General features: G+C 67.3%; 55 protein-coding genes, 1 tRNA gene and 1 pseudogene (2 of these 57 running past the window's edge). 16 read left to right on the forward strand and 41 right to left on the reverse strand.

The window, feature by feature from the left end:
* Positions 1 to 1261 carry the 3' portion of a dihydrolipoyl dehydrogenase gene (gene lpdA / locus ACW18A_RS07510; protein ID WP_492024152.1) on the forward strand. Its footprint begins 146 nt before the window's first position, so the window shows 1261 of its 1407 coding nt (coding positions 147-1407); its start codon lies off the left edge, out of view; it ends in the stop codon at positions 1259 to 1261.
* A 109-nt stretch (positions 1262 to 1370) separates the two neighbouring features.
* Here lpdA and ACW18A_RS07515 read toward each other — a convergent pair.
* Together ACW18A_RS07515 and ACW18A_RS07520 are read right to left on the reverse strand one after the other, a co-directional pair.
* Positions 1371 to 1484 (reverse strand): annotated as a pseudogene (locus ACW18A_RS07515) (DUF3606 domain-containing protein); the annotation flags it as partial.
* Positions 1485 to 1542: 58 nt separating this feature from the next.
* Positions 1543 to 2745, reverse strand: a complete 1203-nt coding sequence (locus ACW18A_RS07520; protein ID WP_492024153.1) for a methionine gamma-lyase — start codon at positions 2743 to 2745, stop codon at positions 1543 to 1545.
* 110 nt (positions 2746 to 2855) lie between these two features.
* On the opposite strand from ACW18A_RS07520, the gene ACW18A_RS07525 reads away from it, so the two are divergent.
* Positions 2856 to 3308: an Lrp/AsnC family transcriptional regulator gene (locus ACW18A_RS07525; protein ID WP_492024154.1), complete on the forward strand. Its 453-nt coding sequence runs from the start codon at positions 2856 to 2858 to the stop codon at positions 3306 to 3308.
* A 10-nt stretch (positions 3309 to 3318) separates the two neighbouring features.
* On the opposite strand, the gene ACW18A_RS07530 is transcribed toward ACW18A_RS07525, so the two are convergent.
* Genes ACW18A_RS07530 through ACW18A_RS07560 form a run of 7 tightly spaced genes read right to left on the reverse strand, consistent with a single transcriptional unit; the run spans position 3319 to position 8795 of the window.
* Complete coding sequence (locus tag ACW18A_RS07530) at positions 3319 to 3501, reverse strand: DUF3606 domain-containing protein (RefSeq protein WP_013269402.1); 183 nt, start codon at positions 3499 to 3501, stop codon at positions 3319 to 3321.
* A 54-nt stretch (positions 3502 to 3555) separates the two neighbouring features.
* On the reverse strand, positions 3556 to 4656 hold the full coding sequence (locus ACW18A_RS07535; protein WP_492024155.1) for a PLP-dependent cysteine synthase family protein: 1101 nt from the start codon (positions 4654 to 4656) through the stop codon (positions 3556 to 3558).
* 56 nt (positions 4657 to 4712) lie between these two features.
* Complete coding sequence (locus tag ACW18A_RS07540; protein WP_492024156.1) at positions 4713 to 5528, reverse strand: MBL fold metallo-hydrolase; 816 nt, start codon at positions 5526 to 5528, stop codon at positions 4713 to 4715.
* Entirely contained in the window at positions 5525 to 6304 is a 780-nt protein-coding gene (locus ACW18A_RS07545) for a TatD family hydrolase (protein ID WP_492024157.1), read from the reverse strand. The genes ACW18A_RS07540 and ACW18A_RS07545 overlap by 4 nt, the downstream gene beginning before the upstream one ends.
* The gene (locus ACW18A_RS07550) at positions 6304 to 7284 is read right to left on the reverse strand and encodes a DNA polymerase III subunit delta' (protein WP_492024158.1); all 981 of its coding nucleotides are present in this window, start codon (positions 7282 to 7284) and stop codon (positions 6304 to 6306) included. Before ACW18A_RS07550 ends, ACW18A_RS07545 begins: the two co-directional genes overlap by 1 nt.
* Positions 7281 to 7907: a dTMP kinase gene (tmk, locus tag ACW18A_RS07555; protein WP_492024159.1), complete on the reverse strand. Its 627-nt coding sequence runs from the start codon at positions 7905 to 7907 to the stop codon at positions 7281 to 7283. Before tmk ends, ACW18A_RS07550 begins: the two co-directional genes overlap by 4 nt.
* A gap of 48 nt (positions 7908 to 7955) precedes the next feature.
* Positions 7956 to 8795, reverse strand: coding sequence for a septal ring lytic transglycosylase RlpA family protein (locus ACW18A_RS07560; RefSeq protein WP_492024160.1), 840 nt, complete (start codon positions 8793 to 8795; stop codon positions 7956 to 7958).
* A gap of 133 nt (positions 8796 to 8928) precedes the next feature.
* On the opposite strand from ACW18A_RS07560, the gene ACW18A_RS07565 reads away from it, so the two are divergent.
* A tRNA-Ser gene (locus ACW18A_RS07565) sits at positions 8929 to 9018 on the forward strand.
* Positions 9019 to 9021: 3 nt separating this feature from the next.
* Here ACW18A_RS07565 and rutA read toward each other — a convergent pair.
* The 7 genes from rutA to tpiA all read right to left on the reverse strand — a co-directional run bounded on the left by rutA (position 9022) and on the right by tpiA (position 15167).
* Entirely contained in the window at positions 9022 to 10095 is a 1074-nt protein-coding gene (gene rutA / locus ACW18A_RS07570; protein WP_492024161.1) for a pyrimidine utilization protein A, read from the reverse strand.
* Between the two features lie 12 nt (positions 10096 to 10107).
* The gene (gene rutD, locus ACW18A_RS07575) at positions 10108 to 10908 is read right to left on the reverse strand and encodes a pyrimidine utilization protein D (RefSeq protein ID WP_492024162.1); all 801 of its coding nucleotides are present in this window, start codon (positions 10906 to 10908) and stop codon (positions 10108 to 10110) included.
* On the reverse strand, positions 10905 to 11294 hold the full coding sequence (rutC, locus tag ACW18A_RS07580) for a pyrimidine utilization protein C (protein ID WP_492024163.1): 390 nt from the start codon (positions 11292 to 11294) through the stop codon (positions 10905 to 10907). The genes rutD and rutC overlap by 4 nt, the downstream gene beginning before the upstream one ends.
* Complete coding sequence (gene rutB, locus ACW18A_RS07585; RefSeq protein ID WP_492024164.1) at positions 11295 to 12005, reverse strand: pyrimidine utilization protein B; 711 nt, start codon at positions 12003 to 12005, stop codon at positions 11295 to 11297.
* Between the two features lie 117 nt (positions 12006 to 12122).
* Positions 12123 to 13772 (reverse strand): CTP synthase, encoded by a 1650-nt coding sequence (pyrG, locus tag ACW18A_RS07590; protein WP_492024165.1) that lies wholly within the window; start codon positions 13770 to 13772, stop codon positions 12123 to 12125.
* A 146-nt stretch (positions 13773 to 13918) separates the two neighbouring features.
* Positions 13919 to 14332 carry a preprotein translocase subunit SecG gene (secG, locus tag ACW18A_RS07595; RefSeq protein WP_492024166.1) on the reverse strand — a complete coding sequence of 138 codons (414 nt, stop codon included), beginning with the start codon at positions 14330 to 14332 and terminating at the stop codon, positions 13919 to 13921.
* 58 nt (positions 14333 to 14390) lie between these two features.
* A complete protein-coding gene (tpiA, locus tag ACW18A_RS07600) occupies positions 14391 to 15167 on the reverse strand; it encodes a triose-phosphate isomerase (protein WP_492024167.1) in 777 nt (258 codons plus the stop codon).
* 250 nt (positions 15168 to 15417) lie between these two features.
* Between tpiA and ACW18A_RS07605 the strand changes: the two genes are divergently transcribed.
* The 3 genes from ACW18A_RS07605 (at position 15418) to ACW18A_RS07615 (ending at position 20660) form a co-directional block, all read left to right on the forward strand.
* Positions 15418 to 17343, forward strand: coding sequence for a peptidylprolyl isomerase (locus tag ACW18A_RS07605; protein WP_492024168.1), 1926 nt, complete (start codon positions 15418 to 15420; stop codon positions 17341 to 17343).
* Positions 17340 to 18872 carry an anthranilate synthase component I gene (gene trpE / locus ACW18A_RS07610; protein ID WP_492024169.1) on the forward strand — a complete coding sequence of 511 codons (1533 nt, stop codon included), beginning with the start codon at positions 17340 to 17342 and terminating at the stop codon, positions 18870 to 18872. Before ACW18A_RS07605 ends, trpE begins: the two co-directional genes overlap by 4 nt.
* A 126-nt stretch (positions 18873 to 18998) precedes the next feature.
* Positions 18999 to 20660, forward strand: a complete 1662-nt coding sequence (locus ACW18A_RS07615; RefSeq protein ID WP_492024170.1) for a serine hydrolase domain-containing protein — start codon at positions 18999 to 19001, stop codon at positions 20658 to 20660.
* An 11-nt stretch (positions 20661 to 20671) separates the two neighbouring features.
* Here the strand turns inward: ACW18A_RS07615 and ACW18A_RS07620 are convergent, their stop codons facing one another.
* The gene (locus tag ACW18A_RS07620) at positions 20672 to 20866 is read right to left on the reverse strand and encodes a peptidoglycan-binding protein (RefSeq protein ID WP_492024171.1); all 195 of its coding nucleotides are present in this window, start codon (positions 20864 to 20866) and stop codon (positions 20672 to 20674) included.
* A gap of 107 nt (positions 20867 to 20973) precedes the next feature.
* Between ACW18A_RS07620 and ACW18A_RS07625 the strand changes: the two genes are divergently transcribed.
* From ACW18A_RS07625 to lexA, 4 genes are all read left to right on the forward strand, one after another.
* Positions 20974 to 21564, forward strand: coding sequence for an anthranilate synthase component II (locus tag ACW18A_RS07625; protein ID WP_492024172.1), 591 nt, complete (start codon positions 20974 to 20976; stop codon positions 21562 to 21564).
* Between the two features lie 4 nt (positions 21565 to 21568).
* Positions 21569 to 22612 carry an anthranilate phosphoribosyltransferase gene (trpD, locus tag ACW18A_RS07630; protein WP_492024173.1) on the forward strand — a complete coding sequence of 348 codons (1044 nt, stop codon included), beginning with the start codon at positions 21569 to 21571 and terminating at the stop codon, positions 22610 to 22612.
* A complete protein-coding gene (gene trpC, locus ACW18A_RS07635; RefSeq protein WP_492024174.1) occupies positions 22609 to 23397 on the forward strand; it encodes an indole-3-glycerol phosphate synthase TrpC in 789 nt (262 codons plus the stop codon). Before trpD ends, trpC begins: the two co-directional genes overlap by 4 nt.
* 238 nt (positions 23398 to 23635) lie before the next feature.
* The gene (gene lexA, locus ACW18A_RS07640; RefSeq protein ID WP_492024175.1) at positions 23636 to 24328 is read left to right on the forward strand and encodes a transcriptional repressor LexA; all 693 of its coding nucleotides are present in this window, start codon (positions 23636 to 23638) and stop codon (positions 24326 to 24328) included.
* Between the two features lie 38 nt (positions 24329 to 24366).
* Here the strand turns inward: lexA and ACW18A_RS07645 are convergent, their stop codons facing one another.
* Positions 24367 to 26535: a ComEC/Rec2 family competence protein gene (locus ACW18A_RS07645; protein ID WP_492024176.1), complete on the reverse strand. Its 2169-nt coding sequence runs from the start codon at positions 26533 to 26535 to the stop codon at positions 24367 to 24369.
* On the opposite strand from ACW18A_RS07645, the gene gltX reads away from it, so the two are divergent.
* The 3 genes from gltX (at position 26534) to lepB (ending at position 30243) form a co-directional block, all read left to right on the forward strand.
* The gene (gene gltX / locus ACW18A_RS07650) at positions 26534 to 27967 is read left to right on the forward strand and encodes a glutamate--tRNA ligase (protein ID WP_492024177.1); all 1434 of its coding nucleotides are present in this window, start codon (positions 26534 to 26536) and stop codon (positions 27965 to 27967) included. The two genes, ACW18A_RS07645 and gltX, sit on opposite strands and share 2 nt — an antisense overlap.
* A 64-nt stretch (positions 27968 to 28031) precedes the next feature.
* Positions 28032 to 29333 (forward strand): citrate synthase, encoded by a 1302-nt coding sequence (gene gltA / locus ACW18A_RS07655; protein ID WP_492024178.1) that lies wholly within the window; start codon positions 28032 to 28034, stop codon positions 29331 to 29333.
* A 124-nt stretch (positions 29334 to 29457) separates the two neighbouring features.
* Positions 29458 to 30243 (forward strand): signal peptidase I, encoded by a 786-nt coding sequence (gene lepB / locus ACW18A_RS07660; protein WP_492024179.1) that lies wholly within the window; start codon positions 29458 to 29460, stop codon positions 30241 to 30243.
* Here lepB and ACW18A_RS07665 read toward each other — a convergent pair.
* The 18 genes from ACW18A_RS07665 to ACW18A_RS07750 form a co-directional block, all read right to left on the reverse strand.
* Positions 30240 to 30575, reverse strand: coding sequence for an EF-hand domain-containing protein (locus tag ACW18A_RS07665; RefSeq protein WP_492024180.1), 336 nt, complete (start codon positions 30573 to 30575; stop codon positions 30240 to 30242). The two genes, lepB and ACW18A_RS07665, sit on opposite strands and share 4 nt — an antisense overlap.
* A gap of 21 nt (positions 30576 to 30596) precedes the next feature.
* Complete coding sequence (gene lpxB, locus ACW18A_RS07670) at positions 30597 to 31772, reverse strand: lipid-A-disaccharide synthase (protein WP_492024364.1); 1176 nt, start codon at positions 31770 to 31772, stop codon at positions 30597 to 30599.
* A gap of 5 nt (positions 31773 to 31777) precedes the next feature.
* A complete protein-coding gene (gene lpxI / locus ACW18A_RS07675) occupies positions 31778 to 32617 on the reverse strand; it encodes a UDP-2,3-diacylglucosamine diphosphatase (protein ID WP_492024181.1) in 840 nt (279 codons plus the stop codon).
* Between the two features lie 106 nt (positions 32618 to 32723).
* The gene (gene lpxA, locus ACW18A_RS07680) at positions 32724 to 33512 is read right to left on the reverse strand and encodes an acyl-ACP--UDP-N-acetylglucosamine O-acyltransferase (protein ID WP_492024182.1); all 789 of its coding nucleotides are present in this window, start codon (positions 33510 to 33512) and stop codon (positions 32724 to 32726) included.
* The gene (gene fabZ, locus ACW18A_RS07685) at positions 33509 to 33979 is read right to left on the reverse strand and encodes a 3-hydroxyacyl-ACP dehydratase FabZ (RefSeq protein ID WP_492024183.1); all 471 of its coding nucleotides are present in this window, start codon (positions 33977 to 33979) and stop codon (positions 33509 to 33511) included. The genes lpxA and fabZ overlap by 4 nt, the downstream gene beginning before the upstream one ends.
* Positions 33972 to 34985, reverse strand: a complete 1014-nt coding sequence (gene lpxD / locus ACW18A_RS07690) for a UDP-3-O-(3-hydroxymyristoyl)glucosamine N-acyltransferase (protein WP_492024184.1) — start codon at positions 34983 to 34985, stop codon at positions 33972 to 33974. The genes fabZ and lpxD overlap by 8 nt, the downstream gene beginning before the upstream one ends.
* 11 nt (positions 34986 to 34996) lie before the next feature.
* Entirely contained in the window at positions 34997 to 35572 is a 576-nt protein-coding gene (locus ACW18A_RS07695) for an OmpH/Skp family outer membrane protein (protein ID WP_492024185.1), read from the reverse strand.
* A 31-nt stretch (positions 35573 to 35603) separates the two neighbouring features.
* Entirely contained in the window at positions 35604 to 38018 is a 2415-nt protein-coding gene (gene bamA / locus ACW18A_RS07700; protein ID WP_492024186.1) for an outer membrane protein assembly factor BamA, read from the reverse strand.
* Positions 38019 to 38047: 29 nt separating this feature from the next.
* Positions 38048 to 39265, reverse strand: coding sequence for a M50 family metallopeptidase (locus tag ACW18A_RS07705; protein ID WP_492024187.1), 1218 nt, complete (start codon positions 39263 to 39265; stop codon positions 38048 to 38050).
* A 30-nt stretch (positions 39266 to 39295) separates the two neighbouring features.
* Positions 39296 to 40492, reverse strand: a complete 1197-nt coding sequence (dxr, locus tag ACW18A_RS07710) for a 1-deoxy-D-xylulose-5-phosphate reductoisomerase (RefSeq protein WP_492024188.1) — start codon at positions 40490 to 40492, stop codon at positions 39296 to 39298.
* The gene (locus tag ACW18A_RS07715; RefSeq protein WP_492024189.1) at positions 40489 to 41307 is read right to left on the reverse strand and encodes a phosphatidate cytidylyltransferase; all 819 of its coding nucleotides are present in this window, start codon (positions 41305 to 41307) and stop codon (positions 40489 to 40491) included. Before ACW18A_RS07715 ends, dxr begins: the two co-directional genes overlap by 4 nt.
* Positions 41307 to 42062 carry a polyprenyl diphosphate synthase gene (gene uppS, locus ACW18A_RS07720; protein WP_492024190.1) on the reverse strand — a complete coding sequence of 252 codons (756 nt, stop codon included), beginning with the start codon at positions 42060 to 42062 and terminating at the stop codon, positions 41307 to 41309. The genes ACW18A_RS07715 and uppS overlap by 1 nt, the downstream gene beginning before the upstream one ends.
* A 35-nt stretch (positions 42063 to 42097) precedes the next feature.
* Positions 42098 to 42655, reverse strand: a complete 558-nt coding sequence (gene frr, locus ACW18A_RS07725; RefSeq protein ID WP_492024191.1) for a ribosome recycling factor — start codon at positions 42653 to 42655, stop codon at positions 42098 to 42100.
* A 25-nt stretch (positions 42656 to 42680) separates the two neighbouring features.
* Positions 42681 to 43427: a UMP kinase gene (gene pyrH, locus ACW18A_RS07730; RefSeq protein ID WP_492024192.1), complete on the reverse strand. Its 747-nt coding sequence runs from the start codon at positions 43425 to 43427 to the stop codon at positions 42681 to 42683.
* Positions 43428 to 43526: 99 nt separating this feature from the next.
* A complete protein-coding gene (gene tsf, locus ACW18A_RS07735) occupies positions 43527 to 44471 on the reverse strand; it encodes a translation elongation factor Ts (RefSeq protein ID WP_492024193.1) in 945 nt (314 codons plus the stop codon).
* A gap of 96 nt (positions 44472 to 44567) precedes the next feature.
* Positions 44568 to 45449: a 30S ribosomal protein S2 gene (gene rpsB, locus ACW18A_RS07740; RefSeq protein WP_492024194.1), complete on the reverse strand. Its 882-nt coding sequence runs from the start codon at positions 45447 to 45449 to the stop codon at positions 44568 to 44570.
* 250 nt (positions 45450 to 45699) lie between these two features.
* Positions 45700 to 49155 carry a DNA polymerase III subunit alpha gene (gene dnaE, locus ACW18A_RS07745; protein WP_492024365.1) on the reverse strand — a complete coding sequence of 1152 codons (3456 nt, stop codon included), beginning with the start codon at positions 49153 to 49155 and terminating at the stop codon, positions 45700 to 45702.
* Between the two features lie 32 nt (positions 49156 to 49187).
* On the reverse strand, positions 49188 to 49277 hold the full coding sequence (locus ACW18A_RS07750; RefSeq protein ID WP_492024195.1) for a hypothetical protein: 90 nt from the start codon (positions 49275 to 49277) through the stop codon (positions 49188 to 49190).
* 157 nt (positions 49278 to 49434) lie between these two features.
* Between ACW18A_RS07750 and ACW18A_RS07755 the strand changes: the two genes are divergently transcribed.
* Positions 49435 to 49551, forward strand: coding sequence for a hypothetical protein (locus ACW18A_RS07755; protein ID WP_303695797.1), 117 nt, complete (start codon positions 49435 to 49437; stop codon positions 49549 to 49551).
* A gap of 74 nt (positions 49552 to 49625) precedes the next feature.
* On the opposite strand, the gene ACW18A_RS07760 is transcribed toward ACW18A_RS07755, so the two are convergent.
* From ACW18A_RS07760 to folK, 3 genes are all read right to left on the reverse strand, one after another.
* Positions 49626 to 51806 carry a RelA/SpoT family protein gene (locus ACW18A_RS07760; protein ID WP_492024196.1) on the reverse strand — a complete coding sequence of 727 codons (2181 nt, stop codon included), beginning with the start codon at positions 51804 to 51806 and terminating at the stop codon, positions 49626 to 49628.
* A gap of 101 nt (positions 51807 to 51907) precedes the next feature.
* Positions 51908 to 52267, reverse strand: a complete 360-nt coding sequence (gene rpoZ, locus ACW18A_RS07765; protein ID WP_492024197.1) for a DNA-directed RNA polymerase subunit omega — start codon at positions 52265 to 52267, stop codon at positions 51908 to 51910.
* Positions 52268 to 52354: 87 nt separating this feature from the next.
* Entirely contained in the window at positions 52355 to 52924 is a 570-nt protein-coding gene (folK, locus tag ACW18A_RS07770) for a 2-amino-4-hydroxy-6-hydroxymethyldihydropteridine diphosphokinase (RefSeq protein ID WP_492024198.1), read from the reverse strand.
* Here folK and ACW18A_RS07775 point away from each other — a divergent pair.
* On the forward strand, positions 52923 to 53504 hold the full coding sequence (locus ACW18A_RS07775; RefSeq protein ID WP_492024199.1) for a LabA-like NYN domain-containing protein: 582 nt from the start codon (positions 52923 to 52925) through the stop codon (positions 53502 to 53504). The genes folK and ACW18A_RS07775 overlap by 2 nt on opposite strands.
* Positions 53501 to 54133 (forward strand): uracil-DNA glycosylase, encoded by a 633-nt coding sequence (locus tag ACW18A_RS07780; protein ID WP_492024200.1) that lies wholly within the window; start codon positions 53501 to 53503, stop codon positions 54131 to 54133. Before ACW18A_RS07775 ends, ACW18A_RS07780 begins: the two co-directional genes overlap by 4 nt.
* On the opposite strand, the gene smpB is transcribed toward ACW18A_RS07780, so the two are convergent.
* Together smpB and dapA are read right to left on the reverse strand one after the other, a co-directional pair.
* Positions 54130 to 54633 carry an SsrA-binding protein SmpB gene (gene smpB, locus ACW18A_RS07785; protein WP_492024201.1) on the reverse strand — a complete coding sequence of 168 codons (504 nt, stop codon included), beginning with the start codon at positions 54631 to 54633 and terminating at the stop codon, positions 54130 to 54132. The genes ACW18A_RS07780 and smpB overlap by 4 nt on opposite strands.
* Positions 54633 to 55075, reverse strand: partial view of a 4-hydroxy-tetrahydrodipicolinate synthase gene (dapA, locus tag ACW18A_RS07790; RefSeq protein ID WP_492024202.1) — the final stretch only. The gene runs 448 nt beyond the window's last position; 443 of the gene's 891 nt are visible here — the last part of the coding sequence; its start codon lies off the right edge, out of view; it ends in the stop codon at positions 54633 to 54635. The genes smpB and dapA overlap by 1 nt, the downstream gene beginning before the upstream one ends.

Genomic DNA, 55075 nt, shown 5'->3' on the forward strand with positions numbered 1-55075 from the left:
CACCAAGGCCTTGCTCAAGTCGGGTGAGAAGTTCGAGAGCCTCAGCCATCTGAAGGAGTACGGCCTGTCCGCCTCGGGGGCGACCTTCGACTTCGACGCCATCATCCAGCGCTCGCGCGGCGTCGCGGCGACGATGAGCAAGGGCATCACCTTCCTGATGAAGAAGAACAAGATCGAGGTCATCGAGGGTTCGGCGAAGCTCGAGAAGGGCGCGGAGGCGCCGAAGGTCGTCATCGACCTGAAGGCCGGCGGGTCGCGCACGGTCGAGGCCAAGGCGGTCATGCTGGCGGTCGGCGCGCGCGCCCGGGCCATCCCGCAGATCGGCCTTGAAGCCGACGGCGACCGGATCTGGGCCTATCGCGAGGCTCTCGCGCCCAAGACGATGCCGGCCTCGATCATCGTCATCGGCTCGGGCGCCATCGGCATCGAATTCGGCAGTTTCTACAGAGCCCTGGGCGCTGAAGTGACCGTCGTGGAAGCGGTCGACCGCATCATGCCCGTCGAGGACGAGGAGGTCTCGAAGGCCGCCCAGAAGTCGTTCGAGAAGCGCGGTATCAAGTTCCGCCTCGGCTGCAAGGTCACGAAGGTGTCCAGGGCCGGGAAGGGGGTCCAGGTCGCCATCGAGAAGGACAGCAAGGCCGAGACGCTCGAGGCCGAGGTCTGTATCTCGGCGGTCGGGATCACCGCCAACACCGACGGCATCGGGCTGGAGGCCCTGGGCGTCAACATGGATCGCGGCCACATCACCATCGACGGCCACTGCGCCACGAACGTGAAGGGCCTCTATGCCATCGGCGACTGCGCCGGCGCGCCCTGGCTGGCGCACAAGGCCAGCCATGAAGGCATCCACGCGGCCGAATACATCGCCGGCTACAAGACCCCGAACGTCCACTCGCCGATCGCCGGCTGCACCTATGCCCAGCCCCAGGTGGCCTCGGTCGGGATCACCGAGCAGGGTGCCCGCGAGGCGAAGCGCGAGGTCAGGATCGGCCGCTTCCCGTTCCGGGTGAACGGCAAGGCTGTGGCGGCCGGCGAGGTCGACGGCTTCGTCAAGGTCATCTTCGACGCCAAGACCGGGGCCCTGATCGGCGCCCATATGATCGGCCACGAGGTCACCGAGATGATCCAGGGCTATGTCACCGCCATCACCATGGAAGCGACCGAGGAGGACATCCACGGCATCGTCTATCCGCACCCGACCATGTCGGAGGCCATGCACGAGGCGGCGCTGGACGCCTACGGGCGGACGATCCACCTGTAGGGCGACGGCCGGGAAAACCGTCGCCAAACCGACCAGGAGTCCCGACCAACTTCGCCAGGTCGAAGTCGAACATCGTCAAGATGACCAAACGCTTGTACGCAGCCCGGTGTCACCGCTTCTTGCCGAGTTCGGCCGCGATGTCCTTGACCATGCGGCCGGCCTTGCGGTGGGCGGCCGTGATCTGGTCGCGGGTCACGCCCCAGCGCTTCATCCAGTATTCGACCCCGGCCGCTCGCACCATCGCTTGAGACGTCGCCAATCCAGTCGGGTCGGCGCGCCGGTCAGGCTGCGGCGGTAAGCCGCTCAGGCAAGCTGCGGGCCAGGTCGGTCAGGATGTCGGCCTCATCCTCGAGTCCCACAGACAGGCGGACCAGTCCGTCCGAAATGCCATGGGCCAGCCGCTCCTCCGCACTGTAGGTGGCGTGGGTCATGCTGGCCGGGTGTTCGATAAGGCTCTCGGCGTCGCCCAGGGACACGGCGCGACGGATCAGGTTGAGTCGATTCATCATGGCCACGCCCGCCGCCATGCCGCCCTTCAGTTCGAAGGCGATCATGCCGCCGAAACCGGGCATCTGCTGCCGGGCTAGGGCGTGCTGGGGGAAGCTGTCCAGACCCGGGTAGTGGACCGCGGTGACGGCGGGGTGGGACTCAAGGAAGCGAGCGACGGTCATGGCGCTGCGACAGTGACGTTCGACCCGGAGCTGCAGGGTCTTGAGCCCGCGCAGGATCAGGAAGGCGTTGAACGGCGACATCGCCGCCCCGGTCATGTCCTTGATTCCGACGACGCGAACCTGGGTCAAGTCCTCGGCGCTGCCCGCGACGAGGCCGCCGATCAGGTCGCCGTGCCCGCCCAAGTATTTGGTCGCCGAATGGACCACGATGTCCGCGCCCAGGGTGATCGGCCGGGTCAGAAGCGGGGTGGCGTAGGTGTTGTCGACCACGGTGCGCGCGCCGGCGGCCCGGGCGATGGCGGCGACGGCAGCGATATCGACCAGCCGCATGTTGGGGTTCGCAGGGGTCTCGAAATAGACGATTCGCGTCCGGGGGCTGATGGCCGTGACCAGGGCCTCGGGATCGGTCAGGTCGACGTGGGTGACGGTGATGCCGAACCGGGCGAGGCCGTCACGCAGGAAGGAAAAGGTGCAGCCGTAAAGGGTTTTGTCGGTGATCACCTCGTCGCCGGGCGACAGAAAGGTCCACATGACGGCGGTGATGGCTCCCATGCCCGAGGCCGCGGCCAGTCCCGCTTCGGCACCCTCAAGGGCAGCCAGGCGACGTTCCAGCAGCTCATTGGTCGGATTTGACACCCGCGTATAGAAATGGCCCGTCCGGGTGCCCGCGAACATCTCTCCGCCCGCCTCGGCGGTCTCGAAGGCAAAGGTCGAGGACAGGTGCAGGGGCGGAGTCAGGGCCCCCTGCTCGTCCCGGGGCTCATAACCGAAATGGATGGCGCGAGTCGCGAAGCCGGCGGTAGCGTCGATCATTGGAGAACTCCTGAGTTGCTCCATGATGTGTCAAAAGAGACCGCATTTCCTTGCGACCTCTGTCCCAATCGGGCCTGTTTGTGGCATAATATGCCAATCCGGGAGGGAAGATGGACGACAAGGACCGACAGATCATCCGCGCGCTTCAGGCCGACGGTCGTCTGAGCAACCAGGATCTGGCCGAACGGGTCAACCTGTCGCCCTCGCCGTGCCTGCGCCGGTTGCGCAATCTCGAGGCGGCTGGCGTGATCACCGGATATACGGCCCTGGTCGACCAGAGGGCCTGCGGTCTGCCGATCACGGCCTTTATCCGTATCCGGCTGGAGCGGCATTCGGAGGCGGTGGTCAAGACCTTCGACGACCATATCACCCGGATCGACGAGGTGCTGGACTGCTATCTGCTGGCCGGCGGCGATGACTATTTGCTGCGCGTCATGGTCGGCAGCCTGGAGGCCTATGAGGATTTTATCCGGCGGCGCATCCACGCCATTCCCGGTGTGGCCGCGATCGACACCAGCTTCGCCTATGGCGTGGTCAAACAGAGCCGCGTCTTTCCGATGTAGGACCGGCGACCTATCGCTTCTTGCCGAGCTCGGCGGCGATGTCCTTGACCATGCGGCCGGCCTTGCGGTGGGCGGCGGTGATCTGGTCGCGGGTCACGCCCCAGCGCTTCATCCAGTATTCGACGGCCTGACGCTCGGACAGGTCCAGCCGGTCCTTGTCGATGAAGCCGCGTTTGTCCTTGAGACCGGCCATGGTGGCTCCGTAAGAAATATGAACAGGATCAGAGGGTAGGGGGGCTGTCTCGACTCAAACAGGCAGACGACCCTCTGCGAAGAAGGCATCCATCCTGCGCTCCCAGGGGGCGACGTCAAAGCCCTGGGCGGCCAGCCAGTCATCGTTGAAATAGGTCGAGCCGTAACGGTCGCCGTGATCGCACAGGATGGAGACGATCGAGCCGCGCTGACCCGCCTCGGCCATCTCGCTGGCCAGCAGGGCGCAGGCCCACAGGTTGGTGCCGGTCGATCCGCCCACACGCCGGCCCAGACGGCGGCTCAGCACGCGGGCCGCGGCGATCGAGGCGACGTCGGGCACGGCGATCATCCGGTCGACCACGCCGGGGATGAAGGACGGCTCGACCCGGGCCCGGCCGATGCCCTCGATCCGTGACGGGACTTCAGACGTCGTCTGAACTGTGCGGTCGGCCCAGTGTCGGTGAAAGACCGAGGCCACGGGGTCCGCGACGCAGACCCGGGTCTCATGCAGATTATAGCGGGCGAAGCGGCCGATGGTGGCGGAGGTGCCGCCGGTGCCGGCGCCGCAGACGACCCAGCGCGGGATGGAGCAGGGTTCGCGGGACATCTGGGCGAAGATGCTTTCGGCGATATTGTTGTTGCCACGCCAGTCGGTGGCCCGCTCGGCATAGGTGAACTGGTCCATGTAGTGGCCGCCGAGGTCACGGGCGAGTTGTTCGGAGGCCGCATAGGCGTCGCCGGGACGGTCCACGAAATGGCAGCGGCCGCCATAGAACTCGATCGCCTGGATCTTTTCCGGCGCGGTCGAGCGCGGGACGACGGCGATGAAGGGCAGTTTCAGCATCCGGGCGAAATAGGCCTCCGACACCGCCGTCGAGCCGCTGGAGGCCTCGATGATCGTCATGCCTTCGCCGATCCAGCCGTTGCAGAGCGCATAGAGGAACAGCGACCGGGCCAGGCGGTGCTTGAGACTGCCGGTCGGATGGCTGGACTCGTCCTTGAGGTAGAGGGCGATATCCGCCAGGGCGGGCAGATCGACGGGGATCAGATGGGTGTCGGCGGACCGATTGTAGTCGGCCTCGATGCGCCGCACAGCATGGGCCGTCCAGTCCCGCGAAACCGGCGACAGGGTGGCGAGAGGCAGGATATCGGACATGGATACAGTTTGCGCCTAAGATATATTATGCGAAATTAGATACGTCAAAAGAGCGGTCAGATCGGCACCCTGGCGGTCCAGCCATCGAACCCAACCTCTACATTCGTCGGAAGAAGTGCCGACAAGACATTGTAATCCAGATCGATATGAAGGTTCGTCAGGACGGCGCGTTCGACACCGCTGCGCGCGATCCAATCGAGCGTGCAATCCAGGTGGCTGTGCGTAGGATGCGTCGTCCAGCGCAGCGCATCGACGATCCAGAGGCTGCAGCCGGCCAGGGCCTCGAACGCCGCGTCGTCCAGCGCGTCGATGTCGCTCGAATAGGCGACCGGTCCCATCCGGTAGCCGACCGACCGGATGGGACCGTGCCCCTGGTCGAAGGTCACGACCGGAACCGGGCCGCCGGCACCGCCGACCGACCAGTCGACGCCGTGGTCCGGGATCTCGTTGAGCGCGAGGATCGCCGGGTAACCCATCTGACTTTCGAAAATATACGGAAAGCGTGGCACGAGCGCGTCACGTGTCGCGGCGTCCATCCAGGCCGGGATCCGGTGCCGTCGCCGGATGGCGAAGACGCGCAGATCGTCGATCCCGTGGGTCTGGTCAGCGTGGTCGTGGGTGTACAGGACCGCATCGACGGACTTCACACCGGCTCTCAACATCTGCTCGCGAAGGTCCGGAGAGGTGTCGATCAGGACGGTCGTGTCGCCGTCCGGGCCGCGCCGCCGGATCAGGGCTGAACAGCGGCTGCGGCGGTTCTTCGGCTCGGCCGGATCGCAGGCCCCCCAGTCGCCGTCGCCACGCGGCACGCCGCCGGACGAGCCACTGCCCAGAAGGGTGATCTCGAGCTCGCCGCTCGCCACTCCGGTCATGGGCGCGGGATCCTGTCGAACAGGGTGAAGAAGGCGTCGGTCGTGCGCGCCTCCGCCTCCTCCCGTGACCAGCCGCGGATGTCGGCCAAAGCCTGGAGCACATGGCCGACATAGGCCGGCTCGTTGCGACGGCCCCTGTGCGGCACGGGTGCCAGATAGGGGCAGTCGGTCTCGACGATGATCCGGTCAGCGGGCATGGCCCGGATGACCTGGCGAACATCCTCGGCCGCCTTGAAGGTGGCGATGCCGGAGACCGAGAACCACGCGCCCATTTCCGCCGCCTGTTCAGCCAGTTCTGCGCCACTGGTGTAGCAATGCATGAGGAAGCGGAACGGTGCCGTCGCCTGCCCCTCACGCAGGATCGCCGCCATTTCGGCGTCCGCCTCGCGCGTGTGAACCACCAGCGGCAGGCCCGTGGCCTGGGCGGCCTTGATGTGGGTTCTGAAGACCTCGGCCTGAACCTCACGCGGGCTCAGGTCGTAGTGGAAATCGAGACCGCATTCGCCGATGCCAACCACGCGCGGCCGCTGCGACAGGGCGATCAGGTCGTCGGCGGTCATCGCCGTATGGTCCTTGGCCTCGTGTGGATGGGCGCCGACGGTGCACCAGATGTCGGGATGTGCCATGGCCAGGGCGTGGGTGGCTTCGAAGGTCGAGAGTTTGTCGGAAATCTCGACCATCATCTGGACGCCGGCCTCGCGGGCGCGGGCGATGACGGCGTCGCGGTCCTCGTCGAACTGGACCGCATGCAGGTTCACATGGCTGTCGATCAGCATCAGCCCGCCATCCGTTTGACCCGCGCCAGATCGGCCAGGGCCCCGGCCAGCAGGTCGCCCTTGTCGAGGTTGATGGCGATCGCCCGTTCGGGTGCCTCGGTCAACCGGGTCCACAGGTCGGCCCAGGCGGCCCCCTGCCCGCCCTGCGCCAGAGACCGCGCCTTGACGGCGGCGGCGAGCCGGTCGAGCAGGGCTTCGAACCGGGCCTGACCCTCGGCACCCCGGAAACCGTCGGCGAGCGACAGGGCCTCGGCGCGATCGACGGGGCCTTCATCGACCCAGCGGCGCGCCAGCCGGTCGAGTTCGAGGTTGGCAGATGTGGCCAGGGACAGGGCCGCGCCGGGCGACCCGCGCGCCATGCCGGCGATCCGGTCGGCCTCGTCGCCCTCGAGTTCGGTTTTCTGCTCCAGCAGGGTCGCGACCGCCGCCTGGGTCCACGGCTGGAAGGTCAGGCGACGGCAGCGCGAGCGGATGGTGGCCAGCAACCGGCCGGGCGCATGGGTCACGAGGAACAGCACGCCACGCTCAGGCGGTTCCTCCAGCACCTTCAGCAAGGCATTGGCAGCATTGAGATTCAGGTCATCCGCTGCGTCGATGATCGCCACGCGGTAGTCGGCCCGCGACGGGCTCTTCGAGAAGAAGTCCGGCAGGTCTCGCGCCTGATCGACCGAGATCGACTTCTTCATCTTGCCGCCCTCGACCAGTCGCTCCAGCACCAGAAGGTCGGGATGGGACTGGGCCGTGACCAGCTGGCTGACCGGATCGGACGGGCGCGCGCCGAGCGGTCCGCGCGAGGGATCCGGCACCGCGCCCAGCAGACGCCGGGCGGCGCGCCAGGCGAACGTGGCCTTGCCCAGCCCCTCGGGGCCGCAGATCAGCCAGGCGTGATGCAGCCGTCCGCGATCCAGGGCGTCGAGAAAGGCGAGCTCGGCGTCCGGCGACGGCACCAGGTCGAAACGGTCGCGCGGATGCTCGCTCACGGCAGGATCGGCTCGATAGCGCGCCAGACCCGTTCGGACACCGCATCCGGTTCGCCGGTGGCGTCGATGATCCGGCAGCGCTCCGGGTGCTGGGCCGCCACGGACAGGAAGCCGTCGCGCAGGCGGCGATGGAACGCCAGCCCCTTGGTCTCGAACCGCGTCTCCGCCGCGCCCCGGGCCAGGGCCCGCTCCAGACCCACCTCGACCGGAAGGTCGAAGATCAGGGTCAGGTCCGGCTGGTCATGGCCGACGATGGCGGCGTCGAGGCTTTCGATGAACTCCGCGGGAGCGCCGCCGCCGGCACCCTGATAGGCGCGGCTGGAATCGGCGAAACGGTCGCAGACGACCCAGCGGCCCGCCTGCAGCGCCGGGCGGATGGTCTTTTCCAGATGGTCGCTGCGCGAGGCGAACATCAGCAGGGTCTCGGTCAGGGGCGACCAGCGGCCGGCGTCGCCGTTCAGGGCGATGTGCCGAATCTCCTCGGCGCCGGACGAGCCTCCGGGTTCGCGCGTGTGCACGACGTCGAGGCCGCGCGCGGCGAGCCGGGCGACCAGTCTGGCGGCCTGGGTGGACTTGCCGGTCCCCTCCCCGCCCTCAAGCGTTATGAATTGTCCTCGGGTCACCGGCGCACAATGGCGATCCGGAGCGACGGGGCCAAGGGCGCAGTCGGTTCAGGGTGCCGATATCAACAGGGCGTCGGCGAATCCGTCGGCCATCACCGTCCGACGGGCCCGTTCGGCGGCGTCGGCGTCGTTCCACGGCCCCATCAGGACGCGGAACCGGCTCTGGTCGGTCGCGGCCTGGACCCGGGCGGAGCGACCGATTCTCCCGGCGACGGACTGGGCCTGCGGCTGATCGCGATAGGCGGCGACCTCGATCCAGTATCTCTGGCCGGTGTCCACGGGCGCTGCGACCGGCGGCGGCGGCGGCGCCTCGGCGACCTGCAACACCGTTCCACCACCCAGACGTGGGGCACGGCCGAGATAGCGGACCCTCACCTCCCCGACGCCCCGGTTCAGCAGGTCCAGCGCCTCGGCCGCGCCGCGCGACAGGTCGATGATCCGGTCGTCGACGAAGGGACCGCGATCATTGACCCGGAGTACCACGCGACGCCCGTTGGCCAGGTTGGTGACTTCCACCAGTCCCGGCAGGGGCAATGTCTTGTGGGCGGCGGTCAGGGCATGCATGTCGAACCGTTCGCCGGTCGCCGTGGGCCGCCCGTTGAACTGGTCGCCGTACCAGGAGGCCAGGCCGACCACGTCATAATCCGGCTGCTCCTCCGGCTGATACCAGCGCCCGCGGATCTGATAGCGACGCATGGTCCCCGACACGATCGGCGCGGGATCCCTCACCACAGGCGCGGCCTCGGCCAGACGGGGTTCCCCGCGCACCGGACCGGACAGAGCGCCCGACGTCGCCCCCGCACTCGCACAGGCGGCCAGCAGGGCCGTCGCGGCGGAGACGACCGCGACCCGGGAGGCTTGGCGAAGGAGAACAGGCGACATCGACATGGCGAAATCATCGCCGAACCGATTTCCGTTTTGGTTAACGCGCGATGCGCTGCTATGCCCCCTCTCCAGCCGGACAGGTGGCTCAGACCGTCACCGATCAAGCCTGTCGCACGCGACAGCAGCAGTGCGGTAAGGAAGTGTGGCCGAGTGGTTTAAGGCACTGGTCTTGAAAACCAGCGACGGTGAAAGCCGTCCGTGGGTTCGAATCCCACCGCTTCCGCCAGGCTCAGCCCGCCTTGACCCCGGCGCGGCAGGTCATCAGCGGCTGGATCTTCGTGCCGAAGTCCTCGATGCCCTGCTCGAAGTCGTCGAAGGTCAGCAGGACGCCGCCCGTCCCCGGCACCTCGGCCATCTCGTCCAGCATCCGGGCGACCGAGGCGTACGAGCCTACCAGCGTGCCCATGTTGATGTTCACCGCGCCCTCCGGTGCCGCCAACTGGCGGACGTTGGTCGTCGCATTGACCTTGTCGGCCGCGCCCTGGTCCTTGAGCCAGCTGATCGCATCGACATCGACACCATCGTTGTAGAGCTTCCACTTCGCCATCGCCGCCTCGTCGGTCTCCGCCGCGATGACCATGACGAGGACGAACATCTTCACGTCCCGGCCGGTCTTCCCGGTCGCCGCTGCCAGCCGCTCGTTGTTGAAGGCGAAGGCCTTGGGCGTGTTGACGCCCTTGCCGAGACAGAAGGCGTAGTCCGCCCACTGGGCCGAGAACGCCAGGCCCTCGTCCGACGATCCGGCGCAGATGATCTTCATGTCGGTCGACGGCGTCGGGCGAACCAGACAGTCGTCCATCTGGTAGTAGTCGCCCTTGAAGTCCGAGCGCCCCTCCTCCCACAACTCGCGCAGGATGCGGGCGTATTCGTCGAGCATCTGGTAGCGGTTCCTGAAATGCTCCTCGCCCGGCCACAGGCCCATCTGCGAGTATTCCGGCTTCTGCCAGCCGGTGATCAGGTTCAGGCCGAAGCGGCCGTGGCTGATGCTGTCGATGGTGTTGCACATGCGCGCGGCGAAGGCCGGCGGGATGACCAGGGTCGGGCAGGTCGCATAGATCTTGATGCGCTCGGTGACGGCCGCGAGTCCGGCCATCAGGGTGAAGCTCTCCAGCCCGTACTCCCAGAACTCGGTCTTGCCGCCGAACCCGCGCAGCTTGATCATCGAGAGCAGGAAATCCAGGCCGTAGTGCTCGGCCCGCTGTGCGATCCGCTTGTTCAGGTCGAACGACGGCATGTACTGCGGCGCGGTCTCGCTTATCAGCCAGCCGTTGTTGTTGATCGGTACGAAGACGCCGACTTCCATGGTGATCGCCCCTCAGCCGTCGCCGTTCAGGAAGGCGACCAGTCGCGCATTGAACGCACCGGACGCGGTCGCCGTAAAGGCATGTCCGCCCCAGGGGACGACATCGAGCGTGGCGTTCGGTAATCCCCCGGCCAGACGCCGCGACAGCAGCGGCGGAACAAGCATGTCGTCAGCCGAGGCGCTGACCAGTACCCGATGTGAAATCTCGCCGAGCCGTTCGTCGATGTCGAAGGCCAGCAGGGGACCGATCCTGGCCAGCATGACGTCGGTGCGGGGGAAGTTCTGAATGTGATGGTGGTCCTGCGTCTTCAGCAAGGCGTCGTTCTGGCTGATCCAGTCGGGCGGATAGAGGAACAGGGCCTGGGCCTCGACATAGGCTGTGGGCCCGAAGGCTTCGAGAAGGCGGATCCGGGCGGCGAAGCAGCGGGCGACGTGGGGGTCCGGCCGGGACCAGCCGTTGACGACGACCAGCCGGTCCAGCCGCTCGGGACGATCAAGCGCCAGCTGCAGCCCGGCGTTGCCGCCCGCCGCGTGGCCGACGAGGTGAGCCTTGTCCGTCCCTGTGGCGTCGAGGACGACGATGATGTCCTCGGCCATGCAGGCGACCGAGTGATCCGGCTTCAGGCTGCGGTCGCTGCGGCCCGTGCCGCGATGATCGTAGAGGATGACGCGGAATTGCCCGGTCAGCGCCTCCATCTGCGGCGCCCAGAAGGCGGCGGAGCCTCCGAGTCCGGCCGACAGCAGAACCGTCGCCGCGCCGGCTGGACCGTCATGGACCTCGTAGTGGAGGCCGTCGGCGACGCCCTCGATCACCGCTTGCCGATGTGGGCGATGGTGGCGATCTCGACGAGGAAGTCGGGGCGGACCAGACCGCACTGGATGCAGAAGCGCGCCGGCTTGTCGCCGGGGAAATACTCCGCATAGACCTTGTTCAGGGCGGCATAGTGAGACCAGTCGGACAGGAAGATGTGGTTCATAGTGACGTCGTCCATGGTCCCACCGGCGGTCTCGATCACCGACTTGATGGTCTCCAGCACGATGCGCGTCTGGCCCTCGGCGTCGCCGACGCAGGCAACATTGTTGTCCTTGTCGAAGGCCAGAGTGCCAGAGACATAGACGACGCCGTCGGCCAGGGTGCCGGGCGAGAAAGGGGCGATAGGCGTCCGGGTTCCGGGCGGTGTGACGACGGTCCTGGGCATTCAGGTCTCCTGGTTTGCCGGCGCGATCTGGCCAACGACGCCCTTGAAGTCGGCGACGCTGGAAACCCAGCCGAAGAATGTCTCGATATTGTAGATCGCGGCCTTCTGGACGAAGTCCGGGCCGGCCTGATGAGTGGCGTCCTCGAGAACAATGCCGAAATACTCCAGGAAGAATCCGTCCCTGAGCGTTGATTCGACACAGACATTGGTCGCGATGCCGACGAAGACGAGGTTCCGTATTCCCCTTGACCTCAGCACGCTGTCCAGCTGCGAGTTGAAAAAGGCGGAATACCGCGATTTATGCAGGCAGATGTCACCGGGCTGCGGCGTCAGCTCCTCGACCAGCTCATAGTCCCAGCTGCCGCGCGCCAGCAGCGTCCCGGCCAGCTCGGGTCTCGCCCGCATGGTTTTCAAGGCGTTGGACTTGTGGAAATTCGGGCTGCCCGGCCCGCCCGCCTCGACATAGTCCGGATCCCAGCCGTTCTGGAAATAGATCACCGGCATACCGGCGCGCCGCGCGACCTCCAGCACACCCCGCGTGTTGTCGATGACCCGGCGCGCGCCCGAGATATCGAAACCGGCCAGGTCCAGATAGCCGCCCGGCGAGGCGTAGGCATTCTGCATGTCGATCACGATCACCGCCGTGTTGGCGATCGAAATCTCCAGCGGCTCAGGGCGGCAAGGCAGGATGATCGTGTCGGCCGAGGCCATGGCGGTTTCCGTCAATGCGTCGCCGCCACCATGGCACAACCCAGTCGTCATGGAACCTGTGCGGGTCGAACCCGGACGCACCCCTGCCCCGGGGAGCGACGTCACAGCCCCCGACCCTCAGACCAGCCGGCTCTGCACCACCGCCGCCTCGATGAAGCTCGCGAACAGTGGATGCGGCTTGAACGGGCGGCTCTTCAGTTCGGGGTGGTACTGGACGCCGATGAACCAGGGGTGGTCGTTGCGCTCGACCGTCTCGGGCAGGACGCCGTCGGGCGACAGGCCGGCGAAGATCAGCCCCTTGTCCTCGATCGCGTCGCGATAGTTGATATTGACCTCGTAGCGGTGGCGGTGCCGCTCGCTGATGGCGGTCGTGCCGTAGATCTCCGCGATCCTCGAGCCCGGCGCGAGGGTCGACTCATAGGCGCCCAGACGCATGGTGCCGCCCAGATCCCCGCCCTGCTGGCGCAGGACCCGCTGGTTGCCCTGGGTCCATTCGGTCATCAGGCCGACGACCGGCTCCTCGGTCGGGCCGAACTCGGTGGATGAGGCTTTCGGATAGCCGGCCTGGTTCCGGGCGGCCTCGATGACGGCCATCTGCATGCCGAAACAGATGCCGAAATAGGGGATGTTGCGCTCGCGGGCGAAGCGGGCGGCCTCGATCTTGCCCTCCGCGCCGCGCTCTCCGAAGCCGCCGGGGACCAGAACGGCATGCGCCCCCTGAAGCCGGTCCTCGCAGGCCTGACGGTCGCCCTCGAAGGTGTCGGCCTCGACCCAGTCGATGTTGACCTTGACCTGATTGGCGACGCCGCCGTGATGCAGGGCCTCGATCAGGGATTTGTAGGCGTCCTTCAGCACCGTGTATTTGCCGACCACGGCGACCGTGACCTCGCCGTCCGGCTGCAGGCGGCGGCGCACGATCTCGTTCCAGCCGCTCATGTCGGGCGCGGGCGCATCGGTGATGCCGAAATGGGCCAGGACCTCGGCGTCCAGCCCCTCGCGGTGATAGTCGAGCGGCACTGCATAGATGTCTTCGGAATCCATCGCCTGGATGACGCCGGAGGGACGCACGTTGCAGAACAGGCCGATCTTGCGCTTCTCGTCCTCGGGGATCGGGAACTCGCAGCGGCACAGCAGGATGTCGGGCTGGATGCCGATGGAGCGGAGCTCCTTGACCGAGTGCTGGGTCGGCTTGGTCTTCATCTCGCCGGCGGTCTTGATGAAGGGCAGCAGGGTCAGGTGGACGAAGCAGGACTGGCCGCGCGGCAGGTCCTGACCCAGCTGGCGGATGGCCTCGAAGAAGGGCAGGCCCTCGATGTCGCCGACCGTGCCGCCGATCTCGACCAGGACGAAGTCGACGTCCTCGCCATCGTCGGTGAAGGCGGGCGTCAGGCAGAAGGATTTGATCTGGTCGGTGACGTGCGGGATCACCTGGACGGTGGCACCCAGATAGTCGCCGCGCCGTTCCTTCTCCAGGATGGTCGAATAGATCCGGCCGGTGGTGATGTTGTCGGACCGCGCCGCCGAGACGCCGGTGAACCGCTCGTAGTGACCAAGGTCGAGGTCAGTCTCGGCGCCGTCGTCGGTCACGAAGACCTCGCCGTGCTGGTAGGGGCTCATCGTGCCCGGATCGACGTTCAGATAGGGGTCGAGCTTGCGCAGGCGGACCTTGTAGCCGCGCGCCTGAAGCAATGCGCCGAGAGCCGCCGACGCCAGCCCCTTGCCCAGCGAGGAAACCACGCCGCCCGTGATGAATACATATCTAGCCACGGGGCATCACCTTAGCCCTGATTCGGGCTGTCGCTGCGGACCGCATCGCGATCCAGCTGTTGAAAACAAAACTCCGCCCCGGCGCAGGTCCGGAGCGGAGGTGTTGGGGGCGGGAGGAGCGGCGGAGGGTGTTCCCCGCCGTCACCTTACTGCGCCGGCGCGGGGGCCGGGGTCGTGCCGGCCGTCGGCAGGCTGGCTTCCAGGTCGTCGAGAGACGGCGCGGCCGGAGCGGCGGGAGCCGTCTCGACCGGGGCAGTCTGCTGTCCGGCAGCCGGAGCCGTGTCCAGGGCGATGGAGCCGACGGCGTCGGCGTCCACGACCGAACGGCTGGCGCGTTCCATATTGCCGACGATGGTCAGGCTGATGGCGCAGACCACGAACAGGCCGCCCAGCCACCAGGTGGTGGTGGTCAGAAGATTGCCCGCGCCGCGCGCGGTCATGAAGCCCGAAGGCCCGCCTCCCATGCCCAACGCGCCGCCTTCGGAGCGCTGCAGCAGGATCACCCCGGTCAGGGCGAGCGAGATGATGATCATGGCGACGAGAAGAATGGTCTGGAGCATGGGTGCTTACATGTGTGGCGGACGACCGCCGATCAAGCGGCGGCGTCTATCATCCTTGTCAGCCGGCGGCAACGATGGCCGGTTCGGCCGCCCGAATGATGGCCAGGAAGTCCGCCGCCTTCAGCGAGGCCCCGCCCACCAGGGCCCCGCCGACCTCGTCCACGGCCAGAATGTCGCGGGCGTTCCCGGGATTGACCGAACCGCCGTAGAGAATCGGCACCGTCCGACCGCCCTCGCCCAGCCGTTCGACCATGGCGGCGCGCGCGGCGGCGTGAATCTCGGCGATCTGCTCCAGCGTCGGCGTCAGGCCGGTGCCGATGGCCCAGACCGGCTCGTAGGCCAGGGCCCAGTCCTGACCGGCGAGATCGTCATTGAGCGAGCCGAGGATCTGGCCGCGCACGATCGATTCCGCTTCTCCGGCCTGGCGCTGGGCCAGGGTCTCTCCGACACAGATGATCGGCGTCAACCCGGCCCGCAGGGCGGCGCCGACCTTGTTCGAGACAAGCGCGTCGCTCTCGCCGAACTCCTGACGACGCTCCGAGTGGCCGAGAATGACCATGGTCGCGCCGGCGTCGACCAGCATCTCGGCCGACACGCTGCCGGTGAAGGCGCCCTTGGTCTCGACACGGCAGTCCTGCCCTCCAACCGCGATCGGGCCGCTGTCGATGGCCCGGACCATGCGATCGATCAGGGTCGCTGGCGGGCACAGGCCCACGCGCGCAGAGGCAGGGCGTGCCTGCAGATCGGCCAGCATCCCGGCGACGGAGTCCGCCAGATCGGCGGCCAGGCCGTTCATCTTCCAATTGCCGACGATCATCTTCACGGATTGTTTCATGCGCCCTGTCTAGAGCCTGATCCGGAAAAGTGTGAAGCGGTTTTCCGGTCGGATCAGGCTCAAGAGTTAAAGCCGGGCCTTGATTCACGACATCCGCGAGATCGCGACGCGATCTCTCCTCCGCCGATCAAGGCCCAGGCACCGTCTCGCGGGATGCCAAGCCTGAGGCGACTCGCGCTTGCGGGGTGGCGGCCCCCTCCCCTATACGGCGCGGTGGCGCTCTTCGCCGTCCGACCGTCAGGCCCCTTCGATGATTTCCGTCTTCCGCGACTTCGCCAAGTCCAAGTGGGCTGTCGCCCTGTTCGCCCTGCTGATCATCAGCTTCGCCGTCGTCGGGGGATCCCAGACCGACGTGTTCAGGAGCCTGGGCGCCCAGCATGTGATCTCGGCCGGTGAACGCTCGGTGGACGCGGTCCAGTTCCGGGCTGACATCGAGCGCATCCGCGCCAACGCCCAGGAGCAGGAAGGACGTCCCCTGACGACCGAGGACCTGGTCACCGCCAACGTCCACGTGCGCTATCTGGACTCCCAGACCCAGCGTCTCGGCTTCCTCGAGTGGGCGCGCATCGTCGGCATCCGCCCGGATGAATCCCTGATTATCAAACGCATTCGCGAGATCCCCGCCTTCTTCAACCAGGTCACCGGTGCCTTCGACCAGGCCCAGTACGAACAGACCCTAGCGCAACAGAACTACACGCCGGTCCAGCTGGAAGACGAGTTCCGCGACACCGCCGTCACCGAGCATTTCGGAAGCGCCGTCCAGGCCGGCATCCGCTCGCCGCGGATCTTCGGTGCCCTGGTCGCCGGTCGCGCCCTGGAGCTGCGTGACGGCCGCTGGTTCAACGTGACCCAGACCATGGCCGGAACCGCCGGCGCTCCGACGGACGCCCAACTGACCGCCTTCATGAGCGAGAACGCCGCCCAGCTGCGTCGTCCCGAGTTCCGCATCGCCTCGGTCGTCCTGTTCAACGACGCCGCCGGTGCGGCGGCTCCGGAAATCCCGGAGGCCCGCATCGTCGAGCGCTTCAACTTCCGCAAGGACGGCCTGTCGACGCCCGAGCGCCGCACCTTCACCACCCTGACCGCGCCCGACCGCGCCGCCGCCGACCGGATCGCCGCCGCCCTGCGCGCCGGACAGTCGCCGACCGCCGTCGCCGAGGCCAACCGTATCCAGCCCGCCGAATATGCCGCCCAGCCGCAGAGCGCCGTGCCGGACCCCGCCGTCGGAACCGCCGTCTTCGGCCTCACGACCGGCCAGGTCTCGGCCCCGATCCAGGGCCGCGTCGGCTTCACGGTCGCAAGGCTTGTCTCGGTCACGCCCGGTGCGCCCGCGACGCTGGAAGGCGTCCGCGAAGCCATCGTCGCCGAACTGCAGGAAGAGGACGCCAAGGCCCGCATCTTCAACCGCGTGGAGGCCTATGAGAAGGCGCGCACCGACGGCAAGCCGCTGTTGGACGCCGTGCGCGAAGTCGGCGCCCGCATCGTCCAGCTGCCGCCCTTCACCCAGGACGGTCGCCTGCCCGACGGTCAGCCGATGAACGCCCCGCCACAGATCCTCCAGAACACCTACACCCTGACCGAGGGCGCGGAGAGCGACGTGATCGACGCCGGCCAGGGCCAGTATTTCGTGCTGCGCCTCGACGACATCCAGCCCGCCGCCCTGCCGGCGCTCGCCGACGTGCGCGAGCCGCTGGCCCAGCAGTGGGTGATGCGCGAGAATGCCCGCCGCCTGACCAGCAAGGCCGAGGAATTGGCCGCCCGCGTGCGTGGCGGTGAGGATATCGCGGCTGTCGCGGCCTCGGCCGGAGCGACCCTGACAAACCGCGCCGGGGTGCAGCAGAACGCAGAGGCGCAAGGCGCGCTCGGCGACGGCGTCCTGGGCGGCCTGTTCGGACAGGGCCGCGGACAGGTCTTCACTGGACCGGCCTCGGAGACGGCCTTCGTCGTGGGTCGCGTCGACGCGGTTCGCGCACCGTCGGCCGTCCTGGCGGCCCCGATCGCCGACCAGATCCGGCCACGCCTGGCCCAGGAACTGGTCAATGGAGCCGGCGAAGGCCTGGTCGCCGCCGCCGCCCGCGCCTCCAAGGCCGGGAACGACCCCGCCCGCGCTATCGAAGCCCTGGGCGTGACGCCTCCGGTTCCGGGCGCGACCCCGCCGACCGCTCCCGCTCAATGAGTTCAGGCGGCGCGGAGCCGGATCGCGCGGAGATCATTGCGGGACTGACGCAAGGACAGCCGCAGGTCGTCGTGCGCCGGATCGTCGACGATCTGGAGACTCCGGTCTCGGCCTATCTGAAGGTGGGCTGGGGCCGGCCGCACGCCTTCCTGCTGGAATCGGTCGAGGGTGGTGCGCTGAACGGGCGCTATTCGATCATCACCCTGGAGCCGGACGTGGTCTGGCGCTGCCGGGACGGCGTGGCCTCGATCGCGCGCGGCGCGGACATCGCCGCCAAACGCTATGCCACCCAGTCCGGCGGTGCGCTCGATTGCCTGCGTGCCCTGATCGCAGAGACCCGCTTCGACCTGCCCGAAGGCCTGCCGCCCATGGCCGCCGGCCTGTTCGGGGTGTTCGGCTACGACATGGTCCGCCTGCTGGAGCCGCTGGGTGCGCCCAACCCCGATCCGCTCGACCTGCCCGACGCCGTCCTGACCCGGCCGTCGGTCGTGGCCGTGTTCGATTCGGTGCAGCACGAGATCGTCGTCATGGCCCCGATCTGGCCGGGCGCGTCAGACGCGACCGCGGCGGTCGCCGCCGCCGAAGCCCGTCTTGACGACTTCGAGACCCGCCTGCGTCGCCCTCTGATCGCACGCGGCACCGCCGGGCCGACCGCCGACCTCGCCTTCAGGTCGCCGGTCGACGCCGCCGCCTATGGCGACCTGGTCGCGGCCGCCAAGGGCTATATCGCCGCCGGGGACATCTTCCAGGTCGTCCTCAGCCACCGCTTCCGCGCGCCGTGGTCGGGCGATCCGTTTGCCTTCTACCGCTCGCTGCGCCGCCAGAACCCCTCGCCCTATCTGTATTTCCTCAACTTCGACGACTTCCAGCTGGCCGGCTCCAGTCCGGAGATCCTGGTCCGGCTCAAGGACGGCGGCGTCACCATCCGGCCACTGGCCGGCACCCGCCCGCGCGGCGCGACGCCCGAGGCCGACAAGGCGCTGGAGGCCGAACTGCTCGCCGATCCAAAGGAGCGGGCCGAGCACCTGATGCTGCTGGATCTGGGCCGCAACGACGTCGGCCGAGTGGCCGCGCCGGGCACGGTCAGGGTGACCGAGAGCTTCGTGGTCGAACGCTACAGCCAGGTCATGCATATCGTCTCCAACGTCGAGGGCCGGGCCCATCCGGACATCGACGCCGTCGACGCCCTGCTGGCCGCCCTGCCCGCCGGCACCCTGTCCGGGGCCCCCAAGGTCCGGGCCATGGAGATCATCGACGAGCTCGAGACCGAGAAGCGCGGCGTCGGCTATGGCGGCGGCGTCGGCTATATCTCGGCGGGCGGAGAGGCGGACATCTGCATCGTCCTGCGCACCGCCATGTTCGCCGACGGCCAGGTCTTCGTTCAGGCCGGCGCGGGCGTCGTCAACGACAGCGATCCGGCCGCCGAATACGCCGAGACCGAGGCCAAGGCCCGCGCCCCCATGCGCGCGGCCGGGGACGCCTGGCGCTTCGAACCGGGCGCGCCGCTCAACACGGCGGGCGAAATCTGACGACGTCGTTTGTGCCAAGGCGTTCGGCCAAGGTCGTTCACCGAAACAGACGCCGCCTTCACCGATAGGGCGTTTCCCCGTCCTGCGAACCATGGCTCGACGACTGCCTCATCTCCGAGGATTCCCATGCGTCCAGTCGCCTATACCGCCGCCGCCATCGTGGGGTGCATGCTCGCCTCGAACGTCTCAGCCCAGACGAACGACCTGGACGCCGTATTCAGTGGAATTGCCCCGACGGGCCCCGGATGTGCGGCGGGTCTCGTGCGCCCGGGACAGCCGACACTTACGGCGGCTTACGGCATGGCCGATCTGGAGCATCCTGAGCCTCTGACGCCGGCGAGCGTTTTCGAAAGCGGGTCGCTGGCCAAACAGTTCACCGCCGCCGCCATCCTGATGCTGGCCCAGGACGGCCGTCTGACGCTGGAGGACGATGTCCGGCTCTATCTGCCGGAGATGCCGGACTATGGTGCGCCGATCACGATCCGGCACCTGCTCAACCACACCAGCGGGCTGCGTGAGCAGTGGAGTCTGCTGGCCCTGACCGGCAATCCCCCTGGCTCCCAGGTCCACAGCCAGGCCACCATTCTCGACCTGGCCTCGCGTCAGAAGGGGCTGAACTTCAGGCCGGGCGACGAGTTCCTCTACACCAATACCAACTACACCCTGGCCGCCATCATCATCGCGCGGGTCAGCGGCCAGAGCCTCCAGCAGTTCACGGACACGCGCCTGTTCGCACCGCTCGGCATGGACCAGACGCGCTGGCGCGAAGACTTCCGCACCGTCGCTCCAGGTCGCGCGACCGCCTACGCCCCCGCAGGGCACGGCTTCATCGCCAACATGCCGTTCACCAACGTCATCGGAAATGGCGGCCTGATGACCACGATCGACGATCTGTTGCGCTGGAACGCCTTCCTCGATCATCCGACCGACCTGCCGGGTGGCCCGCTGCTGGTGGCCGCTCTGGAGACCCCGGGACGCCTGAACGACGGAACCGCTCTGAACTACGCCCTCGGCCTTGAGGTCTATCGAGAGCACGGCCAGCGACTGGTCGCGCACAGCGGCTCGACCGGCGGCTACAAGACCTGGCTCGGCCGTTATCCCGAGGCGGACATCTCCGTCGCGGTGTTGTGCAACAACGGGGGCATCGACCCGGTCGAACTGGGCGAAAGCCTCGCTCTGCAGGCGCTTCGTGCGGGCGGCCAGTTCATCGACGCCGTCGAGATGGTTCAGCCTGCAGAGGTCGGGGCGACGGCTCCGCTGCCGACGGATCTGGCTCCCTTCGTCGGGCTGTTCAGAAACCCCGTCACCGGAGAGCTGCTGAAGACTGTCGCCGTCGATGGCCGCGTGACCCTGACCGAACGAGGGATCGCGCAGGACCTGATACCGACCGGGGCCGACACCTTCTCCAGGGCCGATGGCGCGGACTTTCGCTTTGTCAGCGCCCGCGAGGGGCCCACCGAACTCATCCTGCGATCGGCGGCAGCGGATGTGCGCTATATCGAGGTTCCGCCGGCCAGTCCGGACCCGGCCAGCCTCTTTGACTACGTAGGTGCCTATTACAGCGCCGAACTCGACACCCGGATCGAGGTGGTCCGTCGAGGGGATTCGCTCGTGATGCGACAGGCTTTCGCCACCGAGTGGACGTTGACGCCCGGCTTTGCCGACGGATTCACGACGCCGTTACGCGGCACCACGACCTTTGTCTTCACCCGTGCAGCGGATGGGTCTGTCGACAGCCTGCGCGCGTGGGCCAACGGTGCCCGCAACATCGCATTCGTGAGGCAGTAGGCCGCCGATCTTCAGAACGTCTGGCTCGCGGTCGGGGCCGGATCCTCGATCGCCACTCCGGGTCCCAGGATCATCACCCCGGCCAGAAGCACGGCCGCACAGGCTGCCAGGCTCGCTGCCGCCAGCGTCCCCATCACGCCGTTGACGGCCTCCGGCTCGCTCAGCGCCAGCCGGGCGGCGTCGATCTGGACCTGGGTTTCGCGCATGGAATCGGCCGCTCCGGTGGAGCTTTGATTTCGGCCCGGGAAGGTTAACGGTCCGTGTGCGCAACGGTCCGCTTGGCGGCGATGGAACCAGCCTCTAGAAGCGGCCCATGATCCTCGTCGTCGATAACTACGACAGCTTTACCTATAACCTCGTCCACTACCTCGCGGAGCTGGGCGCGGCGACGCATGTCGTGCGCAACGACGACCTGACGACGGAGGAGGCCTGGGCCCTCAAGCCCGAAGCGATCCTGCTGTCGCCCGGCCCCTGCGCCCCGGATCAGGCGGGCATCTGTCTGCCCCTGATCGATACCGCGCCTCTCGACATGCCGATCCTCGGCGTCTGCCTCGGCCATCAGGCGATCGGCCAGGCCATGGGCGGCCACGTCATCCGCGCCAAGGCCCTGATGCATGGCAAGACCTCGCCGATCATTCATGAGGGCAAGGGTATGTTCGCCGGCCTTCCCTCGCCCTTCACCGCGACCCGCTATCACTCTCTGGCGGTCCAGCGGGAAACCCTGCCCAACACCCTGAACGTCACGGCCTGGACCGAGGACGGCGAGATCATGGGCTTCCAGCACCACGAGCGACCGATCCACGGGGTGCAGTTCCACCCCGAATCCATCGCTACCGAACACGGTCACGAGATGTTGGCGAACTTCCTTGACCAGGCGGGCGTCAAGCGTCTGGCGATGGTCTGAGCCCATGGCTGAGGGTGGGTTCAAGCCGCTGCTGGCCAAGCTGGTCGACGGCCAGGTCCTGACCTCGGAAGAGGCCGGCGACTTCTTCGCCGCCTGCCTGCGCGGCGAGCCGACCCCGGCCCAGGTCGCAGCCGCCGTCACGGCGCTGCGGATGCGGGGCGAGACGGTCGACGAGATCGCCGCCTTCGCCCAGGCGATGCGCGATGCGGCCATGACGCTGGATCACCCCTACGACGTCATCGACACCTGCGGCACGGGCGGCGACGGGGCCCACACCTTCAACATCTCGACGGCGGCGGCTCTCGTGCTGGCCGGCGCGGGTGTGAAGGTCGCCAAACACGGCAACCGGGCCATGAGCTCGAAGTCCGGATCGTCTGACGTGCTCGGCGTCCTGGGTGTCGACCTGACCGCCGGTCTCGCGCAGCAGCGTCAGGCGCTCGACGAGGCTGGAATCGCCTTCCTGTTCGCCCCCGCCTACCACGGTGCCATGCGCCACGTCGGGCCGGTCCGCGCCGAGATCGGATTCCGCACCGTTTTCAACCTGTTGGGACCGCTTTCGAACCCGGCAGGCGCCAAACGTCAGATCATGGGCGTCTACGATCCGCGCCTGCTGGAACCGCTCGTCGAGGTGCTCGGTCGTCTCGGTGCCACCCGCGCCTGGACTGTTCACGGCCAGGGTCTCGACGAACTGACCACCACGGGCCCGACCGAGGTCGCGGAATGGAAGGACGGCGCCGTCCGCCGCTTCACTGTCACGCCCGAGGACGCCGGCCTGCCCCGCGCCGACATCGAAGCCCTGCGCGGTGGAGACGCCGAGACCAACGCCGCCGCCCTGACCGCCCTCCTCGCAGGCGAGACCGGCCCGTATCGCGACATCGTCCTGCTCAACGCCGCGGCCGCCCTCGTCGTCGCCGACAAGGCCGCGGATCTGAAGTCCGGCGTCGCCCTCGCCGCCGCCGCCATCGACAACGGCAAGGCGGCTGCAGCGCTCGCTGGTCTGGCCCGCATCACCTCGACGCCGCCTGCGCCCATCGAAGACCCCGCATGACCGACATCCTCGACCGCATCGCCGCCTACAAGCGCGAGGACGTGGCCGCCCGCAAGGCCGCCAGGCCGCAGGCCGAGGTCGAATCCCTGGCCCTGATCGCCGGTATGCCGCGCGGCTTCCGCAGCGCGCTTGAGCGCCGCGCCCAGCCCGGCCGCCCCGCCCTGATCGCCGAGATCAAGAAGGCCAGTCCATCGAAAGGCCTGATTCGCCCCGATTTCGACCCGCCGGCTCTGGCCCGGGCCTATGAGGCGGGCGGCGCGACCTGCCTGTCGATCCTGACCGACGGCCCCAGCTTCCAGGGCACCGACGACTACCTGGTCCAGGCCCGCGCCGCCGTCGCCCTGCCCTGTCTGCGCAAGGACTTCCTCGTCGACCCCTGGCAGGTGGCGGAGAGCCGCGCCCTGGGGGCCGACTGCATCCTGATCATCCTGGCCATGATCGACGACGTCCTGGCGGCCGAACTGCTGGCCGAGGCGCGGCGGTTCGTCATGGACGCCCTGATCGAGACCCACGACGAGGCCGAGATGGCCCGGGCCGCCGACCTCGGCGGGGATCTGGTGGGCATCAACAACCGCTCGCTGAGGACGTTCGAGGTCGATCTGGGCGCTACCGCCCGGCTCGCGCCCCTGTCGCCGAAAGGTTCGCTTCTGGTCGCAGAAAGCGGGATCTTCAGCCCGGCAGACGTGGCGGAAGTCTCCGGGGCCGGCGCCACGGCTGTCCTCGTCGGTGAGAGCCTGATGCGTCAGACAGATGTCGAGGCGGCGACGCTCGCTCTGCTCGCCTAGGTCTTCCTTCTCCCGTTGGGAGAAGGTGGCTCGCGAAGCGAGACGGATGAGGGTCGGACCTCACCGGTAGCGCACGACCCTCACCCTTTCGCGCAAGACCGATCGCGCTGCTCTCGGGCGCTCAAGCCCTCTCCCGCCGGGAGAGGGTATTCGCCTCCGTCGTTAAGTTGACATTAGGCAAGAACACTTACAGAACATCGACAACGGTTCACGACTTGTTCTGGAGGCGATTCCCACCATGCTGACCCGCAAGCAGCACGAACTCCTGATGTTCATCCACGAACGGATCAAGGAGACGGGCGTCTCCCCCTCGTTCGACGAGATGAAGGAGGCGCTGGATCTGGCGTCCAAATCGGGCATCCACCGGCTGATCACGGCGCTGGAGGAGCGCGGCTTCATCCGCCGCCTGGCGCACCGCGCCCGGGCGCTCGAGGTGACCAAACTGCCGGAACAGGCGACGGCGGGCCCCGTGCGCGGCCGCGCGGGCTTCACCCCGGCGGTGATCGAGGGCGGCGGGCGCCCGGCCCCCGCCGGGCCCGCCAACGACACCCGCGAACTGGTTCTGGTCGGCAAGATCGCCGCCGGCGTGCCCATCGCCGCCCTGCAACAGGACCACGGCCGCTATCAGGTGCCGGAGTCGATGCTGGGTGCCGGCGAACACTATATGCTGGAGATCGAGGGCGACTCCATGATCGAGGCCGGCATCCTCAACGGCGACCTTGTGGTCATCAAACGCGTCGACACTGCCTCGTCCGGCGAGATCGTCGTGGCTCTGGTGGAAGGTGAAGAGGCGACTCTCAAGCGTCTGCGCAAGAAGGGGAATTCCATCGCCCTCGAGCCCGCCAACCGCAACTATGAGACCCGCATCTTCGGCCCCGACCAGGTCGAGGTCCAGGGCAAGCTGGTCGGCCTGATCCGCCAGTATCACTGATCCCGGATCAAGTCCGGGATGACAAGGTCCCATCCTTGTCATCCCGGAACGTCGAAGACGTATCCGGGACGGCTCCACGGCCGGTCGCCGCGCACCTCGGCGGCCCAGACCGCGCGCCAGCCTTCAGCCGTGCGCCACAGCTCCACCGCGCCGCCTCTCTGATAGTCCAGGCCGTCCAGCACCAGCCGGCCAGTACAGGCGGGTGGCAGAGACGGAACGATGGCCCGAAGGCTCACCAACGGCGCGGATTCGCAAAGCGCGGCGAGTTGCTCGTCATCGGGCGCGGCCTTGCCCCACCAGAGCGCGACCGGGCCGGACCCGGCTCCCACCGGGGCGCAGCTCGAACGCAGACAGGCCCACCCCTGTTCCGGCCTCGGCTCCAGCGTCAGTCCCCGCCGTCGCGACCACAGGTCGGCCGCGAACTGACGCACGCCCGGCCTGACCACAACCGCCCGGCCCACCTCGCTGAACGCCGCATTCGTCCCGCCGTCCCCGATCCACACCGTCGGCGTGGGCGCACGCGGCCAGAGCAGCACCGCGCAGGCCAGGGGCAGGCCCAGCCACCGCAACCGGCCCTGCCACAGACACAGGAAAAGCACGCCCAGGAACGAGATCGGCAGCACAGGGTCGGGCGCGCTGGCGATCGTCCTCACGGCCCCCGGTAGCCCCGCCGTCCAGTGACCGATCGCCAGCATCAGGTCGACGCCCTTCCCCGCCACCCACAGGAACGGTCCGCCCAGGCCGACCGGCTCCAGCATGGCGCCAAGCGCCAGCGCCGGCATCATCACGAAGTCCGCGATGGGCGAGGTCATCAGGTTTGCCACGAGCCCGTACAGGGCGGCGCGATTGAAGTGCTGGACCGCGAACGGCCCCGTCGCCGCCCCCGCGACCAGACTGGCCGTCACTGCGATCACCAGCCAGTGCCTGACCGACTGGAACGCCGCGATGGTCCAGGGCACGGACAGCTCCCGTGTTCTCGGCGGCCAGGCTTCGGACAGGGCCACGAGCGCCGCCGTCGCCGCGAACGACATCTGGAAGCCCGGCGTCACGATGGCCTCAGGCTGAAGGATCAACACGACCATCGCCGCCACGGCGAGCGCATGCATGGTGATCGCGGGCCGATCGAGCAGGATCGCGGCGAAGGCGATCGAGGCCGTGATCGCCGCCCGCTCCGCCGGCGGCGGCGCGCCCGAGAGGACGAGATAGCTCCACACGGCGACCAGGCCGACGACGGCCGCCACCTTCTTTCCCGACACGCGAAGCGCCAGCCACGGCCAGGCCGCGACGCCCAGCCGGACCACGAAAAAGGCGAAGCCGCCGACAATGGCCATGTGCAGGCCCGAGATCGACAGGATGTGGGCCAGCCCGGAATCGCGCATGGCGTCGAGATCCTCGCGCCCGATCCAGGTCTCGTGCCCTGTCGTCATGGCCGCGGCGATCCCGCCGGTCCGCTCGCCCAGCCGATCGACAATCCGCTGCGCCAGGGCGAACCGCGCCCCGTTGACCGCCATCGCCAGTCTCAACCGCCAGGGCGGCGGTGCAAATCGCACCTCCCGGGTCTCGCCCAGCGCGAAGGCCGTGCCTCCCAGCCCTTGAAAATACGCATTGCGCCCGAAATCGTAGGCACCCGGGCTGGCCGGAGGCGGGGGCGGATTGAGGATGGCGAACAGCCGGATCGCCTCCCCCGGCCTCGGCGGCTCGCCCCTCACCGTGGCCCGTAGCCGGATCGGCGTCGCCTCAGGCTCCAGCCCCTGAATCCGCACCGGCGCGAGGACGATCCGGTGCCCCCGGTCGCCGGGACTGTCGACATCGACGACCCAGGCCTCGACCACGGTCGGCTCGGCCAGGGCCGGAGCGATCGGGGCCGCCACCCGCTCCGCCCGCAGTTTCGCCCCCGCCAGACCGAGGAACAGGCAGGCGACCATCATCAGTGGCAGGGTCAGCACACGCCCCCGCCCCTGGATCCGCGCGCCCAGCCACAGCCCTGTCGCCAGCACCGCCACGATTGCCAGCGGCCACAACGGCGGCTCCGACCTCAGGGCGAAATAGATCGCCGCCCCGCCGCCGAAGGCCACCGGGGCCCACAACCGCCAGCGCATCGTCTGGGCCAGCCCCTCGTCCCGGGCCCATGCACGAACACGGCCCGACAGGCTGGGCTTTGCCGCGTCGGGGGGTATAAGGGCGACCCGTTCGGACCCCTCTCCCATGCCCACAGATTCCTCCCCCCAGGTCGTCACCCGTTTCGCCCCCTCGCCCACCGGTTACCTCCACATAGGAGGCGCGAGAACGGCGTTGTTCAACTACCTTTACGCGAAAGGTCGTGGTGGCAAATTCCTGGTCCGCATCGAGGACACCGACCGCGAGCGCTCGACGGACGACGCCGTCAAGGCGATCTTCGACGGCCTGAGCTGGCTGGAGCTGTTCGCCGATGAGGAACCGGTCTTCCAGTTCAGCCGCGCCGACCGCCATCGCGAGGTCGTCGACCAGTTGCTGGAACGCGGGGCCGCCTATCGCGACTTCATCTCCGCCGAGGAAACCGGCCGCCTGCGTGACGAGGCCAAGGCCGATCGCCGCACCTTCGAATCGCCGTGGCGAGACCGCACCCCGACCGTCGACGATCTGAGCCAACCGCACGTCGTCCGCTTCCGTCGGCCCCTGCCCGGCCGCGTCGTCGTGGCCGACGCCGTCCAGGGCGAGGTCAGCTGGGACGCAAACGATCTGGACGATCTGGTCCTGCTGCGCTCCGCCAATTCTGACGGGGCCGGGGCCCCGACCTATAATCTCGCCGTTGTCGTCGATGACCACGATATGGGGGTGACCCATGTCATTCGGGGCGACGACCACCTCAACAACGCCGCGCGCCAGTCGCTGATCTATGATGCGCTCGGCTGGAGCCGGCCCGTCTTCGCCCACATCCCCCTGATCCACGGTCCCGACGGCGCCAAGCTGTCGAAACGGCACGGCGCCCAGGCGGTCCATGAATATGCCGGGATGGGATACCTGCCCGAGGGCATGCGCAACTATCTGGCCCGCCTCGGCTGGGCCCACGGGGACGACGAACTGTTCGGCGACGAACAGGCACGCGCGTGGTTCGACCTCGACGGCGTCGGCAAGGCTCCGGCCCGGCTGGATTTCGACAAACTGGCCCACGTCAATTCGCACTGGCTGCGGCTCGCCGCCGACGACCGCCTGGCCGGCATGACGCTCGATGCCCATCTGGCCAGGGGCGCCGCACTGAACGAGGGCGATGAGGCCCGGCTCCAGCGCGCCATGCCGTTCGTGAAGGATCGCGCGAAGACCCTTCTCGACCTGGCCGATCAGACGGCCTTTGTCCTCAAGACCCGCCCGCTGGACCTCGATGAAAAGGCCCGCACCCTCCTGTCCGGAGAGACTGCCGAACGGATCGCCCGGGTCCGCGCCCGCCTGAACCTGTTCGAGAGCTGGGACGTCTTCGCCCTTGAAGCGGAACTGAAAGTCTTCGCCGAGGAAGAGGGCGTCGGCTTCGGCAAGATCGGCCCGCCGATGCGCGCGGCCCTGACCGGCGGAACCGCCTCGCCGGATATCGCGAAAACGCTCGCGGCCCTCGGACGCGAAGAAGCGCTTGCGCGCTTGGATGACGCGCTGCAACACAGTAAGTGATCGGGCATAACAATCGGGGTCCGGGGCTTCCCGTCCGGACCAAGCACGAAAGCAAGGGCGCCTGATGACTGAAGCCTCCAAATCCGCCGTCACGGCGACCCTGACCCTCGGTGACAAGTCCGTCGAATTGCCGGTCCTGTCCGGCACGACCGGCCCGGACGTCATCGACATCCGCAAGCTGTACGGCGCGACCGACGCCTTCACCTTCGACCCCGGCTTCACCTCCACGGCGGCCTGCGAAAGCGCCATCACCTATATCGACGGCGACGCCGGCGTCCTGCTGCACCGCGGCTATCCGATCGGTCAGCTGGCCGAGAAGTCCAACTTCATCGAGGTGTGCCACCTGCTGCTGCACGGCGAACTGCCGACGGCCGCCGAATACGCGGCGTTCGAGGAGACGGTGACGCGGCACACCATGCTGCACGCCCAGTTCGACCGCTTCTTCGAAGGCTTCCGTCGCGACGCCCATCCGATGGCGATCATGGTGGGCGCTGTCGGCGCCCTGTCGGCCTTCTACCACGACAGCCTGGACATCCATGATCCGGTGCAGCGCAACATCTCGGCCATCCGCCTGATCGCCAAGATGCCGACGATCGCCGCCCGCGCCTACAAATACCACATCGGCCAGCCGTTCGTGTCGCCGCGCAATGACCTCAGCTACGCCGAGAACTTCCTGCGCATGTGCTTCGCGGTCCCGGCCGAGGACTATGTGGTCGATCCGAAGATGGCCAGGGCCATGGACCGGATCTTCACCCTGCACGCCGACCACGAGCAGAACGCCTCCACCTCGACCGTCCGCCTGGCCGGTTCGTCGGGGGCGAATCCGTTCGCCTGTGTCGCCGCCGGCATCGCCTGCCTGTGGGGCCCGTCGCACGGAGGCGCCAACGAGGAGGCGCTGATGATGCTCAAGGAGATCGGCACGCCGGACAAGATTCCGGAGTTCATCGAGGGCGTGAAGGCCAAGAAATACAAGCTGATGGGCTTCGGCCACCGGGTCTACAAAAACTACGACCCCCGCGCGACCGTGATGAAGCAGTCGGCGGACGAGATTCTCGACCTCGTCGGTGCCGAGAACGACCCCCTGTTCCAGGTCGCCAAGGAATTGGAGCGCATCGCCCTGTCGGACGAGTATTTCATCGAGCGCAAGCTGTTCCCGAACGTCGACTTCTATTCCGGCATCACCCTGTCGGCGATGGGCTTCCCGACCTCGATGTTCACCGTGCTGTTCGCCCTCGCCCGCACCGTGGGCTGGATCGCCCAGTGGGAAGAAATGCTGGCCGATCCGGCGCAGAAGATCGGCCGCCCGCGTCAGCTCTACACCGGCCCGACCGAGCGCGATTACGTGCCGATCCAGAACCGGGGCTGATCCGGTCCGACAGACAGGACGCCGGGGCCCGCGCCCCGGCGTTTTTCCTTGTCCGGACACGATTGCAGCCTGTCCGGACATGACTTCGCTGGCGTGACGACCGGATCGCGGCTGGACTGCCGCCATGAACCAGACCTACGACACACCGAACGCCGAAGTCCCCGCCTCGACCGACGCCACGCCCTCCACCATGGCCGAGATCGTCGACACGGTCCGCACCGTCGCCGCCGCCCTGGCCGCTGCGGTTCTGATCCAGACTGTCGCCTTCCAGCCCTTCACCATCCCCACGGCCTCGATGGAGCCGGGGCTGGTCGTCGGCGACTATCTGGTGGTGTCCAAGTTCGCCTATGGCTGGAGCCGCGCCTCACTGCCCTTCCATCCGCCCCTGCCGTCGGGACGGCTGTTCGAGCAGTTGCCGAAACGCGGCGACGTCGTCGTCTTCCGCCGTCCAGGCAATCCGCAGGAGACCTGGATCAAGCGCGTCATCGGCCTGCCCGGCGACACGGTTGCGGTCGCCGGGGGCGAAGTGACCGTCAACGGTCAGGCCTTGCCCCGGCGCGCCCTGGGACCGGGCCTCGACCTCGATCAGCCGGGACGGCCCGTGGAACAGGTTGAAGAGCGACAGGCCGACGGCCGCGCCTATATCACCTTCGACGGCGGACCCGGGGCCGGCGACGACCGACCGCCCCAGGTCGTGCCCTCGGGTCAGTTGTTCGTCATGGGTGACAATCGCGACAACTCGCTGGACAGCCGCTGGTCGGGAGATGTCGGCGTGGGCCTTTTGCCGGTGAGCAATGTCGTGGGACGGGCCGAGGTCGTCGTCGCCTCATGGAAGCCGGGCGCGGCGCTGTGGAAGCCATGGACCTGGCTCAACCTGCGGCCAGGCAGGCTTGCCCAGCGGATACGCTAGCGCGACTGGAACTCGGCGAAGGAGACGACGCCGTCATGATTGGCGTCGATATGATCGAAGGCGGCGCGCGATCCGGGCAGGGCCTGGGCGATCGACGGTGCCGCCGCCGCGCCGATGACGAGACCCGCCACTGCAGCGGCCAGAGCCTGCCAGCTCTTCATCGTCCGGCGGGCCCTGGGGGTGGGCGGCGCCTCGGTCTCGATCAAGCCCCGCAGAACCTCGCTGGCGGTCAGGCCCGCCGCGCGGCAGCGCTCCATGAAGGCGAGCTTCGAGGCATGCGGCAGCCGGATTTCGAGGGTATCGCTCTTCTTGGGCGGGCGGGGAGAGGTCATTCGACGGTCATCCAGCAAGGATCAGCAGACGAAATCTAGGACGGACTCGCCGTTTGATCCAGAGGCGTCCGCGATGACGCGCAACACCGCCTCGGCGGCCAGGGTCGAAGGATCGGCTCCACTTCGCCCCATATAGTCCAGCGCCTCGATCTGACGCTTCACCTGAGCGGCTCGAGCATCGGGATTGTGCAGGAGCCGACCGACCTCAGACGCGACCTTTTCCGGCGTCGCGTCGGTCTGGATCAGCTCGCGCGCAATCTCCTCGTCCGCCGCGTGGTTGAACAGGGTCGCGTACCTGCCCGTGAAAAACGGTTTCATGATCGCATAACTGAGCTGCGCGAACCGGTATCCGATGACCATGGGCGCACCGGCCAGGGCCAATTCCGTCGAAACCGTGCCGCTGGTGGCCAGAGCCACGGTCGCTGCCTTCATCGCCGCATATTTGTCCGCCTCGGTCACCACATGGGTGCGGAACGGCCAGGCGGCGATCCGGGCCGTAACGTCCTCGGAGACTGTGCCCGCGACGACCACGGCGACCTCCAGCTTCGGATCGGCGGCCTTCAGCCGTTTGATTGCCGCCTCATAGACGGGCGTCATCAGCCGAACCTCGCTGGGCCGGCTTCCGGGTAACACCAGCAGCAGGCGCGCGTCAGCCGCGATGCCCCGCGAGACGCGGAAGCCGGCCGGATCGGCCCCGCCCATATCGACATGCAGGGCCTGCGACCCCACCACGGTCGTCGGCAGCCCCTCCCGTTCGAACCAGGGGGCGTCGAAGGCGTAGAGGGCCAGCAGGTGATCCACCGCCCCGGCCAGGGTCTTCGCCCGCCCCGGCCTTGACGCCCAGACCTGGGGCCCGACATATTTGATCAGGGGTACGCCGGGCAGCACTTGGCGCAGGGCTTTGGCCAGCCGGATGGTGAAGCCCCAGCTGTCGATCAGGACGACCGCATCCGGACGCTCCCGCACCGCAAGGGCCACGGTGTCGGCGACCCGCGCCTTGACCCGGCCATAGGCGCGCAGACCCTCCAGCCAGCCGAGGATCGACAGTTCGGCGATATCGAACGGGCTCTCGATGCCCTCGGCCGCCATCTTCGGTCCGCCGATGCCGATGAAGCCGATGTCAGGCCGTCGCGCGCGCAAAGCCCGCGCCAGAGCTGCACCGAGCGCATCGCCCGAAGCCTCGGCGGCGACCAGCATGATCCTCACGCCCGATCCTCGCCCCAGACGAACAGCCCAAGCCGGTCCGCCGCCTCGATGATTGCGGCCCGGTCGATCAGGATCAGCTTGCCCGCGACCCCACCCACGCCCGCCAGCCCGGCGGCGGCGGCCATCTCGAGGGTACGCGTGCCGATAACCGGCATGTCTACCCGCAGGTCCTGGATCGGCTTGGGCGCCTTGCCCAGCGCACCCTTCAGGGTCCCAGGGGCACCGCGCAGGTCCGCCGGCAGGCCGGCGACGCGTCCAATCATGGCGTCGGTGCCCTCCTGCGCCTCGACCGCGAGCACCAGGCCGTCGCACACGACTGCGCCCTGTCCGATATCGAGTTCACCTGCCTTTTCCGCGACATGCAGCGCCTTTCGGAGATCAGAAAGATGGTGTTCATTCGGCTGCACCCGTCCCAGCGCGCCGACCGGCAGGGTTTCACCGCCCAGAATGTCGTCGGCCCCCTCGATGGCGTAGCCCTCGGCCTCGAACACCGACAGGATCTTACGCAACAGGGCGTCGTCGCCCCTGGTCGCCGCCGCGATGATTCCCGGCAGCTCCATCGCCCCCTTCAGATCAGGCTTCAACGCCTTGAAGTCGGGACGATTCACCGTCCCTGCGAAACAGACGGCCGTGCAGCCCGCCGCCTTCAACGCCGAAAGCACCTTGCCGATCTCGGCCACTCCGGCCTCGATCCCCGGATAGCGGATCAGATGCGGGTCGGCGAAGCCGGTCAGGCGCACGACGGACAGCGGACGCCCCTCGGCCTCGCACCGCGCAGCGATGGCCAGCGGCAGGGCGCCGCCGCCCGCGATAAGGCCCAGTTTGCCGGTGCTCAAGACCCGCCTCCCGGGTCGAATTGGGCGTTTGGTGAAGTTGGCGAGGTTGACCAGCCGACTGGTCGAGTTGGCGACGAAATTTGACGGGTTTGGTGCCCGGGATTGGTCATTCGCCCGGCAGGCACAGGGGCCGTTTGCCGTCCTCGCGGATGAAAGCCACGATCTCCATGATTTCCGGCAGGTCGGCGTAACCCGCTTCGACCGCATTCAGCCGGTCGGCGAACACGCCGTCGCCCTCGAACAGGTCTCGATTGGCGGCGAGCAAACGTCGGATTGCGGTCTTGTCGTAGCCCTTCCGCTTCAGCCCGATCAGGTTCAGGCCGTGCAGTCGGGCGTGGTTGCCCCAGGCGGAGCCGTAGGGGATCACGTCGCGCGTCACGGCCGCCAGACCGCCGACGATCGCACCCTGTCCCACCCGGCCGTTCTGGTGCACGGCGCACAGGCCGCCGAGGAAGACCTTGTCACCGATGCGTACGTGCCCGCCCAGGGTCGCACCGTTGGCCATCACCACATTGTCGCCGACGACCGCATCGTGGCCGACGTGGGCGCCGGTCATGAACAGGCCGTTGGAGCCGACGCGGGTGACGCCCGATCCCTGCGGCGTGCCCCGGTTGAAGGTCGCATGCTCGCGGATCGAGTTGTCCGACCCGATCTCCAGCCGAACGGTCTCGCCCTTGTAGCCGTTGTGCTGGGGGTCGCCCCCGATCACCGCGAACGGATGGATCACGGTCCGGGCGCCGACCGTCGTGTCCTGCTGCACCACCACATGGCTGACCAGATGGACGCCGGCGTCGAGCATCACGCCCGGTCCGACCGTGCACCACGGCCCGATCGCCACGTCCGCGCCCAGCTCGACCGAGCCGTCCACGATGGCGGTAGGATGGATATGGCTCATGGTGTCACCGGCTGGTCGACCGTGACCACCATGGCGGCGAAGTCGGCTTCGGCCGCCAGCTTGCCGTCGATGAAGGTCTCGCCCCGGAACTTGAAGATGTCGCCGCGCTGCTTCGTCACGATCACGTTCATCCTCAGTTGATCGCCTGGCCGCGCCGGCTTCCTGAAGCGGACACCGTCGATGGACATGAACATGATGACCTTGCCTTCGACCGCCACGTCCAGGCTCTTGGACATCAGCAGGGCCCCCGTCTGGGCCATGGCCTCGACGATCAGGACCCCCGGCATCACCGGATCGATCGGAAAGTGGCCCGGGAAGAACGGCTCGTTATGGGTGACGTTCTTGATGCCGGTGATGGACGTGCTCGCCACGAAGGCCTCGGCCTTGTCCACCAGCAGGAAAGGATAGCGGTGGGGCAGCCTGCGCATGACCTCGGCGTAGTCGATCGTCACCCCAGGCTCAGTCATCCGTCCGCTCTCTCTTTCGCCCCGCCTGTTTGGACACCCAGACGGTCTCGCGCAAGAACTGACGGATCGGTTTGGCCGGATAGCCGGACCACGTCTCGCCTGCCGGAATATCGGCCAGCACGCCGGCGCCCGCCGCGACCCGCGCGCCGACGCCGATGCTGAAATGGTCGCCCACGCCCGCCTGGCCGCCGAACATGACGCCGTCGCCGATCGTCACGGATCCTGACATCCCCGTCTGGCCCGCGATCAGGCAGTTGCGACCGATGACGCAATTGTGGGCGATCATGACCAGGTTATCGATCTTGGTATTCTCACCGACCACGGTGTCGTCGAACGCGCCGCGGTCAATACAGGTGTTGGCACCGATGGTCACGCCGTCCTGGATGATCACACGGCCCAGCTGGGGCACGTCGACCGGGCCGGTCGCCGCGCCCGCCGCCCCGAACCCGGCCTCGCCCAGCCGTGCGCCGGCATAGATCTTCACCCGGTCGCCGATCAGGGCGAAGCGGACGGTGACGTTGGGGCCGATGTCGCAGTCGCGGCCGATCTGGACGCCCGGCCCGATCACGGTATTGGCGCCGATGCGGCTGCCCCGACCGATCCGCGCGCCCTGCCCCAGGACCACGCCGGGCTCAATCACGACGCTGTCGTCCTCGCAGACCTCAGCCGGCGAGGTTGCGATAAGGCCGACCGGCCGGTGCAGGGCCACGGCGGCGGCAGCCCAGGCGGCCTGGGGCCTGCGGGAGACGATGACGGCCGACCCGGCTGGAGCAGCCTCCACGGCCTCCGGCGGCACGATCACGCAGCCTGCGGCGGTCGATCCGAGGGCCTGAAGGAATTTCCGGTCCCCGAGGAAGGCCACAGCCCGGGCGTCGGCCGTCGCCAAAGGCGCGACACGCGCGATGCGGACGCCTGAAGTGCGAACGACCTCGCCGCCCGTCAGGGCCGCGAGGTCGTCGATGCCGAGCGGGCTCAGCGTATCGAAGAAACGGGCGTCGGGCGTCATGCCCTGCGCCTTTACTGAGCCTGGACCGGGATCGGCAGGCGGTTGAACGTCAGGGTCGGCAAGGCCGTGTTCAGGCGCTGGATGACCACCTCGGTGACGTCCATGGCCGGGTTCAGGATGAATACGCTCTCACGGTCGATCAGGATGCCGCAGCCGCGCTCCTGATAGACAGTGACCAGGATCGGCTCGACCTGGGCCGAGATCAGGCGGCGCTGTTCCGACAGGGTGTAACGCAGCTCGTCCTGACGGGTCTGTTCCAGGGTCTGGGCTTCCGCGATGCGAGCCTGCAGGGCGGTGCGGCGAGCGCCGTCGGGGTCAGCGGCCTGACCGCCCTGTTGCAGCAATGTGATCTCGTTCTGGATCGAGGTTGCGTAAGGGGCCAGTTCGCCCTGAACTTCCGTCGCCAGCTGTTCCATGCGGGCCTGAACGGCCTGACCGGCGGTCGAGGTCGCCAGAAGCTGCTGGTTGAAATAGACGCACACGCCCGGGATCGAGGGGCCGGGGTTCTGCGGACCCTGGGTCTGGGCGACGGCGGTGGAGGCGACGAGCGAGGCCAGGGCAAAAGCGCCGATAGCGAGGATTTTCATGGGTAACCTTATAGGGCCGACAGGCCCGGGCTTAGAACTGGGTTGAGGTCGAGAAGCGGAAGGTCTCGGTCCGGTCGTACTCTTCGTTGCTCAGAATCTGGCTGAAGTCGAACCGGATCGGGCCCATCGGCGACTTCCAGTGAACGCTGAGACCAGCGGAGGCCCGCAGTGACAGGTCGTCTGCAATGGAGGTGTCCGGCAGGCCATTGGTTCCGAGGGTGTAGCGGTTGTCCAGAACACCCAGGGTGCCGACGTCGGCGAACAGCGATGTCTTGATGCCGTACTGTTCCGGCAAAATGTTCGGCAGGGTCAGTTCGACCGTGCCGACGGCGTAGAAATTGCCGCCCAGCGCGTCCTGGGTCGTCAGATCGCGCGGACCCATGCCGGCGTTCTCGAAGCCACGGAAGCTGTTGCCGCCCTTGAAGAAGCGGTCGTTGATGCGAATCGCGTCGCCGGCCCAGCCCGAAACATAGCCGGCGGAGCCCGCAACGGTGACGATCCAGCTGGGCGTGATGCCGTAGTAGAGGGTCGCGTCCACCTCGGTCTTCACATAGTTCACGTCGCCGCCGAGGCCGGCGAAATCCTGACGGAGCGAGCTGGTCCAGCCTCGAGTCGCCCGCACCGGGTCGTTCCGGCGGTCCACCACCAGAGTATAGCCGACGGATGAATTCAGCGAGGCACCGACCTGTTCGCACAAGGCGGACGAACCGGCGCCGCTGGTATCGCAGTAACCGATCGGCACCAGGATCTCATCGTCCTTGATGAAGTAGCGCGTCGACAGACGGCTGTAGCCGTTCAGCGGATAGGTGAGACGAAGGCCGGCACCGGTCGACCGATAGTCGAACGAGGATTCCTGCTGGAAGTCGTAGCGCGAGTGGAACAGGTCGAAACCGGCCCCGATGTCCCGGCCGAGGAAGCGGGGCTCGGTGAAGCGGAAGTCGACCTGCTGGCGCAGCGAACCCCATTCGACCCGGGCGACAAAGTTCTGACCCCGGCCGCGGAAGTTCCGCTCCGAAATGCCCAGGTTGACCACGAAGCTGTCGACCGAGCTGAAGCCGGCACCGACGGAGAGTTCGCCGGTCGGCTGTTCCTCGACGGTAACGTTGATGATCGAGCGGTCCGGCGCGGCGCCGCGGGTTTCGTCGACGGTGACTTCCTTGAAGAAGCCCAGGGCCCGCAGATTGTTGCGCGACCGCTCCAGCAGGGTGCGGTTGAAGGCGTCGCCCTCGGTCAGCATCAGCTCGCGCCGGATGACCGGATCGATGGTGCGGGTGTTGCCGATGACGTTGATGCGGTCGACGTAGACACGCTGGCCTTCCGACACGTTGAACGTGACGTCGATGGTGTCGGTTTCCGGGTTCGGCCGGTAGCTCGGATTGATGTCGACGAAGGCGTAGCCCGCCGAGCCTGCCGCGAAGGTCAGGGCGTCGACCGAACTCTCGATCTTGTCGCTCTCGTACAGGTCACCCGTGCGGATCGGCAGCAGCAGCTCCAGGAAGTCCGCGTTCAAGCGATCGTTCTCGGTGACGACCTGGATGTCGCCGAAATTGTACCTGTCACCCTCGTCGACCGTCAGCGTCATGGCGAAGGCGCTGTCGTCCGGCGCCAGCTCGGCCACGGCCGAGGTGATGCGGAAGTCGTAGTAGCCGCGGTTGGTGTAGAATTTCCGCAGCTGCTCGCGGTCGTAATCCAGGCGGCCCGGGTCGTAGTTGTCGTTCTTGGTGAACATACGCCACCACTGCGTCTGCTTGGTCACCATGACCTCGCGCAGCTCGCTGTCGGAGTAGGCGGTGTTGCCGAGGAAGGTGATCGACTGGACGCCCGTCTCCGGGCCCTCGTCGATCTCGAAGATCAGGTCGACACGGTTCTGTTCCAGCTGGACCAGCTTGGGCGTCACGTTCGCCGAGATGCGGCCGGACAGGCGGTAGAGCTCGATGATCTTGCCCACGTCCTCCTGGACCCGGGCGCGGGTGTAGATGCCGCGCGGCGCGATGGTCACTTCCTCGCGCAGCTTGTCCTCGCTGATCGCGCCGTTCCCCTCGAACACCACCTGGTTGATGATCGGGTTCTCGACGATGCGAACGACCAGGTCGCCGTTGGGCTGCAGGCCGATCTGGATGTCGGCGAACAGCTGGGTGCGCGTCAGTGTGCGGATCGCGACGTCCAGGATGACCGGATCGATCGTGTCGCCCGGCTGGATCGGCAGGTAGGACAGGACCGTGGTCTGGTCGATGCGCTGGTTGCCCTGGACCAGGATGCGGTTGACCACTCCGGTCTCGGACTGTGCGGCCTGCTGGGCAGCCGGAGCCGTCGGGGCTGCAGGGGCCGTCTGGGCGAGGGCCGGTGCCCCTGCGACAAGCGCCAGCAGGCTTGCGGTCGCTGCGCAGCTCCTGCGCAGGTTGCGGTCACCCGGGTTGGAAGCGGCGCGGAGGTCGTTCAGGATCATGCGGGGAACCATCGGGGGCTGGCGTAGGCTCAACTGACGAGCCCGCCGAGGAATTGGAACACGTTCGATTTCTGCAGGTCGTTCCAGGTCGCGAACAACATCAAACCCGCCAGCAAAGCAAGACCGACCCGGTATCCCGCCTCCTGAACGTTGGCGGCAACGGGTTTCTTGGCCACAGCCTCGTAGGCGTAGAAGACCAGATGTCCGCCATCCAGAACGGGGATGGGCAGGAGGTTTAGAAAGCCGATTCCGATCGAAAGTATGGCGGCGAAGCTGGTTAGCGTCAGCAGCAGGTTCAGCGCCATGGTGCCCGGATCGGGATTCGCGGCCACCGCCGCATTGGTCAGGGCGCCGGAAGCCTTGGCGATGCCCAGCGGGCCGCTGAGCTGGTCGCCCGACTCGCGGCCGGTGAATATCCGTCCGAGGTAGGTCAGGGTCGTACCCAGAATGTCGCCTGTCTCGCGAACGCCGCGACCGACCGCCTCGACCGGATTGTAGCGGATGTAACGCGTGGTCCCCGGCGAACTGGTCAGTGACAGGCCGATGCGGCCCACGCTGACGCGTCCGGCGATGGGATCCGTCTCGGTCCGACGAACGGGCGTGGCGACCAGTTCGATCGGGCCCCCGTTTCGCTCCACGGTAAAGCGCAGGGCGTCGCCGCTGGACAGGGTGACCTTGCGCGTAACCTCGCCGGCGTCGCCGATGACCCGGCCGTTGATCGCTGTGATCAGATCGCCTGTCTGGAATCCGGCAGCGGCGGCCGGCGATCCCGCGGTGACGTCGGCGACCTGGGCCGGCCGAAGCCTGTCTCCGATCGCCGAAAACAGGACGGTGAAGATGAAGATAGCGAGGATGAAGTTCGCTGCCGGCCCGGCGGCAACGATCAGCATCCGCTGCCAGACCGGCTTGAAGTGGAAATAGTCGCGCTCTGCCCCGACTCCGTCCCGGGCGATGATCTCGGACTTCAGCGAGTCCAGCCCCCGGCTGTCCGGCACGCTGGACGCATCCATGTCACCGGAGAATTTCACATAGCCGCCCAGCGGCATCCAGCCGACGCGCCATTCTATGCCGTTCCGGTCCGTGCGGCTGAAAAGGGCCTTTCCAAAGCCGATGGCGAACCGGTCGACTTTCACGCCGAAGGCGCGCGCCACCAGGAAGTGGCCCAGCTCATGGATGGTGACGATGACCGTCAGCACCAGCAAAAACGGCACGACGTAGATCAGGGCCTGTCCCAGCGCGTTCAGCATGCCGTCTCCAATGCCCCCGAGCCGAATGGCTCAGGCGGCGAGCGCCAGATCCCCGACGATTTCGATCGCGACCCGGCGGGCACGAGCATCGAGCGCGAGTGCGCCGGCGCAAGCATCGTCGAAATCGGCATCCGCCCCCGTCTTCGTCATCCGATCAAGGGTTTCGGCGACGACTGCGGCAATATTGAGAAAGGCCAGACGACGGTCAAGGAAGGCCAGGGCCGCGACCTCGTTGGCGGCGTTGAAGACGGTGGGTGCCCCCCTGCCCGCCTCCAGCGCCTCGCGCGCCAGTTTCAGCGAAGGGAACCGCTCCGGATCGGGGGCCTCGAAGGTCAGACGGCCCAGCGCCGCGAGGTCCAGCTTCGGCGCCGGCCAGGCCATCCGGTCCGGCCAGGCGAGGGCGCAGGCGATGGGCGTCTTCATGTCCGGCGGCCCCATCTGGGCCAGGGTCGAGCCGTCGATGAACTCGACCAGGCTGTGGATGATCGATTCGGGGTGGACGACGACGTCGATCCGGTCGACCGGCATGTCGAACAGATAGGCCGCCTCGATCATCTCAAGGCCCTTGTTGGCCATGGTGGCGCTGTCGACCGAAATCTTGGCGCCCATGCTCCAGTTGGGATGGGCGACGGCCTGTTCGGGCGTCATGGCGGCCATGTCGGCACGCGAGGTCTTGCGGAAGGGACCGCCCGAAGCCGTGAGGATCAGCCGCGCCACGCGCCCGGGTGCCTCGGCCGGAAAGACCTGGAAGATGGCCGAATGCTCGGAATCGACCGGGATCAGCCGCCCGCCGGACGCCGTCACCCGTTCAATCAGCGCACGACCGCAACAGACCAGGCTTTCCTTGTTGGCCAACGCAAGCGTTGCGCCTGTTGCGGCGGCGGCCCAGGCGGACTTCAGCCCCGCCGCCCCGACAATAGCCGCCATGACGAGATCGGCCGGTCGTGTCGCCGCCTCGACGACGGCCGCCTCTCCCGCCGCCACGGCGATACCGGTGCCGGTCAAGGCGCTCCGCAACGCCTCCAGCCGACCTGGATCGGCCGTCACCGCCACGGCGGGCCGCCAGCGACGCGCCTGGGCGGCCAGCCGCTCGATATTCTTTCCGCCGGTCAGGGCGACGACCTCGAAAGCGCCGGTCCCGGCCCGTTCGGCCTGATCCATCAGGTCCAGGGTCGAGGCCCCGACCGATCCGGTAGACCCCAGCACGGTCACGCGACGCCGGATCACGTGCCCGCGCCGAAATAGTTGGCCAGCGTTCGTCCGACGGCGACGACCACGATGGCGAACATCAGCCCGTCGACCCGATCCATCAGTCCGCCGTGGCCGGGGATCAGGTTGCCCGCATCCTTGACCCCGAACCGCCGCTTCAACGCCGATTCCCACAGGTCGCCGGCCATGGTCGCGAGTGCGGCGGCCAGACCGAGAAGCGCGCTCCATCCGATCGAGCGCACGCCCGCCTCGGGCAGGGCCGCCATGGCGGCCCCGGCCACGGTCCCGGCCACCAGGCCGCCGACGAAACCGGACCAGGTCTTGTTGGGCGAGTAGCGGGGCCACAATTTCGGTCCGCCCACGGCGCTTCCGACCAGGAAGGCCACAATGTCCGAGGCCCAGGCGACGACGAAGGCCAGCGTCACCCAGTAGAAGCCGACCGCCGTGTTCCCGTCCCGCAGCCAGATCAGCAGAAGGGCCGGCCAACCGAGGTAGAGCACGCCATAGGCCGCATCGACGCCCGACTGCCCACGGGCCCTCGCGAACACACCGGCCGCTGCCGCGCCGAACACCAGCAGCACGAGACTGAAGGACAGGGCCTGATTGGGGTTGGACAGAAGCGTGGCGACGAGCGCGAGCGCGACGGCGGCGGCGATGGCCTTCCAGTCGGCCGGCGCGCTCATCCTGGCCCATTCCATGGACAGGACCACGCAGGCGATCAGCAGGACGCCGAGGATCCAGGGTCCACCGAACCAGACCGCCAGCAGCGCCAGGGGCGCCAGCACGATGGCCGAGGCGGCGCGCAGCCCCATGTCGCGCACCTTGAACGCCATCAGCTGACCGCGAGCGCCGGCTCGACCGCGATCGCGCCGAACCGCCGGTCGCGCTGCTGGTACTGACGCACCGCGTCGCCGAGGGCCTCTGCTCCATAGTCGGGCCACAGCACGTTCTGATAGACCAGCTCGGCATAGGCCGCCTCCCACAGGAGGAAGTTCGAAAGCCTCTGCTCGCCTGAGGTTCGCACAATCAGGTCCACCGGCGGTCCGCCTGCCGTCGACAGGCCCAGGCCCAGGGCCGCCTCGTCCAGCGGCCCGGTCGCCTGACCGGCCAGCAGTTGATCCACATAGGCCTGGGCCGCATCGACGATGTCCGCACGGCCGCCATAGTTGAAGGCGACCTGCAGCAGGAAACGATTGTTGTGCGCCGTTGATCGCTCCGCCCGTTCGACGATGGCAGCGATGTCGGCGGGTAGCCCCTTCCGGCGCCCCAGTACGCGCACCCGCACACCCTCTCGCTCCAGCCGGTTCAGATCGCTGGCCACATAGGACCTGACCAGTCCCATCAGGTCAGAGACCTCGTCCGCGGGACGCCGCCAGTTCTCGGTCGAGAAGCCGAACACGGTCAGGCATTCGATGCCGAACTTCGGTGCCGCCTGAACGGTGCGTTTCAGCGCCTGGACTCCCTCGCGATGGCCCATGGCCCGGGGGAGACCGCGAGCCTGAGCCCAGCGACCGTTGCCGTCCATGATCAGTGCGACATGCCGGGGCCCCGCGTCAGGGGCCGGCATGTCGCCGGTGGGGGCCGTCATCCGCTATCCGTTCTGTCGAGATTCGAGGAGGAGCCTCAAACCTGCATGATCTCAACTTCCTTGGTCTTCAAGGTCTCGTCGATGCGCTTGATGGCCGCGTCCGTATCCTTCTGAACCTCGGTTTCCATCTTCTTTTGCTCGTCCTGGCTGATGTCGCCCGCCTTCTCGGCCTTCTTGAGGTCGTCATTGGCGTCGCGGCGGACGTTGCGGACCGAAATCTTCTGCGTTTCAGCGTATTTGCCGGCCAGCTTGGCCAGTTCCTTGCGGCGCTCCTCGGTCAGGGGCGGCACCGGGATGCGCAGGGTCTGGCCGTCGACGATCGGGTTCAGGCCCAGACCGGCGGCGCGGATGGCCTTCTCGACCGGTCCGACCATAGACTTGTCCCAGACGCTGACCGAGATCATCCGCGGCTCGGGTACGCTGATCGCCGCCACGGCGTTCAGAGGCGAGGACGAGCCGTAGGCCTGCACCTGGACCGGGTCCAGCAGGCCGGCGTTGGCGCGGCCGGTCCGAAGACCCTGGAACTCTTCCTTCAGCGAGGACACTGCCTTGTCCATGCGGTCGCGATAGGTCTTCAGATCGGGCTTGGCCATCGGGGTCTCCTCGTTCGTGTTCTTTTCAGGCCGCTTTGGGCGGAGCGTCACTGATGACTGTGAACGTTCCCTTGGCTTTCAGCACCTTGCGCAGTGAATCTTCCTCGCGGATCGAAAACACGACGATCGGGATCTTCGACTCGCGCATCAAGGCGATGGCGGCGGCGTCCATGACCTTCAGGTTCTGCGACAGCACGTCCTGGTAGGTCAGGTGGTCGTAGCGGGTCGCGGTCTTGTCCTTCTTCGGATCAGCGGAATAGACGCCGTCCACGGAGGTTCCCTTCAGCAGGGCGTCGCAACCCATTTCGGCGGCACGCAGGGCGGCGGCCGTATCGGTCGTGAAATAGGGATTGCCGGTGCCGGCGGCGAAGATCACCACCCTGCCCTTCTCCATGTGGCGCACGGCGCGACGACGGATGTAGGGCTCGGCAATGGCGGCCATGGGGATTGCACTCTGCACCCGTGTGTCGACGCCGATCTTCTCCAGCGCGTTCTGCATGGCCAGGGCGTTCATGACGGTGGCCAGCATGCCCATATAGTCAGCGCTGGCCCGCTCCATGTCCGCCGCCGCCGTCGACAGCCCGCGGAAGATGTTGCCGCCGCCGATGACCAGGCAGACCTGGGTCCCGCCCTTGACCACGCGGGCGATGGCCGCCGCCACCGTGTCGACCGTGTGCATGTCGATGCCATAACCCTGATCCCCCATCAGGACCTCGCCCGACACCTTCAGCAGCACCTTCTTGTATCTGGGGGCGCTGTCAGAAGTCGGCATGGGGGTCTCGTTTCGTGGAGAATCGGCGGGTCTTTATAGACGAAGGGCGCGTCCGGCTTCAAAGCCGAACGCGCCCCGGGTGTCACAAAGTGTTTGCGCCTAGGCTTGCGGAGCCATCATCGAGGCGACCTCGGCGGCGAAGTCCGGCCCTTCGACCTTCTCTACGCCCTCGCCCAGGGCCAGGCGGACGAAGCCGGCCAGATGCAGGCCCGGAGCGCCCAGTTCCTTGCCCGTGTCGGCCACCAGTTGTTCGATGGTCACGTCAGGGTTCATGACGAACGGCTGCTTGGTCAGCACCACGTCCTTCTGGAACTTGTTGATCTGGCCTTCAACGATCTTGGCGATCATGTTTTCCGGCTTGCCCTCTTCCTTGGCCTTCTCGGTCAGGACAGCGCGTTCCTTCTCGACGGCGGCCGGGTCCAGATCGTCCGTGTTCAGCGACAGCGGAGCGGTCGCGGCGACGTGCATGGCGATCTTGCGGCCCAGTTCACGCAGGGCGACCTTGTCGCCGCCGCCGTGCAGGGCGACCAGCACGCCGATGCGGCCGAGGCCCGGTGCCACGGCATTGTGGACGTAGGAGGCGACGACGCCTTCATCGACCGACAGGCGAGCGGCGCGACGCAGCTGCATGTTCTCGCCGATGGTCGCGATCATGTTGGTGACCTCGGCCTGGATCGTGTTGCCGTTTTCCAGCTCGGCGCCATGCAGCGCCTCGACGGTGTGGTGCTCCAGACCCTTCTCGGCGAAGGCCTTGGCGGCGTTCTGGAACAGCTCGTTGCGGGCGACGAAGTCCGTTTCCGAGTTGAACTCGATGGCGGCACCGATTTCGCCCTTGCCGTCTTCACGGCTGGCGACGGCCACCAGGCCCTCGGCAGCGACGCGGTCGGCCTTCTTGGCGGCCTTGGACAGGCCCTTGGCGCGCAGCCAGTCGATCGCGGCGCTGATGTCGCCGTCGGTTTCCTGAAGCGCCTTTTTGCAGTCCATCATGCCGACGCCGGACTTGGCGCGCAGTTCCATGACGAGGGCGGCGGTGATCTCGGCCATTTCTGGTCTCCTGAGTCTTGAATGCGTGAGCGGCCGGGGAATTACCCCGGCCGCGTGTCAGTTTTGCGGACGGCCCGGATCGCCGGACCGATCCGATCAGGCGTTGGCTTGCTCTTCTTCAGCAGCCGGCTCTTCGACGGGGGTTTCTTCACCCGAAGCCGCCAGCATTTCCTCGGCGACAGCCTCGGCGCCCGCGGGGGCGGCGTCGGCTTCAACCGGGGCCGAAGCCTCGGCCAGCATCGGCTCGACGGGGTTTTCCGAAGCGCCCAGATCGACGCCCGAATGGGCGGCGCCGGCGGCCAGACCGTCGAGGACGGCGTCGGCGATCAGATCGCAATAGGTCTGGATGGCGCGCGCGGCGTCATCGTTGCCCGGGATCGGATAGGTGATGCCGTCGGGGTCCGAGTTGGTGTCCAGAATGGCGATGATCGGGATGTTCAGCTTGCGGGCCTCAAGGATCGCGATCGCTTCCTTGTTGGTGTCGATCACGAACATGATGTCCGGGATCGAGCCCATGTCGCGGATGCCGCCCAGCGACAGCTCCAGCTTTTCCTTCTCGCGGCCAAGGTTGACCAGTTCCTTCTTGACCCGGCCCTCGCCGCCGCGCTCCAGGATGCCTTCCAGCTCGCGCAGGCGCGCGATGGAGCCGGACACGGTCTTCCAGTTGGTCAGGGTGCCGCCGAGCCAGCGGTTGTTCATATAATACTGGGCGCAGCGCTTGGCGGCCTCGGCGACCGGCTCTGCGGCCTGGCGCTTGGTGCCGACGAACAGGACGCGACCACCCTTGGCGGCGACTTCGCGCACGGCCACCAGAGCCTGGTGGAACAGCGGCATCGTCTGCGACAGGTCGATGATGTGGATGTTCGAGCGCGAGCCGAAGATGTAGCGCTCCATCTTCGGGTTCCACCGGTGCGTCTGGTGGCCGAAGTGAGCGCCGGCTTCGAGCAGGGTGCGCATGGAGAAGTCTGGCAGAGCCATCTTTGGAAGTCCTTTTTCCGATTATTCCGCCGCAGGCGGTGAAAGGACCGGATGGTCCCTCGGAACGGAGCGCTTCAGGATGTCTCCCCGAAACGCGCCACGCCTGCGTGTGAAGTGGGCGGGCTTCTAGGCCTGGACTGCCAGGAAAGCAACCCTCTCCCGGCGGGACAGGGCTTGAGCGCACCAGAGCGGATCAATGATCCTTGCGCAAAACGGGGAGGAATTCACCTGAAAGACAGCCGGGCCGACCTCATGCGTCCTCCAGCATCAGCACCCCGGGGGCCGACTTCAGCGCCCCGCGCAACGCCCCGTCCAGCCGGTAGCGCCCCGGCAGCCGCATCTCGACCTCTCGCCGTCCGTCCAGCGAGGCAATCAGGGTGATTTCGCCGCCCTTGCCCTGCGCCTCAGCTCGCGCCAGCCGGGCCTGAATCGCTGCCGGGTCCGTTGATCGCGCGGACACATGGACCCGCAGCCCCACCGAGGCATCGTCCACCAGCGTATCGAGCCGCGAGCAGTCGTCGCCGAAGAACCGCACCTCGCCGTCCGCCGATTTGACCCGCACCCGAACCATCAGGGCCGAACCGACCTCCAGCAGGTCGCGGCATTTCCTCAGCTGTTCCGGCGGGAACAGACATTCGAACTCGCCGGTCGGATCGGAGAAGGTGACGAAGGCGAATTTCTCACCGTTCTTGGCACTGGCGCGCTCCTGACGACGGCGGACGACGCCGGCCATCATGAAGGCGTCGTGGCCCTGTTCGGCGCGCTGCACCGCCTCGGCGACGAAGGTCACGCGCTTCCGGCGCAACGCCCCCTCCATGTCCTCCAGCGGGTGACCGGACAGATAGAATCCGACCGCCGACAGTTCCTGATCCAGTCGTTCCGGCCCGATCCAGGGTTCGACGCTCTTGAGGCGTGGCCGCGACGCCGCTGCCTGATCGGCGCCGAACAGACTGACCTGCGATGAGGTCCGGTCCGCCGCCACGCTCTGGCAATAGGCCATCAGCACATCGGCCTGTTCGAACAACTGGCGACGGTTCGGGTGGATGCTGTCGAACGCCCCGGCCCTGGCCAGACCTTCCAGCGCCCGCTTGTTGACCGCGCGCGGATCGACCCGTTCCAGGAAGTCGAAGATGTCAGTGAATCGCCCGCCGGTCTCCCGCACCTCGACGACGTGCTTCATGGCCTCGAGGCCCACGTTGCGGATGGCGCCCAGCGCGTACAGGACCGCGCCCTTGCCCTCGTCGTCCCAGATCACATCGAAGTCGGCCGAGGAGGCGTTCACGTCGGGCGCCCGCACCGGCACCCCGAACTTGCGGGCATCCTGATAGAAGACCGCCAGCTTGTCGGTGTTGGACAGGTCCAGCGACATCGAGGCGGCGAAGAACTCGACCGGGTGGTTCGCCTTCAGCCAGCCGGTCTGATACGAAATCAGCGCATAGGCGGCGGCGTGCGACTTGTTGAAGCCATAGCCGGCGAACTTGGCCACCAGTTCGAAGATGCCGTCAGACTGCTGTTCCGGCACGGACTTTTCGGAGGCGCCGGCGATGAAGCGCGCCTTCTGGATGTCCATCTCCTCCTTCTTCTTCTTGCCCATGGCGCGTCGAAGTAGGTCGGCCTCGCCGAGAGAATAGCCGGCCAGGATCTGGGCGATCTTCATCACCTGTTCCTGGTAGATGATGACGCCGTAGGTCTCCGACAGCGTCTCCCGCAGGGACGGATGCAGGTAGTCGACCTCCTGTCGTCCGAACTTGCGGTCGATATAGGTGTCGATCATCTCCATCGGGCCCGGCCGGTAGAGGGAGATCAGGGCAGTGATCTCCTCGATCGAGCCGCAGCGCATCTTCCTCAGGGTGTCGCGCATGCCCTGGGATTCCAGCTGGAACACCCCGACTGTCTGGCCCGAGGCCATCAGCTCATAGGTCGATGTGTCGTCCAGCGGCAGCAGGTTGAAGTCCAGCGCGGCGCCCCTGCGGCTCAGATAGCCGTGGGCCCGGTCCAGAACCGTCAGGGTCTTCAGGCCGAGGAAGTCGAACTTCACCAGCCCGGCCGGCTCGACCCATTTCATGTTGAACTGGGTGGCCGGAATGTCCGAGCGCGGGTCCTGATAGAGGGGCGTCAGTTCGACCAGGGGCCGGTCGCCGATGACGATGCCGGCGGCGTGGGTCGAGGCGTTGCGGTAGAGACCTTCCAGCTCCAGCGACGTCGCCAGCAGATTGGCCACGGCCGGCTCGGCGTCGCGGGCCTCTCTCAGACGCGGTTCGATCTCGATGGCCTGGGCCAGGGTCGTGGGATTGGCCGGGTTGTTCGGCACCATCTTGCAGAGCCGGTCGACCTGACCGAGCGGCATCTGCAGCACCCGACCGACGTCGCGCAGAACGGCCCGCGCCTGAAGCGTGCCGAAGGTGATGATCTGGGCGACCCGGTCCTTGCCGTATCGCTCCTGCACATAGGTGATCACCTCCTCGCGCCGCTCCTGGCAGAAGTCGATGTCGAAGTCGGGCATGGAGACCCGCTCGGGATTCAGGAACCGCTCGAACAGCAGGCCGAACCGCAGGGGGTCGAGATCGGTGATGGTCAGGGCCCAGGCGACCAGAGACCCGGCCCCCGACCCCCGCCCCGGCCCGACCGGAATCCCGTGCGACTTGGCCCATTTGATGAAGTCGGCAACGATCAGGAAATAGCCGGGGAAGCCCATCTGGGTGATGATCCCGACCTCCCACTCCAGCCGGGTCCAGTAGTCGGCCTCGGGTGCGGACGGCGTCACCTGTTTCAGACGCGCCTTCAGACCCTCGCGCGCCTGGTGCATCAGCTCGTCGGGCTCGGTGCGCCCGTCGCCGGCGTCGAAGCGCGGCAGGATCGGCGGATGGGTCTTGACCAGGAAGGCGCAGCGCCGTGCGATCTCGATCGTGGTGTCGCAGGCCTCGGGCAGGTCGGCGAACAGGGTCCGCATCTCGGCCGCCGTCTTGAAGAAATGCTGGTCGGTGATCCGGCGGCGATCCTCCTGACCGGTGAAGGCCCCGTCGGCGATGCACAGCAGGGCGTCGTGCGACCGCGCCTGGTTCTGCTTCGCGTAGTGGACGTCATTGGTCGCCGTCAGCGGCACGTCGTTGGCATAGGCCCATTCGACCAGACCACGCTCGGCGGCGGCCTCATCCGCCAGGCCGTGGCGCTGAAGCTCGACATAGAAGCGGTCGCCGAACACCCCGGCCATGGTTGCCAGCGTGCGGGCCGCTTCGCCCGGCTTGTTCTGCACGAACAGGGGATCGACGGGACCGTCGGGCCCGCCGGACAGCAGGATCAGCCCCTCGGACAGTTCCGCCACCCGGCTCCAGGCGACATTGGGGTCGTCGTCGCCCGCCAACAGATAGGCTTCGGACGACAGGGCGCAGAGGTTTCTCCACCCCTTTTCGCTCTGGCAGATCAGCACGACCGTCGGCGTCTTGGCCCAGCGCTCGCCGCGCTTTCCGCCGATCCCGGTGACCGGTAATGCACAGGCGATCAACGGTTGCACCCCGGCGCCCTTGGCCGCTTCGGAGAACTCCAGCGCCCCGAAAAGGTTGACCCGGTCAGCCACGGCCACCGCCGGCATGCCCGCATCGGCCGCCAGCCGGCCGACCTTGCCCGCCTTGATCGCGCCTTCCAGCAGCGAATAGGCCGAGCGCACCCTCAGATGGACGAAACCGGTCTCTGCGGGCGTATCGGTGATGGCCTGAACCTCGAGCGCAGGCCGGAGGCGACTCATCTCGCCAACAAGGCGACCTGCCAGACCATCCAGACAAAGCCGCCGCACGATGCAAGCGACAGCGCTTCCCGAACCACCCGTGTCATCGTCTTATCCCCAGATTGCGTGTTCCGGTATTGTTCTATGTTGGCTGTTTGTTCTCGTCAACAGGTTTGTGAACCGATGGCGACGCGCGGTGGAAAGGTCTAGGTTCGATGCAGACAGCGCCCGCCCTCCCGGCGGCGCGCGTCAGGAGTACCGGCCATGGCCAAGGGTCAAGTGAAGTCGAACAAGGAAGTCCGCAAACCCAAGGCCGAGAAGCCGAAGCCGGCCGTGTCGGTTGGCACCTCGCCCTTCACCCAGCCTCCGGGCAAGAAATAGTCGTCAACCCCACCCCGTCATCCTCGGGCTTGTCCCGAGGATGACGGGGTTGGAGGATTGGCGAAACGAGCGCGCTACCCCCGCGACCGCTCGACCGTATCCACACTGGGGTTGGCCCTCAGCGCGGCCATGATGCTGGTGGCGTGTTTCGCGTCGGCGACCTCGACGTCCAGATCGACGTCGAAGAAGTCCGACTGCCGATGGGCCATCTTGAGGTTCAGGATATTGCCGCCGGCCTCGCCGATCATCGTCGCCACCTGACCCAGAACGCCCGGCGCGTTCTGGATGGTGGCGCGCAGCCGGGCGACGCCGACCACGCCCTGTTCGGCCTGAGGCGTCCATTGGAGATCCTGCCAGACACTGTCGTCGTCGGCGAAATCGGCCAGTTTCTGGCAATCGATGACGTGGACGGTCAGCCCCTTCTCGGGCTCCAGGATGCCGACGATCCGGTCCCCCGGCACCGGCGTGCAACAGGCGCCGAAATGGATGCTGATCCCGGGGGTCAGGCCGCTGCCGCGCACGAACAGCCGCGCCTGGGCGTCGCCGATCTTCTTGCGGTCGGCACCCGCAGTCAGCGTGCCCTTCAACGCCGGAAACAGGGTCTCGACCACCTTGTTGGCCGTGAGCCGTCCTCGTCCGACGGCGTCGAACAGATCGTCCTGGGTCCCCGTCGCCAGGGTCTCGACCGCCGCCTTCAGCGACACCTCGGCCAACGACTTGCCCGCCCGCGTCAACGCCTGTTCCAGCGTGGTCTTGCCCAGCTTCTGGAACTCGTCCCGCTCGGACGAGCGGATATGTCGACGGATTGCCGAGCGCGCCCGACCGGTCACGGTCAGGCTGCGCCAGTCGGCCGGGGCCTCACGCTTCTTGCCGCGAATGATCTCGACCACATCGCCGTTCTGGAGCGCCGTGCGCATGGGCTTCAGCTCGCCGTTGATCTTCACGCCCACGGCCGTGTCCCCGACCTCGGTGTGGACCGCATAGGCGAAGTCCAGCGCCATCCCGCCGCGCGGCAGGGTGATCAGGGCACCCTTGGGCGTGAAAACGAAGACCTGGTCGAGGTACATCTCGAGCTTGGCGTGCTCGACCCAGTCCTCGCCCCCCTCCCCATGCTCGATGACCTGCACGAGGTGGCGCAGGTTCTGCAGCGGGTCGCGCCCGCCGTCCTTCTCCATCGCCTCGGGGTCGAACCCGTAGGAATGGTTCTTGTAGGCCCAGTGCGCTGCAACCCCGTCCTCGGCGACCCGGTCCATGGCCTCGGTCCGGATCTGCATCTCGATACGCAGCCCGCCCGGCCCGACCACGGTCGTGTGCAGGGAGCGGTAGTTGTTCGACTTGGGCGTGGAGATAAAGTCCTTGAACCGCTCCGGCACCATCGGCCAGGCGCGGTGGATGACCCCCAGCGCGCGATAACAGTCGTCCTCGAACGCGACGAGGACGCGGAAGCCGTAGATGTCCGACAGGGCCGAGAAGCCGACCGACTTGCGCTGCAGCTTCCTCCAGATCGAATAGGGCGTCTTCTGGCGGCCATAGACGCGCGCCGGGATGCCCGCCTCGCTCAGCACCTTCTGGATTTCGGCGGCGACACCTTCAGTCGCATGGCCGTGTTCCAGCTTCAGCGCCTCCAGCCGCCGCTCGATCGCGGTCCGGGCCGTGGGGTTCAGATGCTCGAATGCCAGCTCTTCCAGCTCGGAGGCGATCGAGTGGATGCCGATGGACCGGCCCAGCGGCGCGTAGACTTCCAGCGTCTCTCTGGAGATCCGTTCACGCTTCTCCGGCTTGACGTATTTCAGCGTCCGCATGTTGTGCAGACGGTCCGCCAGCTTCACCAGCAGGACGCGGACATCCTTGGAGATGGCCAGGATGAATTTGCGCAGGTTCTCGGCCTGGCGCGTGTGCTCGGCCTGGAGCTCCAGCCGGCTCAGCTTGGTCACCCCCTCGACCAGGCCGGCGACCTCCTCGCCGAACATGGCGGCGATGTCGTCACGCGTCGCCGAGGTGTCCTCGACCACGTCGTGGAGCAGGGCGGTGACGATGGTGGCGGTGTCGAGCTTGTAGTCGGTCAGGATGCCCGCGACCTGGATCGGGTGGGCGAAATAGGGGTCGCCCGAGGCCCGCAGCTGCGAGCCGTGCATCTTCATCGCATAGACATAGGCCCGGTTCAGCAGGGCCTCGTCGGCAGTGGGGTCATAGGCCTTGACCGCTTCGATCAGCTCAAACTGGCGCAGGACCGGAATGCGTTTCGCCGCCGGCATCACTGCCGACGGCGAAACGATATCATTGGCAATCGTGGTCGGCGGCGGGGTCGAACCGGACCGCGCCGGGAGAATGGTGATACCGTTGGCGGGTTCGGCCGTCAGTACCGCTCCTCCTGGCCACCGTCCCGGTCGCTCTGCAGCGCGCGGATCAGTTCGGCCTCGGCCATGTTCATGTGCTGCGGCTCGGCCAGCAGACCGACGATTTCCGCCTCGTCCTCGGCTTCGGTGCGCTCGTCGACGCGTTGCAGGGCGACCACGACGGTCTCCAGCAGTTCGGCGGGGACGACGGTGTCTTCTGCGATCTCGCGCAGGGCGACGACCGGGTTCTTGTCGTTGTCGCGATCGATGGTCAGCGGCGCGCCGTTGGCGATGGCGCGGGCGCGGTTACCGGCCAGCAGGACCAGGCCGAACCGGTTCGGCACCTTCTCGATGCAGTCTTCGACAGTGACGCGAGCCATGAGAATCCTTCGGGGTCGGCGGGAGAACCGCGCCAGATACAGGTATGGGCGTGTTTGTGCAACGCCACACGGGCGGTTTTACGGCGATCAGGTCCTTGCCCGCGCGTCGATCCCCACCGTCGTACGTCCGGCGAGAGCTGCGGAGGTCTCGCCCAGCACGGGATGCCGCCACTCCGGTGCGATCTCGGCCAACGGCCCCATGACGAACAGACGGTCGGCCGCGCGGGGATGCGGCAGGATCAGCCCCTCGCAATCCCCCTGCTCCCGGCCATAGGCGATCAGGTCCAGATCCAGCGTACGCGGTGCATTGGCCGCCGAGCGCCGCCGCCCGAACGCCTCCTCGATCCGGCCCAGGGCCGCCATCAGGGCGTGAGGATCGTGGGCGGTGCGAACCAGGACGACACCGTTCAGGAAGGACGGATCGTTCGGGTCGGGCCAGGCCAGCGACGACCACCAGCTCGACCGCGCCACGACGTCGATGCCTTCGGACCGGAACCGGGCCAGGGCCGCCTCCAACGCCTCGCGGCACGACGCCCACACCCCCTTGTCATTGCAGCCCAGCGCGACGATGACGGCCGCATCCAGATCCAGGTCGTCGTCGATATTGACGCTGACCACTACAGGCTCTGTGACCGATTCCGGGGACGCGACTTCCATGAGACTCTATCCGACCGACCGCCTGGCGTTGTTTATCGACGGGGCCAATCTGTATTCGGCGGCCAAGGCCCTGAACGCGGATATCGACTTCAAGAAGATGGTCGATGCGTTCCGGGAGAAAGCCGTCCTGGTTCGCGCCCATTATTACACGGCGGTGACCGAGGGCGAAGAGTTCTCTCCGATCAGGCCCCTGATCGACTTCCTCGGCTACAACGGCTTCACCCTGGTGACCAAGCCCGTGAAGCGGTTCACCGACGCCCAGGGCCATAGCCGGACCAAGGGCAATATGGACATCGAGATCGCCGTGGACATGCTGGAGCTGGCCCCGCGCATCGACCACGCCGTCCTGTTCTCCGGCGACGGCGACTTCCGCCGGCTGGTCCAGGCGGTCCAGGCGAAGGGCGTCCGGGTGACCGTCGTCTCCACTCTCAAGAGCCAGCCTCCGCATATCGCAGACGAACTGCGCCGTCAGGCCGACGACTTCGTCGATCTGGCTGACCTGCTTCAGGACTACGGTCGCCCGCGCAGCCCGGGTGCCGCGCCGACGGTGCGGACCTTCCCGGCGGATGACCGCGCATGACCCCCGAACCGCCCCGCGATTGTCCGCTGTGCCCCCGCCTCGTCGCCTATCGCGAGGAGAACCGGAGCCAGAGCCCGGACTGGTTCAACGGACCCGCCCCGTCGTTCGGCGATCCCGACGCCCGCCTGCTGGTCGCCGGTCTTGCCCCGGGCCGGACGGGCGCGAACCGCACGGGTCGCCCCTTCACCGGCGATGGCGCAGGGGTGATCCTGTATGAGACCCTGATCAGGACCGGCTTTGCCACAGGCCAGTACGACGCGCGGCCGGACGACGGACTCGAGCTGGTCGACTGCATGATCACCAATGCCGTCCGCTGCGCCCCGCCGCTGAACAAACCCCTGCCGATCGAGGAGAAGACCTGTCGTCCCTTCCTGATCGACCGTCTGGCCGCCCTGCCCCGGCTCAAGGTCATCGTCACCCTCGGCGACGTGTCGAGGAAAAGCGTGCTGAAGGCGCTCGGCGCGCCCGCCTCGGCCATGGCGGCCGGCCACGGGGTTCAGGCCAGGGTCGGCAGATACACCCTGATCAACAGCTTCCACTGCTCCCGGCTCAACACCAACACGGGCCGGCTGACGCCGGAAATGTTCGAGGACATCTTCCGGCGGGCTCGGGCGGTGATCGAAGACTAACCCTTGTCCCGCATCAGCCGGGCCTTGTCCCGCTGCCAGTCGCGATCGGCCGAGGCCTCGCGCTTGTCGTGCAGCTTCTTGCCCTTGGCCAAGGCGATCTCAAGCTTGGCCTTGCCGTCGTCGTTCAGATAGAGCTTCAGCGGAATGATCGTCTGGCCGTCCTTCTGGACCGCTCCGATCAGCCGGTCGATCTGCTTCCGGTGCAGAAGCAGCTTCCGCGGCCGGCGCGGTTCGTGGTTGAACCGGTTGGCCTGGGCATAGGGCGGGATATCGGCGTTGATCAGCACGATCTCGCGCCCCTCAACGGCTGCATAACTCTCGGCGATATTGGCCCGTCCCATGCGCAGGGCCTTGATCTCGGTCCCCAGCAGCATGATCCCGGCCTCGAGATTGTCCTCGAGGAAATAGTCGAACCGCGCGCGACGGTTCTCGGCGATCAGCTTGGCCTTGGTGATCGGCGCCTTGACGGTGGCCGCGGCCTTTTCCCGGGTCGTGGCCATCAGAGACCCGCCGCCGCCATCGCCGCATCGATGGCCGGCTTGACCGCATCGTTCGTCGGGATCAGCGGCAGCCGCATCTCCTCGCTGCAGAGCCCGAGCTTTGCCAGGGCGTATTTGGCGGGAGCCGGAGAGGCGTCCAGGAACAATGCCTTGTGCAGACCGATCAACCGGTCCTGCCACGAGCGGGCGGTCACGAAATCGCCGGCGGCGACCGCCTTGTACAGGGCCACCATCGCCTCCGGCGCCACATTGGCGGTCACCGAGATCAGGCCGACGCCGCCGTGCGCCATATAGCCGGGGAAGCTGTGGTCGTCGCCGGAGATCAGGTCGAACTGGGCGTCCGAAGAGACGAGATTGGCGTGCATCCAGCTGGCCCGGCCCATGTCAGCCGTGGCGTCCTTGATGGCGACGATGTTCGGGTGTTTCGCCAGTCGGGCGACAC

Source organism: Brevundimonas sp. AVps5, from assembly GCF_058681515.1.

What these genes read in the sequence shown, in the direction of transcription:
- ACW18A_RS07520 (WP_492024153.1), bottom strand. Translation starts at nt 2,745, where the DNA reads ATGATCGACGCTACCGCCGGCTTCGCGACTCGCGCCATCCATTTCGGT.
- ACW18A_RS07525 (WP_492024154.1), top strand. Translation starts at nt 2,856, where the DNA reads ATGGACGACAAGGACCGACAGATCATCCGCGCGCTTCAGGCCGACGGT.
- ACW18A_RS07530 (WP_013269402.1), bottom strand. Translation starts at nt 3,501, where the DNA reads ATGGCCGGTCTCAAGGACAAACGCGGCTTCATCGACAAGGACCGGCTG.
- ACW18A_RS07535 (WP_492024155.1), bottom strand. Translation starts at nt 4,656, where the DNA reads ATGTCCGATATCCTGCCTCTCGCCACCCTGTCGCCGGTTTCGCGGGAC.
- ACW18A_RS07540 (WP_492024156.1), bottom strand. Translation starts at nt 5,528, where the DNA reads ATGACCGGAGTGGCGAGCGGCGAGCTCGAGATCACCCTTCTGGGCAGT.
- ACW18A_RS07545 (WP_492024157.1), bottom strand. Translation starts at nt 6,304, where the DNA reads ATGCTGATCGACAGCCATGTGAACCTGCATGCGGTCCAGTTCGACGAG.
- ACW18A_RS07560 (WP_492024160.1), bottom strand. Translation starts at nt 8,795, where the DNA reads ATGTCGATGTCGCCTGTTCTCCTTCGCCAAGCCTCCCGGGTCGCGGTC.
- rutA (WP_492024161.1), bottom strand. Translation starts at nt 10,095, where the DNA reads ATGGAAGTCGGCGTCTTCGTACCGATCAACAACAACGGCTGGCTGATA.
- rutC (WP_492024163.1), bottom strand. Translation starts at nt 11,294, where the DNA reads ATGCCCAGGACCGTCGTCACACCGCCCGGAACCCGGACGCCTATCGCC.
- rutB (WP_492024164.1), bottom strand. Translation starts at nt 12,005, where the DNA reads ATGGCCTCGGCCGACACGATCATCCTGCCTTGCCGCCCTGAGCCGCTG.
- secG (WP_492024166.1), bottom strand. Translation starts at nt 14,332, where the DNA reads ATGCTCCAGACCATTCTTCTCGTCGCCATGATCATCATCTCGCTCGCC.
- tpiA (WP_492024167.1), bottom strand. Translation starts at nt 15,167, where the DNA reads ATGAAACAATCCGTGAAGATGATCGTCGGCAATTGGAAGATGAACGGC.
- ACW18A_RS07605 (WP_492024168.1), top strand. Translation starts at nt 15,418, where the DNA reads ATGATTTCCGTCTTCCGCGACTTCGCCAAGTCCAAGTGGGCTGTCGCC.
- trpE (WP_492024169.1), top strand. Translation starts at nt 17,340, where the DNA reads ATGAGTTCAGGCGGCGCGGAGCCGGATCGCGCGGAGATCATTGCGGGA.
- ACW18A_RS07615 (WP_492024170.1), top strand. Translation starts at nt 18,999, where the DNA reads ATGCGTCCAGTCGCCTATACCGCCGCCGCCATCGTGGGGTGCATGCTC.
- ACW18A_RS07620 (WP_492024171.1), bottom strand. Translation starts at nt 20,866, where the DNA reads ATGCGCGAAACCCAGGTCCAGATCGACGCCGCCCGGCTGGCGCTGAGC.
- ACW18A_RS07625 (WP_492024172.1), top strand. Translation starts at nt 20,974, where the DNA reads ATGATCCTCGTCGTCGATAACTACGACAGCTTTACCTATAACCTCGTC.
- trpD (WP_492024173.1), top strand. Translation starts at nt 21,569, where the DNA reads ATGGCTGAGGGTGGGTTCAAGCCGCTGCTGGCCAAGCTGGTCGACGGC.
- trpC (WP_492024174.1), top strand. Translation starts at nt 22,609, where the DNA reads ATGACCGACATCCTCGACCGCATCGCCGCCTACAAGCGCGAGGACGTG.
- lexA (WP_492024175.1), top strand. Translation starts at nt 23,636, where the DNA reads ATGCTGACCCGCAAGCAGCACGAACTCCTGATGTTCATCCACGAACGG.
- gltX (WP_492024177.1), top strand. Translation starts at nt 26,534, where the DNA reads ATGCCCACAGATTCCTCCCCCCAGGTCGTCACCCGTTTCGCCCCCTCG.
- ACW18A_RS07645 (WP_492024176.1), bottom strand. Translation starts at nt 26,535, where the DNA reads ATGGGAGAGGGGTCCGAACGGGTCGCCCTTATACCCCCCGACGCGGCA.
- gltA (WP_492024178.1), top strand. Translation starts at nt 28,032, where the DNA reads ATGACTGAAGCCTCCAAATCCGCCGTCACGGCGACCCTGACCCTCGGT.
- lepB (WP_492024179.1), top strand. Translation starts at nt 29,458, where the DNA reads ATGAACCAGACCTACGACACACCGAACGCCGAAGTCCCCGCCTCGACC.
- ACW18A_RS07665 (WP_492024180.1), bottom strand. Translation starts at nt 30,575, where the DNA reads ATGACCTCTCCCCGCCCGCCCAAGAAGAGCGATACCCTCGAAATCCGG.
- lpxB (WP_492024364.1), bottom strand. Translation starts at nt 31,772, where the DNA reads ATGCTGGTCGCCGCCGAGGCTTCGGGCGATGCGCTCGGTGCAGCTCTG.
- lpxA (WP_492024182.1), bottom strand. Translation starts at nt 33,512, where the DNA reads ATGAGCCATATCCATCCTACCGCCATCGTGGACGGCTCGGTCGAGCTG.
- fabZ (WP_492024183.1), bottom strand. Translation starts at nt 33,979, where the DNA reads ATGACTGAGCCTGGGGTGACGATCGACTACGCCGAGGTCATGCGCAGG.
- lpxD (WP_492024184.1), bottom strand. Translation starts at nt 34,985, where the DNA reads ATGACGCCCGACGCCCGTTTCTTCGATACGCTGAGCCCGCTCGGCATC.
- ACW18A_RS07695 (WP_492024185.1), bottom strand. Translation starts at nt 35,572, where the DNA reads ATGAAAATCCTCGCTATCGGCGCTTTTGCCCTGGCCTCGCTCGTCGCC.
- bamA (WP_492024186.1), bottom strand. Translation starts at nt 38,018, where the DNA reads ATGATCCTGAACGACCTCCGCGCCGCTTCCAACCCGGGTGACCGCAAC.
- ACW18A_RS07705 (WP_492024187.1), bottom strand. Translation starts at nt 39,265, where the DNA reads ATGCTGAACGCGCTGGGACAGGCCCTGATCTACGTCGTGCCGTTTTTG.
- ACW18A_RS07715 (WP_492024189.1), bottom strand. Translation starts at nt 41,307, where the DNA reads ATGGCGTTCAAGGTGCGCGACATGGGGCTGCGCGCCGCCTCGGCCATC.
- uppS (WP_492024190.1), bottom strand. Translation starts at nt 42,062, where the DNA reads ATGACGGCCCCCACCGGCGACATGCCGGCCCCTGACGCGGGGCCCCGG.
- frr (WP_492024191.1), bottom strand. Translation starts at nt 42,655, where the DNA reads ATGGCCAAGCCCGATCTGAAGACCTATCGCGACCGCATGGACAAGGCA.
- pyrH (WP_492024192.1), bottom strand. Translation starts at nt 43,427, where the DNA reads ATGCCGACTTCTGACAGCGCCCCCAGATACAAGAAGGTGCTGCTGAAG.
- tsf (WP_492024193.1), bottom strand. Translation starts at nt 44,471, where the DNA reads ATGGCCGAGATCACCGCCGCCCTCGTCATGGAACTGCGCGCCAAGTCC.
- rpsB (WP_492024194.1), bottom strand. Translation starts at nt 45,449, where the DNA reads ATGGCTCTGCCAGACTTCTCCATGCGCACCCTGCTCGAAGCCGGCGCT.
- ACW18A_RS07750 (WP_492024195.1), bottom strand. Translation starts at nt 49,277, where the DNA reads ATGACACGGGTGGTTCGGGAAGCGCTGTCGCTTGCATCGTGCGGCGGC.
- ACW18A_RS07755 (WP_303695797.1), top strand. Translation starts at nt 49,435, where the DNA reads ATGGCCAAGGGTCAAGTGAAGTCGAACAAGGAAGTCCGCAAACCCAAG.
- ACW18A_RS07760 (WP_492024196.1), bottom strand. Translation starts at nt 51,806, where the DNA reads ATGCCGGCGGCGAAACGCATTCCGGTCCTGCGCCAGTTTGAGCTGATC.
- rpoZ (WP_492024197.1), bottom strand. Translation starts at nt 52,267, where the DNA reads ATGGCTCGCGTCACTGTCGAAGACTGCATCGAGAAGGTGCCGAACCGG.
- ACW18A_RS07775 (WP_492024199.1), top strand. Translation starts at nt 52,923, where the DNA reads ATGAGACTCTATCCGACCGACCGCCTGGCGTTGTTTATCGACGGGGCC.
- folK (WP_492024198.1), bottom strand. Translation starts at nt 52,924, where the DNA reads ATGGAAGTCGCGTCCCCGGAATCGGTCACAGAGCCTGTAGTGGTCAGC.
- ACW18A_RS07780 (WP_492024200.1), top strand. Translation starts at nt 53,501, where the DNA reads ATGACCCCCGAACCGCCCCGCGATTGTCCGCTGTGCCCCCGCCTCGTC.
- smpB (WP_492024201.1), bottom strand. Translation starts at nt 54,633, where the DNA reads ATGGCCACGACCCGGGAAAAGGCCGCGGCCACCGTCAAGGCGCCGATC.